The sequence below is a fragment of the Burkholderia sp. BKH01 genome (assembly GCF_025685725.1).
In the GTDB taxonomy this organism is placed as follows: domain Bacteria; phylum Pseudomonadota; class Gammaproteobacteria; order Burkholderiales; family Burkholderiaceae; genus Burkholderia; species Burkholderia pyrrocinia_C.
This window is the reverse complement of the sequence record NZ_JAOTQT010000008.1, coordinates 1-57,038: the sequence shown is the minus strand read 5'-3', so window position 1 is coordinate 57,038 and position 57,038 is coordinate 1. Positions and strand designations below refer to the sequence as shown.

General features: G+C 67.8%; 50 protein-coding genes and 1 pseudogene (1 of these 51 running past the window's edge). 30 read left to right on the top strand and 21 right to left on the bottom strand.

The genetic code is table 11. The annotated features are described in order from the left end of the window. Both OEJ37_RS14730 and OEJ37_RS14725 read left to right on the top strand, forming a co-directional pair. On the top strand, positions 1-538 hold the 3' portion of the coding sequence (locus OEJ37_RS14730; RefSeq protein WP_174419252.1) for an ABC transporter permease subunit. It extends 389 nt beyond the left edge of the window; 538 of the gene's 927 nt are visible here — the last part of the coding sequence; the start codon falls outside the window, past its left edge; its stop codon occupies positions 536-538. Beyond that, a complete protein-coding gene (locus OEJ37_RS14725; protein ID WP_152863597.1) occupies positions 535-1,356 on the top strand; it encodes an ABC transporter permease subunit in 822 nt (273 codons plus the stop codon). Before OEJ37_RS14730 ends, OEJ37_RS14725 begins: the two co-directional genes overlap by 4 nt. 105 nt (positions 1,357-1,461) lie before the next feature. Here the strand turns inward: OEJ37_RS14725 and OEJ37_RS14720 are convergent, their stop codons facing one another. From OEJ37_RS14720 to OEJ37_RS14705, 4 genes are all read right to left on the bottom strand, one after another. Next, positions 1,462-3,075: an RICIN domain-containing protein gene (locus OEJ37_RS14720; protein WP_263344665.1), complete on the bottom strand. Its 1,614-nt coding sequence runs from the start codon at positions 3,073-3,075 to the stop codon at positions 1,462-1,464. Between the two features lie 151 nt (positions 3,076-3,226). Further along, positions 3,227-4,033, bottom strand: coding sequence for a sulfite exporter TauE/SafE family protein (locus tag OEJ37_RS14715; RefSeq protein WP_174419250.1), 807 nt, complete (start codon positions 4,031-4,033; stop codon positions 3,227-3,229). Positions 4,034-4,051: 18 nt separating this feature from the next. Further along, a complete protein-coding gene (locus OEJ37_RS14710; protein WP_263344664.1) occupies positions 4,052-5,722 on the bottom strand; it encodes a bifunctional protein tyrosine phosphatase family protein/NAD(P)/FAD-dependent oxidoreductase in 1,671 nt (556 codons plus the stop codon). 30 nt (positions 5,723-5,752) lie between these two features. Beyond that, a complete protein-coding gene (locus OEJ37_RS14705; protein ID WP_174419248.1) occupies positions 5,753-6,637 on the bottom strand; it encodes an MBL fold metallo-hydrolase in 885 nt (294 codons plus the stop codon). A gap of 249 nt (positions 6,638-6,886) precedes the next feature. Here OEJ37_RS14705 and OEJ37_RS14700 point away from each other — a divergent pair, with 249 nt between their 5' ends. Beyond that, complete coding sequence (locus OEJ37_RS14700; RefSeq protein WP_263344663.1) at positions 6,887-8,284, top strand: sigma-54 interaction domain-containing protein; 1,398 nt, start codon at positions 6,887-6,889, stop codon at positions 8,282-8,284. A gap of 31 nt (positions 8,285-8,315) precedes the next feature. Continuing rightward, positions 8,316-8,444: pseudogene (locus tag OEJ37_RS14695) on the top strand (helix-turn-helix domain-containing protein); the annotation flags it as partial. Positions 8,445-8,546: 102 nt separating this feature from the next. Here the strand turns inward: OEJ37_RS14695 and OEJ37_RS14690 are convergent. The 4 genes from OEJ37_RS14690 to OEJ37_RS14675 all read right to left on the bottom strand — a co-directional run bounded on the left by OEJ37_RS14690 (position 8,547) and on the right by OEJ37_RS14675 (position 15,527). Next, positions 8,547-9,575: a MerR family transcriptional regulator gene (locus OEJ37_RS14690; protein WP_174419246.1), complete on the bottom strand. Its 1,029-nt coding sequence runs from the start codon at positions 9,573-9,575 to the stop codon at positions 8,547-8,549. Positions 9,576-9,694: 119 nt separating this feature from the next. After that, positions 9,695-11,269, bottom strand: a complete 1,575-nt coding sequence (locus OEJ37_RS14685) for an efflux transporter outer membrane subunit (protein ID WP_263344662.1) — start codon at positions 11,267-11,269, stop codon at positions 9,695-9,697. A gap of 2 nt (positions 11,270-11,271) precedes the next feature. Beyond that, positions 11,272-14,421, bottom strand: coding sequence for an efflux RND transporter permease subunit (locus OEJ37_RS14680; RefSeq protein ID WP_174419244.1), 3,150 nt, complete (start codon positions 14,419-14,421; stop codon positions 11,272-11,274). Beyond that, positions 14,418-15,527 (bottom strand): efflux RND transporter periplasmic adaptor subunit, encoded by a 1,110-nt coding sequence (locus OEJ37_RS14675; protein WP_174419243.1) that lies wholly within the window; start codon positions 15,525-15,527, stop codon positions 14,418-14,420. Before OEJ37_RS14675 ends, OEJ37_RS14680 begins: the two co-directional genes overlap by 4 nt. A 178-nt stretch (positions 15,528-15,705) precedes the next feature. Here OEJ37_RS14675 and OEJ37_RS14670 point away from each other — a divergent pair, with 178 nt between their 5' ends. Then, positions 15,706-16,326 (top strand): TetR/AcrR family transcriptional regulator, encoded by a 621-nt coding sequence (locus tag OEJ37_RS14670; RefSeq protein ID WP_034181360.1) that lies wholly within the window; start codon positions 15,706-15,708, stop codon positions 16,324-16,326. A gap of 86 nt (positions 16,327-16,412) precedes the next feature. On the opposite strand, the gene OEJ37_RS14665 is transcribed toward OEJ37_RS14670, so the two are convergent. Both OEJ37_RS14665 and OEJ37_RS14660 read right to left on the bottom strand, forming a co-directional pair. Next, the gene (locus OEJ37_RS14665; RefSeq protein WP_263344783.1) at positions 16,413-18,146 is read right to left on the bottom strand and encodes a ClcB-like voltage-gated chloride channel protein; all 1,734 of its coding nucleotides are present in this window, start codon (positions 18,144-18,146) and stop codon (positions 16,413-16,415) included. A 103-nt stretch (positions 18,147-18,249) separates the two neighbouring features. Continuing rightward, positions 18,250-19,317 (bottom strand): YeiH family protein, encoded by a 1,068-nt coding sequence (locus OEJ37_RS14660; protein WP_175919365.1) that lies wholly within the window; start codon positions 19,315-19,317, stop codon positions 18,250-18,252. Positions 19,318-19,428: 111 nt separating this feature from the next. Here OEJ37_RS14660 and OEJ37_RS14655 point away from each other — a divergent pair, with 111 nt between their 5' ends. The 8 genes from OEJ37_RS14655 (at position 19,429) to OEJ37_RS14620 (ending at position 27,356) form a co-directional block, all read left to right on the top strand. Beyond that, on the top strand, positions 19,429-20,322 hold the full coding sequence (locus tag OEJ37_RS14655) for a LysR family transcriptional regulator (RefSeq protein WP_174419239.1): 894 nt from the start codon (positions 19,429-19,431) through the stop codon (positions 20,320-20,322). 160 nt (positions 20,323-20,482) lie between these two features. After that, a complete protein-coding gene (locus OEJ37_RS14650) occupies positions 20,483-21,247 on the top strand; it encodes a sugar phosphate isomerase/epimerase (RefSeq protein WP_263344661.1) in 765 nt (254 codons plus the stop codon). Positions 21,248-21,275: 28 nt separating this feature from the next. Further along, entirely contained in the window at positions 21,276-22,268 is a 993-nt protein-coding gene (locus OEJ37_RS14645; protein ID WP_263344660.1) for a sugar kinase, read from the top strand. A gap of 158 nt (positions 22,269-22,426) precedes the next feature. Beyond that, positions 22,427-23,707 (top strand): MFS transporter, encoded by a 1,281-nt coding sequence (locus OEJ37_RS14640; protein WP_152863565.1) that lies wholly within the window; start codon positions 22,427-22,429, stop codon positions 23,705-23,707. Between the two features lie 5 nt (positions 23,708-23,712). After that, the gene (locus OEJ37_RS14635; RefSeq protein ID WP_175919362.1) at positions 23,713-24,678 is read left to right on the top strand and encodes an NAD(P)-dependent oxidoreductase; all 966 of its coding nucleotides are present in this window, start codon (positions 23,713-23,715) and stop codon (positions 24,676-24,678) included. Positions 24,679-25,093: 415 nt separating this feature from the next. Beyond that, complete coding sequence (locus OEJ37_RS14630) at positions 25,094-26,137, top strand: LacI family DNA-binding transcriptional regulator (protein WP_174419234.1); 1,044 nt, start codon at positions 25,094-25,096, stop codon at positions 26,135-26,137. 54 nt (positions 26,138-26,191) lie between these two features. Continuing rightward, entirely contained in the window at positions 26,192-26,980 is a 789-nt protein-coding gene (locus OEJ37_RS14625) for a YhfC family intramembrane metalloprotease (protein WP_263344659.1), read from the top strand. A gap of 13 nt (positions 26,981-26,993) precedes the next feature. Further along, on the top strand, positions 26,994-27,356 hold the full coding sequence (locus tag OEJ37_RS14620) for a DUF3022 domain-containing protein (RefSeq protein WP_175944350.1): 363 nt from the start codon (positions 26,994-26,996) through the stop codon (positions 27,354-27,356). Between the two features lie 33 nt (positions 27,357-27,389). Here OEJ37_RS14620 and OEJ37_RS14615 read toward each other — a convergent pair whose 3' ends face one another. Both OEJ37_RS14615 and OEJ37_RS14610 read right to left on the bottom strand, forming a co-directional pair. Next, positions 27,390-27,821: a PGDYG domain-containing protein gene (locus OEJ37_RS14615; protein ID WP_174419232.1), complete on the bottom strand. Its 432-nt coding sequence runs from the start codon at positions 27,819-27,821 to the stop codon at positions 27,390-27,392. Positions 27,822-27,952: 131 nt separating this feature from the next. Further along, positions 27,953-28,498 carry a Spy/CpxP family protein refolding chaperone gene (locus OEJ37_RS14610; RefSeq protein WP_174419231.1) on the bottom strand — a complete coding sequence of 182 codons (546 nt, stop codon included), beginning with the start codon at positions 28,496-28,498 and terminating at the stop codon, positions 27,953-27,955. 350 nt (positions 28,499-28,848) lie between these two features. Here OEJ37_RS14610 and OEJ37_RS14605 point away from each other — a divergent pair, with 350 nt between their 5' ends. Next, the gene (locus tag OEJ37_RS14605) at positions 28,849-29,313 is read left to right on the top strand and encodes an Lrp/AsnC family transcriptional regulator (protein ID WP_006481526.1); all 465 of its coding nucleotides are present in this window, start codon (positions 28,849-28,851) and stop codon (positions 29,311-29,313) included. Positions 29,314-29,368: 55 nt separating this feature from the next. Here the strand turns inward: OEJ37_RS14605 and OEJ37_RS14600 are convergent, their stop codons facing one another. The 4 genes from OEJ37_RS14600 to OEJ37_RS14585 form a co-directional block, all read right to left on the bottom strand. Further along, entirely contained in the window at positions 29,369-30,736 is a 1,368-nt protein-coding gene (locus OEJ37_RS14600) for a sensor histidine kinase (RefSeq protein WP_263344658.1), read from the bottom strand. Next, entirely contained in the window at positions 30,712-31,377 is a 666-nt protein-coding gene (locus tag OEJ37_RS14595; RefSeq protein ID WP_263344657.1) for a response regulator transcription factor, read from the bottom strand. Before OEJ37_RS14595 ends, OEJ37_RS14600 begins: the two co-directional genes overlap by 25 nt. A gap of 82 nt (positions 31,378-31,459) precedes the next feature. Beyond that, positions 31,460-31,888 (bottom strand): hypothetical protein, encoded by a 429-nt coding sequence (locus OEJ37_RS14590; protein WP_174419228.1) that lies wholly within the window; start codon positions 31,886-31,888, stop codon positions 31,460-31,462. 38 nt (positions 31,889-31,926) lie between these two features. Then, the gene (locus OEJ37_RS14585) at positions 31,927-32,709 is read right to left on the bottom strand and encodes a hypothetical protein (protein ID WP_174419227.1); all 783 of its coding nucleotides are present in this window, start codon (positions 32,707-32,709) and stop codon (positions 31,927-31,929) included. 249 nt (positions 32,710-32,958) lie between these two features. On the opposite strand from OEJ37_RS14585, the gene OEJ37_RS14580 reads away from it, so the two are divergent. Further along, on the top strand, positions 32,959-34,059 hold the full coding sequence (locus OEJ37_RS14580) for a saccharopine dehydrogenase family protein (RefSeq protein ID WP_034181371.1): 1,101 nt from the start codon (positions 32,959-32,961) through the stop codon (positions 34,057-34,059). Between the two features lie 99 nt (positions 34,060-34,158). Here the strand turns inward: OEJ37_RS14580 and OEJ37_RS14575 are convergent, their stop codons facing one another. Together OEJ37_RS14575 and cydX are read right to left on the bottom strand one after the other, a co-directional pair. Then, positions 34,159-34,776, bottom strand: a complete 618-nt coding sequence (locus OEJ37_RS14575; RefSeq protein ID WP_174419226.1) for an AAA family ATPase — start codon at positions 34,774-34,776, stop codon at positions 34,159-34,161. Then, complete coding sequence (cydX, locus tag OEJ37_RS14570) at positions 34,773-34,919, bottom strand: cytochrome bd-I oxidase subunit CydX (protein WP_174419225.1); 147 nt, start codon at positions 34,917-34,919, stop codon at positions 34,773-34,775. The genes OEJ37_RS14575 and cydX overlap by 4 nt, the downstream gene beginning before the upstream one ends. A 179-nt stretch (positions 34,920-35,098) precedes the next feature. Here cydX and corA point away from each other — a divergent pair, with 179 nt between their 5' ends. Next, positions 35,099-36,076 (top strand): magnesium/cobalt transporter CorA, encoded by a 978-nt coding sequence (gene corA / locus OEJ37_RS14565; protein ID WP_174419224.1) that lies wholly within the window; start codon positions 35,099-35,101, stop codon positions 36,074-36,076. A 13-nt stretch (positions 36,077-36,089) separates the two neighbouring features. On the opposite strand, the gene OEJ37_RS14560 is transcribed toward corA, so the two are convergent. Together OEJ37_RS14560 and OEJ37_RS14555 are read right to left on the bottom strand one after the other, a co-directional pair. After that, positions 36,090-36,374, bottom strand: coding sequence for a YciI-like protein (locus OEJ37_RS14560; protein WP_263344656.1), 285 nt, complete (start codon positions 36,372-36,374; stop codon positions 36,090-36,092). 275 nt (positions 36,375-36,649) lie between these two features. After that, entirely contained in the window at positions 36,650-37,138 is a 489-nt protein-coding gene (locus OEJ37_RS14555; RefSeq protein ID WP_263344655.1) for an adenosine-specific kinase, read from the bottom strand. Between the two features lie 142 nt (positions 37,139-37,280). Between OEJ37_RS14555 and OEJ37_RS14550 the strand changes: the two genes are divergently transcribed. Together OEJ37_RS14550 and OEJ37_RS14545 are read left to right on the top strand one after the other, a co-directional pair. Continuing rightward, complete coding sequence (locus OEJ37_RS14550; RefSeq protein ID WP_263344654.1) at positions 37,281-38,267, top strand: cysteine synthase A; 987 nt, start codon at positions 37,281-37,283, stop codon at positions 38,265-38,267. A 100-nt stretch (positions 38,268-38,367) separates the two neighbouring features. Next, the gene (locus OEJ37_RS14545) at positions 38,368-38,853 is read left to right on the top strand and encodes an aminoacyl-tRNA deacylase (protein ID WP_174419220.1); all 486 of its coding nucleotides are present in this window, start codon (positions 38,368-38,370) and stop codon (positions 38,851-38,853) included. Positions 38,854-39,342: 489 nt separating this feature from the next. On the opposite strand, the gene OEJ37_RS14540 is transcribed toward OEJ37_RS14545, so the two are convergent. Beyond that, positions 39,343-39,714, bottom strand: coding sequence for a hypothetical protein (locus OEJ37_RS14540; protein ID WP_263344653.1), 372 nt, complete (start codon positions 39,712-39,714; stop codon positions 39,343-39,345). On the opposite strand from OEJ37_RS14540, the gene OEJ37_RS14535 reads away from it, so the two are divergent. From OEJ37_RS14535 to OEJ37_RS14480, 12 genes are all read left to right on the top strand, one after another. Next, positions 39,713-40,414, top strand: coding sequence for an energy transducer TonB (locus OEJ37_RS14535; RefSeq protein ID WP_263344652.1), 702 nt, complete (start codon positions 39,713-39,715; stop codon positions 40,412-40,414). The two genes, OEJ37_RS14540 and OEJ37_RS14535, sit on opposite strands and share 2 nt — an antisense overlap. 86 nt (positions 40,415-40,500) lie before the next feature. Next, positions 40,501-41,409 carry a MotA/TolQ/ExbB proton channel family protein gene (locus OEJ37_RS14530; RefSeq protein ID WP_263344651.1) on the top strand — a complete coding sequence of 303 codons (909 nt, stop codon included), beginning with the start codon at positions 40,501-40,503 and terminating at the stop codon, positions 41,407-41,409. 20 nt (positions 41,410-41,429) lie between these two features. After that, the gene (locus tag OEJ37_RS14525) at positions 41,430-41,852 is read left to right on the top strand and encodes an ExbD/TolR family protein (RefSeq protein ID WP_174418870.1); all 423 of its coding nucleotides are present in this window, start codon (positions 41,430-41,432) and stop codon (positions 41,850-41,852) included. Between the two features lie 193 nt (positions 41,853-42,045). Continuing rightward, entirely contained in the window at positions 42,046-42,477 is a 432-nt protein-coding gene (locus OEJ37_RS14520; RefSeq protein WP_152865433.1) for an ExbD/TolR family protein, read from the top strand. Between the two features lie 16 nt (positions 42,478-42,493). After that, entirely contained in the window at positions 42,494-43,684 is a 1,191-nt protein-coding gene (locus tag OEJ37_RS14515; protein ID WP_263344650.1) for a tetratricopeptide repeat protein, read from the top strand. Between the two features lie 312 nt (positions 43,685-43,996). After that, positions 43,997-44,572, top strand: a complete 576-nt coding sequence (locus OEJ37_RS14510) for a helix-turn-helix domain-containing protein (RefSeq protein ID WP_263344649.1) — start codon at positions 43,997-43,999, stop codon at positions 44,570-44,572. Positions 44,573-44,922: 350 nt separating this feature from the next. Beyond that, positions 44,923-47,703, top strand: coding sequence for a TonB-dependent receptor (locus OEJ37_RS14505; protein ID WP_263344648.1), 2,781 nt, complete (start codon positions 44,923-44,925; stop codon positions 47,701-47,703). Positions 47,704-47,947: 244 nt separating this feature from the next. Further along, complete coding sequence (locus OEJ37_RS14500; RefSeq protein WP_263344647.1) at positions 47,948-49,870, top strand: extracellular solute-binding protein; 1,923 nt, start codon at positions 47,948-47,950, stop codon at positions 49,868-49,870. Between the two features lie 12 nt (positions 49,871-49,882). Continuing rightward, positions 49,883-50,935, top strand: coding sequence for a microcin C ABC transporter permease YejB (locus OEJ37_RS14495; protein ID WP_263344646.1), 1,053 nt, complete (start codon positions 49,883-49,885; stop codon positions 50,933-50,935). Continuing rightward, complete coding sequence (locus OEJ37_RS14490) at positions 50,889-51,992, top strand: ABC transporter permease (protein ID WP_175919348.1); 1,104 nt, start codon at positions 50,889-50,891, stop codon at positions 51,990-51,992. The genes OEJ37_RS14495 and OEJ37_RS14490 overlap by 47 nt, the downstream gene beginning before the upstream one ends. Continuing rightward, positions 51,992-53,626 carry an ABC transporter ATP-binding protein gene (locus tag OEJ37_RS14485; RefSeq protein WP_263344782.1) on the top strand — a complete coding sequence of 545 codons (1,635 nt, stop codon included), beginning with the start codon at positions 51,992-51,994 and terminating at the stop codon, positions 53,624-53,626. The genes OEJ37_RS14490 and OEJ37_RS14485 overlap by 1 nt, the downstream gene beginning before the upstream one ends. Positions 53,627-53,738: 112 nt before the next feature. Further along, a complete protein-coding gene (locus OEJ37_RS14480) occupies positions 53,739-56,912 on the top strand; it encodes a multidrug efflux RND transporter permease subunit (protein ID WP_263344781.1) in 3,174 nt (1,057 codons plus the stop codon). The last annotated feature ends 126 nt before the right edge of the window (positions 56,913-57,038 follow it).

Genomic DNA, 57,038 nt, shown 5'->3' with positions numbered 1-57,038 from the left:
GATGCTGCCGTTCTGGACGTCGTTCCTGATCCGCGTGTACGCATGGATCGGCATCCTGAAGAACAACGGGCTGCTGAACAACTTCCTGATGTGGATCGGCCTGACCCATACGCCGATCGAGCTGTACCGCACGAACTATGCGGTGTACATCGGGATGGTGTATTCGTACCTGCCGTTCCTCGTGATGCCGCTGTACGCGCACCTCGTGAAGATGGACCTGCGCCTGCTCGAGGCCGCGTACGACCTCGGCGCGAAGCCGTGGAAGGCGTTCGTGCAGATCACGCTACCGCTGTCGAAGAACGGGATCATCGCGGGCTGCCTGCTGGTGTTCATTCCGGCGGTCGGCGAGTATGTGATTCCGGAACTGCTCGGCGGCGCGAACACGCTGATGATCGGCCGCGTGATGTGGAATGAGTTCTTCAACAACGCAGATTGGCCGATGGCGTCGGCGGTGACCTGCGCGATGGTGCTGCTGCTGCTCGTGCCGATGGCGATGTTCCAGCACTTCCAGGCGAAGGAGCAGGAGGCCCGTCGATGAAGCCGAATCGTTACCTGCAGTTCGCGGCGCTGTTTGCCGGCTTCGCGTTCCTGTACATCCCGATCATCAGCCTGATCGTCTATTCGTTCAACGAGTCGAAGCTCGTCACCGTGTGGTCGGGCTTTTCGTTCCGCTGGTACTCGGCGCTCGTCGAGGACGACGAACTGCTGACGGCCGCGTGGCTGTCGCTGAAGATCGGCATGCTGACCGCGTTCGCGTCGGTGTTCATCGGCACGTGGGCCGGCTTCGTGCTCGCGCGGATGGGGCGCTTCCGCGGCTTCGCGCTGTTCAGCGGGATGATCAACGCGCCGCTGGTGATTCCCGAGGTGATCCAGGGGATCTCGCTGCTGCTGCTGTTCATCGAGCTCGCGAAGTGGATCGGCTGGCCGGCCGAGCGCGGCATCTTCACGATCTGGCTCGGCCACGTGATGCTGTGCATCTCGTACGTCGCGATCATCGTGCAGTCGCGTGTGCGCGAGCTGAATCCGTCGCTGGAAGAAGCCGCGCTCGATCTCGGCGCGACGCCGTTGAAGGTGTTCTTCACGATCACGCTGCCGCTGATCTCGCAGGCGCTGATCGCGGGCTGGCTGCTGTCGTTCACGCTGTCGATCGACGACCTCGTGCTGTCGGCGTTCCTGTCGGGCCCCGGCTCGACGACGCTGCCGCTCGTCGTGTTCTCGCGCGTGCGCCTCGGGCTGAATCCGGAAATGAACGCGCTCGCGACGCTGTTCATCGTCGCGGTGACGGCCGGCGTCGTGATCGCGAACTTCGTGATGCTGCGCCAGGAGCGCAAGCGGATGGCGGGGTTCGCGACCTGACGCGCAGGTCGCGGCCGCAATAAAAAACGCCCGGTGCCGACGACGAGTCGGGCCGGGCGTTTTGTTTGGGCGATCTGCGTGCCGCTCAGCGCAGGTCGCCGCCGGTCAGTACGCGAAGCTCTTGCCGGGCGTCGTCCAGACCGCGGTGGCGGCCGCGCACGTTTGGAGGCTCAGCGTGCCGCCGGCGGCGGGCGCGAGGCAGCGGCCCGTCGGCTGCGACACGAGCTGTGCCGAACCGGGCGCCGTGCCGGCCTTGACGAGCCATTGCTGATCGGCCTCGCCGGCGACGCAGGTGCGCAGCAGCGCGCTGTTGCCCGCGCTCGGTGCCTGCGCGGTGAGGCAGTAGCTGTACTTGGTCTGCAGCGTGCCGTCGCCCGCGGCGACCCACAGTTGCGGATTGAAGTGCGTGCCGCCGGACGCGCGCACCGACGCGAGCGTCGGACAGGCGCCGAGCACCGCGGCATTGCCGTCGCGCAGGCCGCCCGATGCGGTCAGGCAAGCGCCATTCGCTTTGACGAGGCCTGCGGCCGACTGCCGCGGGCCGCCGATCAGCGTCGCGACGCCGTTCGATTCGGATGCGTTTGCGTAGGCGGCGGGGCAGGTCTTGTTGACCGTGACCGACGGGACAGGCACCGTCACCGGGTTGCCGAGCCCGTCGTAGGCAGCCACGCTGAATTGCGCGTTCGTATATGCAACCGACGCGCAGCTCGTGCGACTCGAATTCCAGTCGACGTACTCGACCCACTGGCTGATCGACGAGACCGGAACCTGCGTTTGCGTCGTGCCGACGTAGATGCTGCCGATGTCGAAGCTGTCGCCGGTCACGCCACCCGTCACGTCGGTCACGTTGCTCTTGAACCAGCCGGGACCCTGGCTCGTGTCCGGCGTGATGCGGAAGCGGTACGTGTGGCCCGCCTGCCACTCGTAGCGATAGCGGCATTGCGCGCCGGCGCTGCCATCCGTCGCCGAGCCGCTGACCGTGCAGTAGCTGCCCGCGCCGACGCCTGCGCTCGCGGGTGTGCCGGGTTTCGCGGCGGTGGCGCCCCACAGGCTGAACAGGAATTGCTTGCCCGTGCCTTCGCTGGCAGACACCAGTTCGGTCGACTGCAAACCCGTGTAGCCGTGCAGCGAGTTGACCTGGTTCGACCAGAACACGTTGGAGTTCGGGCCCGGGTCGGTTTGCGGCGTGATGAACAGGTCGAGGATCGCGACGCTGCGCAGCGTCGACGGGAACCACGTGTTGCTGTAAAGCCCCGGCGTCGCGCCGAGGAAGCCGTTGAGCGTCGGCGCGGTGCTGGCCGACAGTGTCGCGAGGCCCGGCGCCGTGCTGGCCGCGATGCTGAAACTGCGCGCGCCCGGTGGCGGCAGGGACGCGACGGGCGGTACGCCGAGTGTGAAGGTGAATGTGCATGCGCCGCCTGCCGGCACCGTCGCGCCGGTCAGCGCGAGCTGCGCGGTGCCGTCGCTGGTCAGCGTACCGCCGCACGCGCTCGTGAAACCGTTCGCGGTGAAACCGGCGGGCATGCCGATGGAGAGGCCGGCGGCAGCCGGTTCGGTGCCGGTGTTGGCGAGTTTCAGCGTCGCCTTGTCGGTTCCGCCGACGGACGGCGAGAGACTGGCGAGCGTCAACGCCGCCGTATAGGCGGGCGCGGCGAACGCAGTGAACGGAGCGAGCATCAGCGCCGCGATTGCCGCGCGGCTGACGGAGGGGGCGAGCATGGCTGGACTCCTGAATAGTTATTCGTTTTCGACGCGCGACGGACGGGCGTGCGGTGGCGAGTCTAGCATGCGGTCCTGACGAATTCGCGACGGATGGGGTGCGTCGCGAGCCGGGTGCGGGATCGATTCCGCACTCGGCTCCTGAGCCGGTTCACGCGCCGAACGCCGCCTTCGCCAGCAGCCCGAGCGCGACGCATACGAGCACGGCCGCGAAGCCGGCCTGCACGTGTCGCGCGGCAAGGTGCCGCGACGCACCGCGGCCGGCGGCCATGCCGAGCGCGGTCGCGGCGGTGAACCACAGCGTCACGTCGAGCGGTGCGCGCGTGCCCGATACGAGCGTTGCGAACACGCCGCCGGCGCCGACCAGCGCGATCACCATCAGCGACGTCGCGACGATGCCGTGCATCGACACGTTCGTGAACTTGCGCAGCATCGGCACGATCACGAAGCCGCCGCCGACGCCGAGCAGCCCCGTCATCAGGCCCGTCACCGCACCGGTCGACGCGAGCGCGAAGCCGACCGGCCAGGACCACACGAGACGGCCCGTATCGGGATTCACGCGGCCGACGCACAGCGGCGACGCGTCCGCGTCGACGGGTGCGTGCCGCAGCGCCTGCCGCAGCAGGCGGCCGGCGACGATCAGCATCGTCAGCGCGAACAGTGCGAGCAGCAGGCGCTGCGGCAGCATGTGCGCGAGCCGCACGCCGAGCGTGGTCAGCGGCACGCCGGCCACGGCCATCAGAAGCGCGGCGCGATAGCGCACGAGCCCGCGGCGGAAGCCTTCGAGCGCGCCGAGCGCGGCACTGCCAGCCACCGCGACAAGCGCGACGGGCGTGGCCTGCTGCATCGGCCAGCTCATGCCGACGACGAGCGCGGGCACCGCGAGAATGCCGCCGCCGGCGCCGGTCAGGCCGAGCACGGCGCCGACGAAGCCGCCGAGTACGAGGGAAATCAGCATGACGTCATCGGGCTCCGGTCAACGTGCGATCGCGGGTTTCGCGAGCCATTCGCGGCCCTTGAGCATCGCCTTCCAGTAGAGCGGCGGCAGCACGCGTTCCTTGAGCAGCCACGCGAGCCGCGACGGGCGCTTGCCGTCGATCAGCCAGGCGGGGAAGGTCGGCGCGACCTTGCCTCCGTACAGGAACTCGGCGAGCACGATCTTGCCGCGCTCGACCGTGAGCGGGCACGAGCCGTAGCCGTCGTACGCGGCGTCGCCGTGCGCGTGGCCGAGCGATGCGAGCAGGTTGTGCGCGACGACGGGCGCCTGCTTGCGGGCGGCCGCGGCCGTCTTCGCATTGGTCGTGTTGGTGGCGTCGCCGAGCGCGTAGATGTCCGGGAAGTGCTTGTGCCGCAGCGTCGCCGGATCGACGTCGATCCAGCCGGCCGCGTCCGCGAGCGGGCTCGAACGTACGAAGTCGGGCGCCTTCTGCGGCGGCACGACGTGGATCATGTCGAACGAACGCACGACGGTTTCGGTGCCGCCGTCCGGCAGCGCGCGCGCGAACGTCGCGCGGCGTGCGGGCCCGTCGATCGCGACGAGGTTATGGCCGAACGACAGCGCGATGTCATAGCTATTCACATACTCCATCAGCGCGGGCACGTAGTCGGCCACGCCGAACAGCGCGCCGCCCGCATTCAGGAACTCGACGTTCGCGGCCTCGAGGCGCCCCGAGCGCCGCCAGTGGTCGCACGACAGGTACATCGCCTTTTGCGGCGCGCCCGCGCACTTGATCGGCATCGGCGGCTGCGTGAAGAGTGCGTTGCCGCCGCGGAACGTACGGACGAGCTCCCACGTGTACGGCGCGAGATCGTAGCGGTAGTTCGATGTGACGCCGTTGCGGCCGAGCGTGTCGGCGAGGCCGTCGATCGCGTGCCAGTCGAGCTTGAGCCCCGGGCACACGACGAGCTTGCGGTAGCCGATGCGCCGGCAGCCGTCGAGCACGACCGTGTGCGCGTCGGGCTCGAAGCCCGCGACGGCGGCCTGGATTCGGTGCACGCCGCGCGGCAGCACGTCGGTCATCTGGCGCGCGGTCGTCTCGGGCCGGAACACGCCCGCGCCGACCATCGTCCAGCCCGGCTGGTAGTAGTGGACGTCGGCCGGATCGATTACCGCGATGTCGAGCGACGCGTTGCGCGCGAGCAGGCTCGATGCGACCGCGATACCGGCTGCGCCCGCGCCGACGATCACGATGTCGTGCCGCGCGTCGATGGCCGGTGCCGCCTGCCTGCCGCCTTGCGTGACGCGCGACGCGAGCGCGCGCAGGTCGTAACCGGCCGCATCGGCCGTCGCGACGATGTCGTCCAGCGGGCGCAGGCCCGCTTGCGACAGCGCCCACAGCGTGGCCGAGCGCGTGCCGCTGCGGCAGTATGCGAGCACCGGGCCGTCGAGCGACGCGACGAGCGCGCCGAACTGCGCGGCCTGGTCGTCGGTCACCTTGCCCGTGTCGACCGGCAGGTAATGCACGTCGATGCCGAGCGGCGCGGCGGCCGCGCGGATCTCGGTGACGGTCGGCTGGTCGGGGCCTTCGCCGTCGGGCCGGTTGCAGACGATCGCGCGGATGCCCGCCGCGTGCAGCGCGGGCAGGTCGGCCGCCGCGATCTGCGGCGAGACCGACAGCGTGTCGGTCAGCTTGCGGATGGTGGTCATGTCGGGGTTCTCGGTTGGGGGCGGCGGCGCTCAGATCGCGTCGAGCGGGATCTTCAGGTAGCGCACGCCATTGTTTTCGGGCTCGGGCAGGTGGCCGGCGCGCATGTTGACCTGCACGGACGGCAGCATCAGCACCGGCATGTCGAGCGTTGCATCGCGCGCGGTGCGCATCGCGACGAAATCGTCCTCGGTCACGCCGTCCTTCACGTGCACGTTCGCGCGGCGCTGCTCGGCAACGGTCGTCACGAACTGCACGTCGCGGCCGCCCGGCTGGTAGTCGTGGCACAGGTACAGGCGCGTGTCGGGCGGCAGCGCGAGCACGCGGGAGATCGAGCGGTACAGCGTGCGCGCGTCGCCTCCGGGGAAGTCGCAGCGGGCCGTGCCGTAGTCGGGCATGAACAGCGTATCGCCGACGAACGCCGCGCGCTGCGTCGCGTCGTCGACGCAGTAGGTCATGCACGCGGGCGTGTGGCCCGGCGTGTGCAGCGCGCGGATCGTCAGCGTGCCGAGCGCGAGCGTGTCGCCGTCGTCGACGAGCCGGTCGAACTGGCGGCCGTCTTCCGCGAAGCCGGGGCCTGCATTGAACAGCGTGCCGAAGACGTGCTGCACGCGGCGCACGTGCGAACCGATCGCGATCCGGCCGCCGACCCGTGCCTTCAGGTACGGCGCGGCCGACAGGTGGTCGGCATGCACGTGCGTCTCCAGCAGCCAGTGCACGGTTGCGCCGAGTTCGGCGACGCGGGCGATCAGCCGGTCGGCGCTGGCGGTGCGCGTGCGGCCGGATTTCGGGTCGTAGTCGAGCACGCTGTCGACCAGCGCGCACGCGCGGCTCGCGGTATCGAGCAGGAGATAGCTGACGGTGTGGGTAGCCGGGTCGAAAAAGCCTTCGACCGACAGCGTGGGGGCGTTGCTCACGGGGTGTCCTCGATCGGGTTCTGCATTTGCAATCGGGATCTCTGACTCAAGAAGCATGCCAAGCGGCACAGCGGTGCCGGCCGATGGGCCAGAGACTTGATTTGGCTCGGATTTTCGGCACGGCCGCGGCGATACGCGGGCGTTGGCGCTAGCCGGTCGACCATGTGGGCTGCCATATCTGGCAGTGTCGTGGCAGAATTGGCAGTCAGCCTGGCAGTCCGTCCGGCAGAACCGTCACCGAGCGCTCGCATGAATCCGCACGACACCATCCCGATCGTTCCCGCGCCGCGCCGCGATGTCACGCCCGACGTCCGTGCACTCGTCGCCTATCTGGAGCAGGACCCGCAGCCGATGATCGTCGTCGATCCCGACTACCGCATCCTCGCGGCGAACGATGCGTACCGGCGCCAGTTCGGCGTGGCGGGCGTCGAGCACGTGGGCCGGCATTGCTTCCAGGTCTCGCATCATTACGACGTGCCGTGCGACCAGGCCGGCGAGCATTGCCCGATGAAGCAGGCGCTCGAATCGCGCGGGCTGAACCGCGTGCTGCACATCCATCACACGCCGCGTGGCCCCGAGCACGTCGACGTCGAGCTGCGGCCGATCTTCGATGCGGACGGCAACGTGATCGCGTATGTCGAGCGGCTGACGACGGTGCGCAGCGCGTCCGCGCAGCCGAGCGCGGAAGGGCTGGTCGGCGGCGCCGACGCGTTCAACGCGGCGCTAGGCGCGCTGCAGCGCGTCGCACCGTCGCTATTGCCGGTGCTGCTGCTCGGCGAATCGGGCACCGGCAAGGAGCTGTTCGCCCGCGCGCTGCACGAGGCGAGCGATCGCGCGATGGGGCCGTTCGTCGTCGTCGATTGCTCGGGGATCGCCGAGACGCTGTTCGAGAGCGAACTGTTCGGCTATGAGAAGGGCGCGTTCACGGGCGCGAACCAGCGCAAGCCGGGCCTCGTCGAGACCGCACAGGGCGGCACGCTGTTTCTCGACGAGATCGGCGACGTGCCGCTGCCGATGCAGGTGAAGCTGCTGAGGCTGATCGAGTCGGGCACGTTCCGGCGCGTCGGCGGCGTCGAGGCGCTGCGCGCGGATTTCCGGCTCGTCGCGGCCACGCACAAGCCGCTGCGCGAGATGATCGACGACGGCCGGTTCCGGCAGGACCTCTACTACCGGATCAACGCGTTCCCGATTCCGCTGCCGGCGCTGCGCGAACGGCAGGGCGACGTCGCGCTGCTGGCCGAATCGATCCTGCGGCGGATCGCGAACGCGCGCGCGAATGCGGGCGATGCGGGCGCGCGGCCGTTCGCGGCCCGGCCGTTCGTGCTGTCCGAGCGCGCGCGTGCGTGCCTCGACGCGTATGCGTGGCCGGGCAACATTCGCGAGCTGCGCAACGTGCTCGAACGCGCATGCCTGTTCGCGGACGACGGGACGATCCGGGTCGAGCATCTGCCGGCTGAACTCGTGGCGGCGTCGGCGGCGCAGCACGACGGCGCGGGCGCGGCGGGCGCGCTGACGGATGCGGAACTGGCGCGGATCGCCGGCGAATTCACCGGCACGCGCAAGGCGCTGGCCGAACGCACGGGGATGAGCGAGCGCACGTTGTACCGGCGCTTGAAGGCGCTCGGGCTGGGCACGCGCGGCGGGTGAGCGGGTGTTCCGGTGTATCGATGACGAGCATGCGTTGCTCACGCAGGGGAAGGTCAAGGGCATCCGCTTTGCGACGCTCGAGGCCATCTGCCGCTATCTCGATTGCCAGCCCGGCGACCTGCCCGCATTCAGCGATGTCGGCATGGGTGAACCGGAGTGACGTGTCGCGACGGCGGCCCGGCGTCTTGCGGCCAGGAGTTGCCGGCGCGGTCCGTGGCAGGCGGCATGCTGCCCGCACACGGACCGCCGGCGTCCGATTCGATCAGCGCGCCGACGCCAACTGAGCCATTGCCTCGCGGATAAAACCGAGCAGCGTATCGTCGACCCACGCGTCCTTCGTCAGCGCCGGCTCGTTCGTCATCGCGTGACGGAATTTCGCGTGCGTGGCCGGATCGTGGCCCGCATAGCTGCAGAACAGGTCGAGCCAGCGCTGCGCGAGCGCGCGGCCTTCCGGCGAATCGGGCTTCGCGCCCGCGTCGATCGCGTCGCGGACGTCGCCCATCAGTTGCGGCCATTCCATCGCGCGTTTGCCGTAGTGCGCCCGCATGAAGCGGATTTCGTCCGGCGCGAGATACTTCTCGAAGATCCGCATCTTCGTTTCGGCGGTCGCGCGCAGCACATAGTCGCGCAGCGCGGTCGAAATGCCGATCTTCGACTGCATCGCCGGTTCGCGCTCGTGCATCAGGTTCAGCTTTGCCAGCAGGCGCGGGTCGTTGTTCGTGTCGCGCACGAGCAGCGTCATCCAGCGGCCGGCGAGCGCGCGCACGCGCTCGTCCTCGGGCGGCACGCCCGCGTCGTGCAGCGCACGCACGTCACCGACGAGCGCGATCCATTCCGCGTCGCCCGTCTGGCTCTTGCGGTACATCGGCATGCGCGCGAGTTCTTCCTCGGAAAAATATTTGTCGTACACGGTCATCAACTCCAGTGTGGTGAGCCAATCGGCCAGTTCCGGCTCCGTGCCCGCGGCGAGCTGCGCGTGCAGATGCACGAGCCGCTCGCGCAGCTGCGCGGTCTGCGCGAGCTGGCGGTCGAGCAGCGCGATCTGCTTCGCGACGAGATCGACGAGCGGGGTGCCGGGCTGGTTCAGGTAGTCGCCGATTTCGGTGAGCGACAGTCCGAAGCGACGCAGCGCCTGGATCTGGTGGAGCCGGGCGATGTCGTGGCGGTCGTACAGCCGGTAGCCGTTGTCGGCACGCGCCGAAGGCGTCAGCAGGCCGATCGCGTGATAGTGATGAAGCGTGCGGACGGTCAGCCCGCTGCGTTTCGCCAGTTCTCCCACTTTCAGCTGCATTCGTTGCTCCGTTCGGTACGCACACTGGAGTCTCGAACGTTACGCTACGTGAGGGTCAAGCGGAAGATCGAAAATCGGGCGCGCGCCGGGTTGCCCGCGCGCCCGATCGACGAGCCGGCTTATTGCGGCGAAGGCGCGGTGTCGGGCGTGGCGGCGCGTGCTTCCTGGCCGGTTGTGTTGTTGTCGGCCGCCTTGCCGGTTTTGCCGGACCGATCGGATTTGTCGGCCTGGTCGGCCGGCGGCGTGCCCATCGCCTGATAGAGCCGCGCGGTATCCGCGAACCGCGCGCCGGTCGCGCGGATCTCGTCGAGCCGCGCGTTGCGGTACTGCAGCTCGCTGGCGCGCGCGGCCGACGGCGGCAGCGCGCCGAGCCGCACGCGGGCGGCCGCGTCGTCGTACGCACCGCGCGCGGACAGCGCGGCGCGAGACGACGCGTCGAGCGCCTCCGCATCGTGCTCGAGCGCCGCGAGCGAATCGGCGACGTTCTGGAACGCGCCGAGCACGGCCTGCTTGTACTGGTCGACCGCGGCCTCGTAGGTGGCCTTCGCCGCGCGGCGCTGCGCGAGCAGCGCGCCGCCGTGGAAAATCGGCTGGCTCAGCGACGCGCCGACGTTCCAGATCGCGCCGGCGCCCGACAGCATGGTCGGCCAGCTGAAGCCGCCTTGGCCCATCGCCGCCGACAGCGACAGTTGCGGGAACATCTGCGCGGTCGCGAGGCCCACTTCGGCCGCGGCCGCCTTCAGACCCGCGTCGGCCGCCTGGATGTCCGGGCGGCTTTGCAGCAGGTCCGACGGCACGACGACGGGCACCTGCTCGGGCAGGTGCAGATCGGCGAGCGTGAGATCGGCCGGCGGCCGGTCGGGCGTGCGGCCGACCAGCACCGCGAGCGCATGGCGCGCCGAGTCGCGCTGCTGGCGCAGCGCGGGCAGGCTTGCGGCGAACGTGTCGGCGCTTTGCCGCGCGTTCAGCGCGTCGCTGCGCGACGCCGAGCCGAGCGCGTAGCGGCGTTCGGCGTCGTGCGCCTGGTCGTTCGCGAGCGCGACGAGCCGCTCGGTCGTATCGATCTGCGCGTTGAGCACCGACACCGTGATCGACGCGGTGACGATGTTCGCGGCCAGCGCGCGCCGCGCCGATTCGAGCTGGAACGCACTGACGTCGACGCGTTTCGCGAGCGCGCGGTTCGCGAAGCGCGAGACGCCGAACAGGTCGACCGTGTAGCTCGCCTGCAGTTGCCCGACGAACGTGTCGTACAGCAAGGTCGGTGCGCCGAGCGCCGGAATCGGCACGCCGAGCGCACGCTGGCGCGTGGCCTGGCCGACCGCGTCGATCGACGGCAGCATCGAGCTGCCGATCTGCCCGCGCAACTGCTCGCGCGCGGCATCCAGCGAGTGCGACGCCGCACTGAGCGTCGGGCTGTTGCGCAGCCCTTCGTCGACGAGCGCGTTCAGCGCATCGGAGCGGTACTGCTTCCACCAGTCGGGCACCGGCCGTGCGCCGACTTCGAACTGCTGCGCGACGCCTTGCGCGGACACGGTCTGCTGGACTTGCGGCGCCGCGCCGTAATGCGCGGGCGACGGCATCGCGGGCGGCTCGCCGCTCGGCGCGAACCACGCGCAGCCGGCGAGCGGCCCGGCGAGGCTCGCGGCCGCGAGCGCGCGCACGGCTTGGGTTTTCAGGTTCATCGACACATCCATGGTCAGGCTCCCGACGGCGCGGCCGGCGTGCTGCCGTCATGCGGCGGGCCGTCCTGCGGGTCGCGTTCGTCGCGCTTCACACGGAACCACGTCGCGTACAGCGCGGGCAGGTAGAACAGCGTCAGCACGGTCGCGCTCGTGATGCCGCCCATCAGCGCGGTCGCCATCGGCCCGAAGAAGTTCGAGCGCAGCAGCGGGATCAGCGCGAGCACGGCGGCCGCGGCCGTCAGCGTGATCGGGCGGAAGCGCCGCACCGTCGCGCCGATGATCGCGTCGACGCGGCCGTGGCCGACCGCGATGTCCTGCTCGATCTGGTCGACGAGGATCACCGAGTTGCGCATGATGATGCCGAACATCGCGATCACGCCGAGCATCGCGACGAAGCCGAACGGCTGCCCGAACAGCAGCAGCGTGGCGACCACGCCGATCAGACCGAGCGGCGCGGTCAGCACGACCATCAGCACGCGCGAGAAGCTCTGCAGCTGGATCATCAGCAGCGTGAACACGGCGATCGCCATCAGCGGCATCTGCGCGTTGATCGAGTTCTGCGCCTTCGCGCTTTCCTCGACCGAGCCGCCGATGTTGATCTGATAACCGACCGGCAACTGCGCGCGCAGCGCGTTCAGCTTCGCGTCGACCGCATGCGTGACGTCGATGCCCTGTGCGCCGGCGCGCACGTCCGACTGCACGGTGATGGTCGGCTGGCGGTCGCGTTCCCACACGACGCCGTATTCGAGCGTCGGCTCGAAGCGGCCGAGCGAGCCGAGCGGCACCGGGCCGTTCGGCGTCGGCAGCGCCAGGCCCGCGAGCTTTGCCGGATCGACGCGGTCGGCCTGCGGCGCGCGCAGGTCGACCGCGATCAACTTGTCGCGCTCGCGGTACTGCGTGACCGTCGTGCCGGACAGCGTCATCGCGAGGAAGCTCGACACGTCCTGCGACGTCACGTTCAGCTCGCGCGCCTTCTTCTGGTCGATCTCGAAGCGCACCGAGCGCTCGGCCGGCTCGTCCCAGTCGAACTGCACGTTGACCGTGCGCGCATCGCCGCGCATCGTTGCCGCGACCTTCTCGGCGATCGAGCGGACCGTCGCGATGCTGTCGCCGCTCACGCGGAACTGCACCGGATAGCCGACCGGCGGGCCGTTCTCGAGCCGCGACAGCCGCCAGCGCACGGCCGGGAATTTGTCGCGCAGCGTGGTTTCGAGCCAGGTCGCGAGCTTCTCGCGATCCTCGACCGATTTCGCGGTGATCACGAACTGCGCGAAGTTCGGCAGTTGCAGCTGCTGGTCGAGCGGCAGGTAGAAGCGCGGCGCGCCGCTGCCGACGAAGTTCACCGAATGGTCGATCTCGGGGCGCTTGTCGATCACCTTCTCGAGGCGTTCGGTTTCGCGCAGTGTCGCCGCGAACGACGCGCCCTCGGGCAGCCGCAGGTCGACCAGCAGCTCGGGCCGGTCGGAGCTCGGGAAGAACTGCTGCGGCACCAGCGAGAAGCCCATCAGCGACACGACGAAGAGGGCGCCCGTGATCAGCAGTACGACGAAGCGCCGCTCGATGCACCAGTCGACCCAGCCGCGCAGCCGCCGGTAGAAGCGCGTGTCGTAGATGTCGTGCTCGTGGTCGTCGGGCAGGTGCGCTTCGTGCGCCTGCCGCTTGCGCTCGGGCAGCATGTGGTAGCCGAGCAGCGGGATCAGCACGACGGCCGCGAACCACGACGCGATCAGCGCGATCGCCGACACCTCGAAGATCGAGCGCGTGTATTCGCCGGTGCTCGATTTCGCGAGCGCGATCGGCAGGAAGCCCGACACCGTGACGAGCGTGCCCGTCAGCATCGGGAACGCGGTGCTGGTGTATGCGAACGCGGCGGCGCGCGCGCGGGTGTAGCCCTGTTCGAGCTTCACGGCCATCATCTCGACTGCGATGATCGCGTCGTCGACGAGCAGCCCGAGCGCGAGCACGAGCGTGCCGAGCGACACCTTGTGCAGCCCGATGTCGAACAGGTACATGAACAGGGCCGTCACCGCGAGCACGACCGGAATCGAGATCACGACGACCATCCCGGTGCGCAGGCCGAGCGACACGAGGCTCACGACCAGCACGATCGCGATGGCTTCGGCGACCGCCTCGAGGAAGTCGTCGACCGAATGCGCGACCGCGTGCGGCATGCTCGACACCTCGACCAGCTTGAGGCCGGCCGGCAGGCGCGCCTGCAAGTCCTTCGATTCGGCGTCGAGCGCCTTGCCGAGCCGGATCACGTCGCCGCCGGGCTGCATCGTCACACCGATGCCGAGCACGGCTTTTCCGCCCGCGCGCATCTGGGTGACGACCGGATCGTCGTAGCCGCGCTTGACCGTCGCGAGATCGCCGAGCCGGAACGTGCGGCCGTTGATGCGGATCAGCGTATCGGCGATCGCGTCGACGTTGTCGAACTGGCCGCTCGGCCGCACGAACACGCGATCGTCGGCGGTCGTCAGCACGCCGGCCGACGAGATGTCGTTCTGCGCGTTGATCGCCTGCCCGAGCTGCTGCGGCGAGATGCCGAGGCGCGTGAGCTGCGCGTTGTTCACCTCGATGAAGATCCGCTGGTCGGGGTCGCCGAAATAGTCGACCTTGCCGACACCCGGCACGCGCAGCAGCACGGTGCGCAACTGGTCCGCGTAGTCGTGCAGCTGCGCGGGTGAGAAGCCGTCGCCTTCGAGCGTCCAGATGTTGGTGTAGACGTCGCCGAATTCGTCGTTGAAGAACGGGCCCTGCACGCCGGGCGGCAGCGTATAGCCGATGTCGCCGACCTTCTTGCGGATCTGGTACCAGGTCTCGGGCACGTCCTTCACGGGCGCCGAATCCTTCATCGTGAAGAAGATCAGCGATTCGCCGGGGCGCGAATAGCTGCGCAGGAAGTCGATGGCCGGCGTTTCCTGCAGCTTGCGGCCGATCCGGTCGGTCACCTGTTCCTGCACCTGCCGCGCGGTCGCGCCGGGCCAGAACGTGCGGATCACCATCACGCGGAACGTGAACGGCGGGTCTTCGGACTGCGCGAGCCGCGTGTACGCAAGGATGCCCGCAAGCGTCGCGAGCGCGATCAGGTAGACGACGAGCGCCTGGTGGCGCAGCGCCCACGCCGACAGGTTGAACCGGCCTTCTTCGCGGGAGGCGCTCACGATGCGAAGTCCTCCGGATGCAGCGGCGCGATCGGGCGCACCTTCTCGCCCGCGCTGACCGTATGCACGCCTTGCAGCACGACGCGCTCGCCCGGCTGCAGCCCGTGCGACACGGTGACGGTGCGCTCGTTGAAGCGCGCGACGTCGACGCGGCGCAATTCGAGCGTGTCGTCCTTCGTGCGCACGACCCACACGGCCGGATGCGCGCCGTCGTGGAACAGCGCGGTCGCGGGCAGCGTGATCGGCTGCGCGTCGCCGGCGGCCGGCGCGCCGTCGAGCGCGACGTTCGCGGTCATCCCGAGCCGGATCGCCGGATCGGGCGCGGCGAGCGTGAGCTTCACGCGATACGTGCGGCTTTGCGGATCGGCGGCCGGCGCGACTTCGCGCACCTTCGCGGCGAACTGGCGGCCCGGCAGCGACGGCAGCGTGACGGTCGCCGCATGGCCGGGCGCGAGCGACGCGAGCGCGGCCTCGGGCACGTCGCTGACGACGTCGACGTCGCCGGACCACGCGAGCTGGTAGACGGCCTGGCCGGCCGACACGTTCTGGCCGGTGTCGGCCTGTTCGGCGGTGATGTAGCCGGCATGATCGGCGACGAGCGTCGCATAGCGGAGCTGGTTCTTCGCGAGCGCGAGCTGCTGCTGTGCCTGGTCGCGCTGCGCGAGCGCCGACGTGTAGCTGTTCTGGGTCTGCTCGAGTTGCGCGGTCGCGATCAGGTTTTCGTGCGCCTGCGCGCGGTCGCGGTCGAGCTGCTGCTTCGCGAACGCGAGGGTGTGCGTCGCGGCATCGAGCTGCGCCTGCGCGCTCGCGGCGTTTTTCTCGACGTCGGACGGATCGAGCAGCGCGACGACCTGGCCGACCTTGACCGTATCGCCGAGCCGCACCTTGCGCTCGACGATCTTGCCGGCGATGCGGAACGACAGCGGCGTCGCGTAGCGCGGCTGGATTTCGCCGGGCAGCGTGCGCGCGACCGCGGCGCCGTCGGCATGCGCGGGCAGCGCGACGACGGGGCGCGGCGCGGGCGGCGCGGATTCTTTCGGATGACAGGCGGCGACGAAGAGCGCGACGCCGATCAGCAGCGCGGCGCGGGAACCGGAGCGATTCACGAAACCCCCAGGTGAGGTGGAGCGGAACGAAGCCGGCAAGCGCGACGGGCGCTTGCCCCAAGCGGCGCCGGCAGCGGCGCGCGGACAACAATTTCAGAAACAATGGCGGATTCTAATACACACCTGTATCTGAATGCAAAGATGAATCCGAAGGGGTAATGGTGCTAGACTGCGCGCCATGAAACCACAGCGCTTAACTCGCGAGCAGAGCAGGGACCAGACGCGCGAACGTCTGCTGAAAGCCGCGCATCGAATTTTTCTGAAGAAAGGCTATGTGGCCGCGAGCGTCGAGGACATCGCGGCCGCGGCCGGCTATACGCGCGGAGCGTTCTACTCGAATTTCCGCAGCAAGTCGGACCTGCTGCTGGAGTTGCTGGAGCGCAACCATGAGGCGGTGCGGGCCGATTTCGAGGCGATCTTCGACGAGGGCGGGACGCGCGAACAGATGGAGTCGATGACGCTCGCGCATTACCGGACGCTGTTCCGCGACGACGAATTCTCGCTGCTGTGGGGCGAGGCGAAGCTGCAGGCCGCGCGCGACGCGAAATTCCGCGTGCGCTTCAACCAGTTCCTGCACGGCAAGCGCCTGCAGATGGCCGAATTCATCCAGCGCTTCGCCGAGCGCTCGGGCACGCCGCTGCTGCTGCCGGCCGAGACGCTCGCGTTCGGGCTGATGTGCCTGTGCGACGGCGTGCAGTCGTACTACACGGCCGATCCGCAGCACGTGCCGGCCGACGTGGCCGAATCGGTGCTCGCGGGGTTCTTCGCGCGGGTCGTGCTGGGGCGCGCGCCGGACTGAGCGGGGAAGCGGGTTCGCGGACGTCGCGTTCACCCGCGGCAGGCTGCATGCGATGAAGCGGTGCGACGCGAGCCGCACCGCGCGCGTCAGCGCTCGCCGGTCATCCGCCGGTACGCGTCGAGCAGCGACGTCTTGTAGACGACGCCCGCGAGCGTCGGCTCGGCTTCGCTTTCGATCACCGGCAGCCGTTCGCCCTGGAACGCCATGAAGCGTTCGAGCGCGGTGGCGAGCGGCATGTCGGGCGTGAGGAGCGGAAACGGCGTATGCGTGTAGTGCGCGGCCGTCTTGTCGGACGTGTCGCGCTTGTCGAGCAGGTCGGACGTGATGTCCTTCAGCGCGACCGCGCCGCGGAAGCGCCCGGCGTCGTCGGTCACGTACAGGTACTTCACCGGATATTCGAGAAACACGCGCGTCATGTCGGCGACGCTCGCGGTGAGCGGCACGACCGTCTGCGCGGGCTGGATCAGCTCGCGCATCTGCGTGGTGCGCAGCCGCAGCCGTTCCTGCGCGTCCTGGTAGTGGTGCAGCGTGATCTCGTACATCGACGTCGTGCCCGTCGCGCGTGCGACGAAATACGCGAACACGCACGACACCAGCAGCGGCAGCACGACCTGGTAGCTCAGCGTCATCTCGAAGATCATCAGGATCGCCATCAGCGGCGCTTGCGTGGCGCCCGCCATGAACGCGCCCATCCCGACGATCGCGTACGCGAAATACGCCGACGTATGGCCGGGCCACAGCGCTTCCATCGCGAGCCCGAACAGCGAACCGAACACCGCGCCGACGAACAGCGTCGGCGTGAAGACGCCGCCGATCGCGCCCGAGCCGGCAGTCGCGGCGGTCGCGATCACCTTGAACACGAGTACCGCGATGAGTGCTTGCCAGGTCCACGGCGAATGAAGGATGTGGTTCACGACGCTGTAGCCGTTGCCCCACACGTCCGGAATCCACACCGAGATCACGCCGACGACGAGGCCGCCGAGCGCGAGCCGCACGGGCAGCGGCACGGGCAGCCGCTTGAACTGGTTCTTCGACGCATCGAGCAGGTGCAGGAACTGCGGCGCGAGCACGCCGCACAGCGCGCCGAGCACGACGAACAGCAGCACTTCGGGGCCGGTGACGGCTGGAAACACCGGCATCTCGTACGGCGGCCGGTAGCCGGCGAATTCGCGCATCACGATGTTCGCGACGACCGACGCGACGACCATCGGCCCGAAGCTCTCCATCGCGATCGTGCCGAGCACGATCTCCGACACGAAGAACGCGCCGGCGATCGGCGCGTTGTACGCGGACGTGATGCCGGCAGCTGCCCCGCAGGCGACCAGCAGGCGCAGGCGCGGCGGGTCGAAGTGCACGAAGCGGCCGACGAGCGACGCGGCGAGCGCCGCGAGCTGCACCATCGGGCCTTCGCGGCCGATCGAGCCGCCGCTGCCGATCGTCAGCAGCGACGACACGCTGCGCCACAGGCTCTGCCGCACGGGCACGATGCCGTTGCCGAGCGCGACGGATTCCATGTAGTCGGTCTTGCCGGACGGCTTGTCGCCGCGCGTCGCGAGCAGCAGCACGCAGCCGGCGAGGAAGCCGCCCGCGGCCGGCATCCAGAACCGCACGTACCACGGCAGGCTCTTCGCCATCTGGACGAAGCTGCCGCTGTGTCCGGAGATCAGGCGCTGCATCAGGTCGATGCCTTCGCGGAACGCCATGGTGGCAAAGGCGCCGCCGACGCCGACGATGGCCGACCAGATCAGCATCGTATGGGCGTCCGACAGGCGGAACAGCGTTTCGGCGCGAGTGCGCAGCTTCAGCAGGAACGAGAGCACGGCTGAAAGAGGGCGATGGAAAACGACGCGAAGCATAGCACTGCGCCGCGCCCGCGGGACCATCCCGTCGGGCGCGGCGCGCGAAGTGTCGCGAACGGGCGGCTCAGCCAAGCCAGTGCTGCACGGCCCAGGTGATCCCGTAGCCGCCGGCGATCAGCCACACGTACAGGATCAGGCCCGTCACCAGTGCGCGGGGGCCGGCTGCGCGGATCTGCGACACGCGCGTCTCGATGCCAAGCGCGGTCATCGCCATCGTCAGCGCGAAGGTGTCGAGCACGTTCAGCGTGTGGGTGACGTCGGTGGGCAGCACGTTCAGCGAATTGACGATCACGAAGCCGAGGAAGCCGAGCGCGAACCAGGGCACGGCCACCTTGCGCTTGCCTTGCGCACCGCCGGCCGTCGCGCGGGCCGAGCGGGCGAGCCACCAGCCGAGCACCAGCAGCACCGGGACCAGCAGCATCACGCGCGTCATCTTGACGATCGTCGCGATGTGCGCGACCTGCGGGCTGATGTCGCTGGCTGCGCCGACCACCTGCGCGACCTCGTGGATCGTGCCGCCGAAGAACAGGCCGAGGCCGGCCGGATCGAGGTTCAGCAGCCCGGCGTGATACGCGATCGGGTACAGGAACATCGACAGAGTGCCGAACAGCACGACGCTGCCCACGGCCATCGCGCTCTGGTGCGGCTTCGATTGCAGCGTCGACTCGAACGCGAGCACGGCGGCCGCGCCGCAGATCGCGCTGCCGGCGGCGGTCAGCAGCGCGGCGTCGCGGTCGAGCTTCATCAGCTTCATGCCGGCCCAGGTGCCGATCACGAGCGTGCTGACGACGACCAGCACCGAGACAGTCAGGCCCGGCAGGCCGACCTGCGCGATTTCCTGCAGGCTCACGCGCAACCCGAAGAATGCGACCGCGATGCGCAGCAGCTTGCGCGCGGAGAAATTGACGCCGGCCGCCCAGCTGGCCGGCATGCCGTCGCGCAGCGCATTGCCATATAGCGCGCCGGCGACGATGCCGACGATCAGCGGCGACAGGCCGAGCCCCGCGATCGCGGGGAGCTCGGACAGGCTCGTGACGGCGGCGGCGAACAGGGCGACGAACAGCACGCCGTTCAACTGGCCGCGCATCGACGGCGCGGCCTGGCTGAGATGGGGAGTCGGGGCAGTGGACATGGAGCACCGTAATTGAGCGTGTTGCGATGCTGTAATCCTAATTTCGTTATATCGATATGAAAAATTGTGATTTGTGACGTAAACTATCCGGAAAGCCGATAATTTTCTCCCATGACCCCGGATCAACTGATAACGTTCGCGGCCGTCGCCGAACACCTGAACATCAGCCGTGCCGCCGTGGCGCTGCACCTGTCGCAGCCGGCCGTGTCGGGCCAGTTGCGGCTGCTGCAGGACGAATTCGGCGAGCCGCTGTACCAGCGCGACGGCCGCGGCATCCGGCTGACGCCGGTCGGCGAACAGCTCGCGCAGTACGCGAAGGCGCAGCGCGACACGTTCGCGCAGGCGCGCGCGTTTCGCGACGCGGTGCGCGGCCTCGAGGCCGGCACGCTGCGGATCGGCGCGAGCACGACGCCGGCGAGCTACCTGCTGCCGTACCTGATCGCGGCGTTCCAGCCGCGCGCGCCGCGCGTGACGATCCAGACGATGAGCGGCAATACGGCCGACGTGGTCGCCGCGCTGCCGTCGCTCGACATCGCGATGATCGAAGGGCCGCCCGGCGAGGCGCTGCCGCCCGGCACGGCCGTGCATGCGTGGCACGAGGACGAGATCGTCGCGATCGTGCCGGCCGGCCATCCGCTGGCCGCGCCCGACTACGATGCGGGCGTGACGCTGGCCGCGCTGGCCGCCCATCCGCTCGTACTGCGCGAGGAGGGCTCCGGCGTGCGGCAACTCGTCGAGCGGGCGTTCGCGCACGGCGGCGCGCCGATGCGCGTCGCGTTCGAGATCGCGGGCGTCGAGGCCGTGAAGGAGGCCGTGCGTGCCGGGATGGGCGTCGGGTTCGTGTCCGCGATGTCGCTGCGTCATCAGGATGCGGCGCTCGTGCTGCGCTCGCTGGCGCCCGCGCCGCTCACGCGTCATTTCTCCATCCTCGTGCCGCATGGCGGCGCGCCGTCGCGGGTTGCCTCGCAGTTCCTTGAAATGAGTCTCGCTCAGGACCTCGCCTGAGCGGCCGAAGCCCGCCGGGGTACGTGCGATGCGCGCCGGCGGGTGCGCGTTCGCGTGGCGCCCGGCCCTAGGGATTTCCTCTATGGCGTGCGTCCGACGCGAGGCGCACCATCCGTCTCAAGCAAATGGAACCGGTTCCATTCCGGTTAAAAAGGGCAAAATGGCAGACATCGTGATCGTGGCGAGCGCATTCGGGATGGACCGCGTGCGCCAGGAGGGCCACAGCGCATTCGTCGCGACCGCGGCGGCATCCGGTGCGACCGGCTTCGAGGTGAGGCGCGAGTTGTTCGCGTCGGACGACGACGCGACGCCCGGCGCGCTGGCCGCGCTCGGCGCGCAACTGGCCGGCCACGGGCTGTGGTCGGTCTATTCGACGCCGGCCATGCTGTACACGGAAACGGGCGCGCTCGACGCCGACGCGTTGCGCGATGCGCTCGCGGAAGCCGACGCGCTCGGCGCGCGTTTCGTGAAATTCCAGCTCGGCGGCTTCGCCGGCGATGCGCATGCGGCCGACATCGTCGCGCTGTCGCGCGGCGCGCGTGCCCGTGTGGTGGTCGAGAACGGCCAGCTTCCGGTCGGCGGCGCGCTCGCGCAGTTCCGCGGGCTGTTCGACGCACTGGCCGCGGCGGGCATGCCCGATGCGCTCGGGATGACGTTCGACATCGGCAACTGGCAGTGGCCGGGAGAAGCGCCGCTCGACTGCGCGCAGATGCTCGCGCCGCATGTGGAATACATTCATTGCAAGGCGGTCGTCGGCGAGGGCGCGCGTCGTTTCGCGGCCGCGCCGGCGCCGAACGACCCGCTCGTGACCGGCGTACTCGCGGCGCTGCCGCAGCATGCGCCGCGCGGCATCGAGTTTCCGTTCGACGCGGCCGACCTGGCGGGCGATGCATGTCGGCGCGTCGCGTGGCTCGCAGCCGCGTGACGGCGGAAGGATCCTGGAGAATTTACTGATGAAAGCAGCACTCGATGTCGTGACCTACGGCGAGGCGATGGCGATGTTCGTCGCGACCGAGCCCGGCCATCTCGCGCATGCGTCGCAATTCACGAAGCGGATCGCGGGCGCCGACCTGAACGTCGCGATCGGCCTGTCGCGGCTCGGCTACAGGGTCGGCTGGATGAGCCGCGTCGGCCGCGATTCGTTCGGCGGCTACGTGCTCGACACGCTCGCACGCGAAGGCATCGACGCGTCGTGCGTGACCGTGGATCCGCGTTACCCGACCGGTTTCCAGTTGAAGTCGCGCAACGACGACGGCAGCGACCCGACCGTCGAATATTTCCGCAAGGGCTCGGCCGCGAGCCACCTGTCGTGCGACGACTACGTGGCCGACTACGTGCTCGGCGCGCGGCACCTGCACCTGACGGGTGTCGCGCCGGCGATCTCCGCGACGTCGTGCGAACTCGCGTTCCAGCTTGCGCGCGAGATGCGCGCGGCCGGCAAGACGATCTCGTTCGACCCGAACCTGCGCCCGACGCTGTGGCCGTCCGCCGACGTGATGGCGAAGACGCTGAACGCGCTCGCGGCGCTCGCCGACTGGGTGCTGCCGGGCCTCGCCGAAGGGCGGCAGCTGACCGGGCACGACACGCCGGCCGACATCGCGGGCTTCTATCTCGCGCAAGGCGCGCGCGGCGTCGTGATCAAGCTCGGCGAGCAAGGCGCGTACTTCCGGACGGCCGACGGCCACGAGGGCACGGTTGCGGGCGAGCGTGTCGAACGCGTCGTCGACACGGTCGGCGCCGGCGACGGTTTCGCGGTGGGCGTGGTCAGCGCGCTGCTGGAAGGCCGCAGCGTCGAACAGGCCGTCGCGCGCGGCAACCGGATCGGCGCGCTCGCGATCCAGGTGATCGGCGATTCGGAAGGCTTGCCGACGCGCGACGCACTCGACCGACTCGAAAATGTCAGCAATCGCGCCGATCGCTTAGAGGAAACCGTCACCGCGCAATAAGAGGCCGAACACGGCACAATCCGCGGATCCATTTCGTGCATCAAGCACCGCTTTGCGTGAGACCGGACGGCAAAGCAGGCGACCGGAGCGGTGCGGAAGCACCGGCTTCGGCCGAGAAGCGCTGAAGTGTCAGCCCGGTCAACAAAGGAGACATTCTGATGGCAACCAATCTCGCAGCCCGACGCTGGTGGACGATCATGCCGATCGTGTTCATCACGTACAGCCTCGCTTACCTCGACCGCGCGAACTACGGGTTCGCGGCCGCGGCCGGCATCAACCAGGATCTCGGGATCGGCAAGGGCCTGTCGTCGCTGATCGGCGCGCTGTTCTTCCTCGGCTATTTCTTCTTCCAGATTCCCGGCGCGATCTATGCGGAACGCCGCAGCGTGAAGAAGCTCGTGTTCGTCAGCCTCGTGCTGTGGGGCGCTTGCGCGGCGCTCACCGGCGTGGTCAGCAACATCCCGTCGCTGATGGCGATCCGCTTCGTGCTCGGCGTCGTCGAGGCGGCCGTGATGCCGGCGATGCTGATCTACATCAGCAACTGGTTCACGAAGAGCGAGCGCTCGCGCGCGAACACGTTCCTGATCCTCGGCAACCCGGTCACCGTGCTGTGGATGTCGATCGTGTCGGGTTATCTCGTGCACGAATTCGGCTGGCGCCACATGTTCATCGCCGAAGGCGTGCCGGCCATCCTCTGGGCCGTGTGCTGGTGGTTCCTCGTGCAGGACAAGCCGGCCGATTCGCCGTGGCTCACCGCGCAGGAAAAACGCGACCTCGACGCCGCGCTCGCGGCCGAGCAGGCGGCGATCAAACCCGTGCGCAATTATGGCGAGGCGTTCCGCTCGCCGGCCGTGATCAAGCTGTGCGCGCAGTACTTCTGCTGGAGCATCGGCGTATACGGCTTCGTGCTGTGGCTGCCGTCGATCGTCAAGAACGGCTCCGAGCTCGGCATGGTCGCGACCGGCTGGCTGTCCGCGCTGCCGTATCTCGCGGCGACGATCGCGATGCTCGCCGCATCGTGGGCGTCCGACAAGGTCGGCTCGCGGCGCGGTTTCGTGTGGCCGTTCCTGCTGATTGGCGCGGCTGCGTTCGCCGCGTCGTACGCGCTCGGCTCGTCGCATTTCTGGATCTCGTATGCGCTGCTGGTCGTCGCGGGCGCCGCGATGTACGCGCCGTACGGCCCGTTCTTCGCGATCGTGCCGGAGCTGCTGCCGAAGAACGTCGCCGGCGGTGCGATGGCGCTGATCAACAGCATGGGCGCGCTCGGCTCGTTCGTCGGCTCGTACTTCGTCGGCTACCTGAACGGCGCGACCGGGTCGCCCGTCGCGTCGTACGCGTTCATGAGCGCCGCGCTCGTCGCCGCGGTGATCCTCACGCTGTCCGTCAAACCCCAGGCGCGCGATGCGCATCCGCTCGCCGCGCCGCTGCAAGGAAAATGAATCCGATGAAGCCTCGTATCGTCGCGTACAAGCCGCTGCCCGATGACGTTCTCGCGTACCTGCGCGAGCATGCGGAGGTCGTGCAGGCCGACGGCGCCGACGCGCTCGCCGATGCGCTCGGCAACGCGGACGGTGCGATTGGCGCGAGCCTGAAGGTCACGCCGCAGATGCTCGACCGCGCGCCGCGGCTGAAGGCATGGTCGACGATCTCGGTCGGCTACGACAACTTCGACGTCGCAGATCTCACGCGGCGCGGGATCGTGCTCGCGCATACGCCGGACGTGCTGACCGAGTCGACCGCCGATACGGTGTTTTCGCTGATCCTGGCGTCTGCGCGGCGCGTGGTCGAGCTGGCCGAGTGGGTGAAGGCCGGCCACTGGCATCGCAGCATCGGCCCGGACCTGTACGGCACCGACGTGCAGGGCAAGACGCTCGGCATCGTCGGGCTCGGGCGGATCGGCGGCGCGGTTGCACGCCGCGCGGCACTCGGCTTCCGGATGCAGGTGCTGTACGCGAACCGGTCCGCGCATGCCGAAGCCGAGACGCAGTACGGCGCGCGGCGCGTGACGCTCGACGAACTGCTCGCGCAGTCGGATTTCGTGTGCCTGCAGGTGCCGTTGTCGCCGGAAACGCACCACCTGATCGGCGCGGCCGAATTCGCGAAGATGAAGCGCGGCGCGATCCTGATCAATGCGTCGCGCGGGCCCGTCGTCGACGAAGCCGCGCTGGTCGACGCGCTGCGCGCGGGCACGATCCGCGGCGCGGGGCTCGACGTGTTCGAGAAGGAGCCGCTGCCGGCGGATTCGCCGCTGCTGCAGATGAAGAATGTCGTCGCGCTGCCGCATATCGGCTCGGCGACACACGAGACGCGCCACGCGATGGCGCGCTGCGCCGCGGAAAACCTGGTCGGCGCGCTGGCCGGCACGCTGCGCACGAATCTCGTCAATCCGGACGCGCTCGCTCGGGCTTGAGCCGCGTCGGGTAACAGGGTGACAGCCGGCCGGCGGGGCGCCGGTGCCGTTAGAGTCGATGGTCTTGGTGCCGGAGGGCTGGCTGCGTTATGATCGCCCGCTTGTCGCAGCGACGACCCGGCAACGCTGCCGGCGGCGTCCGGCGACGGGCATTCGCGCCAGGTCCGGTGCGGCCGACTGCTTTTGCACGTGACTGAAGCGGGCGCCGATGCGTCAGCGCGGGTCGACCGCGAAGCATGGGACCAGCGTAAGCGTTGAAGGGCTGACGCTGGTCGACCGCGAAGCATGGGACCAGCGTAAGCGCTAAAGCGCTAACGCTGGTCGACAGAGGAGTCTGCCGGGTGGCTTACGTTTCCAACAACAAAGGTCCGTCTGCCCACGAAGCGGCGCGGATCATACGTCGCGAGGCACGACAGTGACCGATTCGCAACCTTCCACGACGCGTCCGGCGACGATCAGCGACGTCGCGCGCGAGGCCGGCACGGGCAAGACCAGCGTTTCGCGCTACCTGAACGGCGAAACGCATGTGCTGTCCGTCGATCTGCGTCAGCGCATCGAGGCCGCGATCGCGCGCCTCAACTACCGGCCGAACCAGATGGCGCGCGGGCTCAAGCGCGGCCGCAACCGGCTGCTCGGCATGCTCGCGGCCGACCTGACCAATCCATACACCGTCGAGGTGCTGCAGGGCGTCGAGGCCGCATGCCACGCGCTCGGCTACATGCCGCTCATCTGCCACGCGGCGAACGAGGTCGAGATGGAGCGCCGCTTCCTGCAGTTGCTCACGACCTACCGTGTCGAAGGGCTGATCGTCAACGCGCTCGGCGCCGAAGAAGACGTGCTGCGCCCGCTGCGTGGCGCCGGCATCCCGGCCGTGCTCGTCGACCGCACGGTCGAGGGGTTCGAGGCCGACTTGATCGGCCTCGACAACGCCGATGCGATCGAGATGGCGGTCGCGCACCTGATCGAGCACGGCTTCGACGCGATCCATTTCGTCGTGCAGCCGTTCGAGCACGTCAGCTCGCGGCGCGTGCGCGAGGCCGCGTTCCGCGCGGCGCTGGGGGCGCGCGGGCTGCCGGTGCCGGCGACGGTCGTGCTCGACCTGAACGAGCCCGACGCGGTCGCGGCGGCGCTTGCCGACCTCGATACGCGCATCGACGATGCAACGCGGCGCGGCGTGCGCGCGGCGCTGTTCGCCGCGAACGCGCCGGTCGCACTCGCGATCGCGCGCCACCTGCGCGCGCGTTTCGGCGCCGAGTGGCAGCAGAAGGCCGCGCTGCTGTCGATCGACGATCCGGAATGGGCCGAGCTGATCGGCATCACGACGATCCGTCAGCCGACCTACGAAATCGGCTACAAGGCCGTCGAATTCGTGCACGAGCGGATCGACGGCGCAGCGGGCGACGTGCGCGTCGCGATGCTGCCGGGCGAGCTGATTGCGCGCGCGTCGACCGCAAGCTGAGTATCATTCGGGGCACGCAGCGCGCCAGGTGCGCTGCCCCGAACAAGGAAATACATGACTGTCGCTCCCGTCACGCTGGCGGTGCTGATTGCCGCCACGCTGATCATCGCGCTGCTGCCGCTCGTCCTCTTCCGTATCCTGCGCAAGCCGCTTGCGCTCAACCGCCGCGACACGATCGTCGGCGTCGCCGTCTTCACGCTGTTTGCGATGATCGTCGAACGCGCGTTCCACGGGCTCGTGCTGAGCCGGACGCCGGCGGATGGCTGGCTGACGCAGCCGCTCGCGTTCGTCGCGTACAGCGCGCTCGCGACCGCCGTATTCGAGGAAGTCGGTCGTTATCTCGGGATGCGTTTCCTGAACCGGCGCTACGGCACGTCGGCCGGCGACGGTCGCGCGATCGGCTACGGGATCGGTCACGGCGGCGCCGAAGCGTGGTTCGTCGGCGTGCTCGTGTGGGGCCAGTGGTCGTATCTCGCGTGGCTGGCGAGCCGCGGCCAGCTCGAAACCCAGCTTGCCGACCTGCCAGGCGATACCGTCGTGCGGCTGCACGTGATGCTCGCGACGCTGTCGGTGCAGTCGATCCTGCTGTTGCTGCTCGAACGCTGCGCGGCGTTCGTGCTGCAGCTTGCGCTGTCGGTGCTGGTGTGGCGCGGCGTGCGCGCCGGCCGCGCGGCCGTGTTGCCGCTCGCGATCGTGCTGCATGCACTCGCGGCGGCGCCGGCGCTGCTGTACCAGGTGCGCGTGCTGCCGGCCGCATGGGTCGAGGGCGCGTATTTCGTGCTGGCCGCGATCCTGGTCGTCGTGATGGTGAAGACGTGCCGGCCGCCGCGTACGGTTGCCTGACGGGAGAGACGGGATGGACGACTATCTGATCGAATGCCAGAGCGCCGAATTCGACGCGCTCGCGCGCGTGATCTGCGATCTCTTTCCGGAACAGACGCGTTTCGCTGAAAGCAGCGACGAGCGCGGGCGGTTCCTGTCCGTGCACTGGCTCGCGATGCGTTTCGGCGCGACGCCGAAACGGATGACGCTCGATATCCGCATCGTGCCGGCCGCGCTCGCGCGCTATCTCGCGCTCAAGCCGATGCAGCGCGCACGCAGCCATGCGGTGCTGCATGCGTATACGGAAGCGATGCTCGGGTCGCTCGAGGAGCGCCACGCGGCCGGCGAAGCCGTCGAGCGCAACGCGGAACTCGAACTCGACGAAGACTTTGCGTGAGCATGCACGCCGGCCTCATGCCGGCGCGGCGGATTACGCGTCGCGGTAGACCTGCGCGAAGCGCTGAGCCTGCACGACGCCGTAATCGCCGGGTGCGTACTGCATCACCCAGTCGCCGGCGACGCCGCGCAGCGTGTCGCCGTTTTCCGAGCGAGCGATCGTAAACGGCTCGTCCATCCGGCGCGCGAGCACGTCGGCCGGCCGGTTCCGGTAGGCACCCGGTGCGCCGTGCGCGAGTGCCGGATCGGCGGGCAGGTATTTGGCGTCGAAGCGCGCGCGCGACACGACCCAGCGGTCGCCGGTCGAGCCCGTGATCAGCGCGTCGCCCGCGACATAGCGGTTCGGGCCTTCGAGGCTCATCAGTTCGCCGTCGGCGTCCGCGAAAGAAACGGCAACGGTTTCGTCCTTGACGACGCGACGGGCCTGCGGGTCGGTGCGCAGATCGATGTTCTTGAGTTCGAGCATGGCGAGGAAGTGCGGGAAAAGCCGGGAGCTTATCCCGAATTCGGCGCGCCGTGTGACGCGCGCCGATCGCCGGCAGGACCCGCGGCGCCGTCCGGCCCGTAGCGAGCCGCGCGGCGCCGGCGGGGAGGGCGTCAGGGTTGCGCGGGTGCGCTTGCGGCCGGCGCGGCTGCCGCCTTGCCTTCCTTGCCCTTCGCCTTGCCCTTGCCGCGGTGCTCGCCGCCATGGCTCAGCCAGCTACGGAACGTCGTGTCGGCCAGCGCCTTCTGCTCGGTCGGGAAGCTCTCGTAGAGCGGCGCGAATGCGTCGGCGAGCTTCTTCGCGCCGTCGGCGTTCGCCTGCGACAGTTCCGCATACTGCTTCATGTCATCGATCGCGGAGACGTCGTGCTTGGCCATCCGTTCGCGATACAGGCGGCCCATCGTTTCGCCGTTGTCGCGCATCGTGTCGGCGAACGTCTTCCATTGCGGTTCCTGCGCCGACGTGATCTTCAACTGGTCGTGCAGGTACTTGATGCGCTGCTCGACACGCGCTTCGTGGCGTGCCGCGCGCTGCTCGGCGCTCGGAGCCGACGCCGCGGCCGTCGTGGCCGGAGCGGGCGTCTGCGGCTGCGCCGGGGTTTGCGCGAAAGCGCTGGCTGCAACGGCGAGCGTAGCGAGGGTGAGCGAGATTTTCTTCATGATTGGCTCTCCGGGGTGGTGTCTTGCGAGCGGGCGCGGCGGCAATTGCCGAAAGCACGCATTTCGCGTCGCACATTATTAGTAGCACGTTGCGTGCGGCGCGGCAGCGAAAGCGACACTTGCTTACATCCGATACGAATGGAAATTGAAAGGGACATGGCGGGCCGGCAGCGGGGCTGCAAGCGCGATCCGGATGCGGTCGTCGCGCACGGACAAGGCGGCGCGGCCGCATGACGGCGCGCGATTGTGCGATTGCGCGGTCGTGCGATGCCGTTTGGGCGTACCGGCGTTCGGCGCTATCATCGCGTCACCTTCCACTTAGCCGGCGCGTCGCACGCCAGCCTAGCCTCATGCGTCCACCCCGCCTCGACCAACTCGACGATCTCGACCGGCAACTCGTCGCGCTGCTGCAAGCCGATGCGCGCGCGAGCGTCGCGGATCTCGCGCGCCAGCTCGACGTCGCGCGCACGACGGTCGTCGCACGTATCGCGCGGCTCGAACGCACCAATGTGATCGCCGGCTACAGCGTCCGGCTCGGGCAGGACGTGCTCGACGCGAGCATTTACGCGTATGTCGGCATCATCCTCACGCCGAAGTTCGGCAAGGACGTGTTGCGCAAGCTCGACCGGATGCCCGAAGTGCAGTTGCTGTGCGCGGTGAGCGGCGAGTACGACTACGTCGCGTGGCTGCGCGCCGATTCGCCCGAGCGGCTCAACGACCTGCTCGACCAGATCGGCACGCTCGAAGGCGTCGAACGCACGACGACGTCGATCATCCTGTCGCGCAAGATCGATCGCGGGACGATCGGCGGCTGACGCCCAGGTCCGATGTGCGTCGCGCCGCGTGTGTTGCGCCGGCGCGTCGGCGTGGTTATCGGGCCGCGCCGGGCGGCCGCGCGAGCGGAATCCGCACCGAGACCCGCAGCCCGCGCGATGCCCGTGCGTCCGCATAGGCGAGCGCGATGTCGGCGCCCATCCGGTCCGCGAGGATCTTCACGATCGACAGGCCGAGCCCGGAGCCGATCTGCGCGTTGCCGGGCACCCGGTAGAACGGATCGAACACGCGCTCGCGTTCGTGCGGCGCGATGCCCGGCCCGGTGTCGGCAATCGTCACGCACGCGTGCGTGTCGGTTTGTTGCGTCGACAGGTCCACGCGTCCGCCGGACGGCGTGTAGCGGATCGCGTTGTCGACCAGATTCATGACCAGCGACGTGAGTTCGAGCTCGTCGACGGGCACGCGGGTGTCCGGGCCGTCGTCGACGCCGATATCGAGTGCGTTCGCATCGGCGAGCGGCATCAGGTCTTCCAGCACGCGGCGATAGATCGCATGCACCGATACGGCGCCGGGCGGTGCGGCCGGTGCGCTTTGCGCGCGCGCGAGCGCGAGGAGCTGCCCGATCAGGTGGCGGCTGCGGTCGAGCCCGCCGCGCAGCGCGGCGAGCCGGGCGTGCGCATCGTCCGGCAGGTCGCTGTCGGCCAGGCGCTCGGCCTGCAGCGACATCGCCGTGAGCGGCGAGCGCAACTCGTGCGCGGCGTCGGCGACGAAGCGGCGCTGCGCGTCGACCGATTGCGCGACGCGCGCGAGCATCCGGTTGATCGCGACGACGAACGGCCGCACTTCGGCCGGCACGTGATCGGCCGGCACCGGGCGCAGGTCGTGCTCGTCGCGCGCGTCGATGCCGGCGGACAGCACGGCCACCGGGCGGAACAGCTTGCGCACGAGATCGGCGACGAGCAGCAGCAGGATCGGCACGAGGATCAGCAGCGGCAGCGCGGTGCGCCACGCGCTTTCGCGCGCGACGTCGTCGCGCATGCCGGCTTCCTGCGCGACCGCGATGCGCTCGCCGTTCGCGAGCGTATGGACCATCACGCGATACGCGTTGCCGCCGGCATCGACCGTATGCAGCCCGTCGGCGAGCGTCGGCGGCAGTGCAAGCCGCGGCGTACCGTCGGCGCTCGGCTGCGGCGCGCCGCCAAGCGGCTGCACGATCACGCGCGACAGTTCGTCGCTTTCGCGCGCGGGCCCGGCGCCGGCGGCACGGGGCGAGGGCGTGCGCTCGCGGTCGAGCAGCGTCGCGACCTCGCGCAGCACGTCGTCCTGCAATTCGTGCGCTTCGTCGAACGCCGACGAAAACGCGAATGCGGCCGCGGCCGTCGCGACGACCAGGATCGCGGCCGACAGCGCGACCGACAGCCGGAACCCGATCGACTCGCTCAGGCGCTTCTTGAAACCATCCATCCCGCCCCCCTGACGTTCTTGATCACGGTGCTGCCGAGCTTGCGGCGCAGCGAATGGATCAGGAATTCGACCGCGTTGCTTTCGACTTCCTCGCCCCAGCCGTACAGGCGATCCTCGAGCTCGCGGCGCGACAGGATCGCGCCGGGGCGCACCAGCAGCGCTCGCAGCAGCGAGAACTCGCGATTCGACAGCTGGACGGGCGCCTGCCCGTCGACGGCGGCTTCGCGCGTCGCCGGGTCGAGCGACACGATGCCGTTGCTCAGCAGCGGTGCGGCCGAGCCGGCACGGCGCCGGATCGCGACGCGAATCCGCGCGAGCAGCTCGGCCATCTCGAACGGCTTCACGATGTAATCGTCGGCGCCGCCGTCGAGGCCGCGCAGGCGGTCGTCGAGACCGTCGCGCGCGGTGACGATCAGCAGCGGCGCGCTGGCGTCCTTCGCGCGGATGCCGGCCAGCACGTCGAGCCCGTCGCGGCCGGGCAGGCCGAGATCGAGCAGGACCAGGTCGTAGGGCTGCGCCGCGAACGCGGTCAGCGCGCGTACGCCGTCGGTGACCCAGTCGGTGGCGTACGACGCGTCCTTCAGCGCGGCATGGATCGCCTCGCCGATCATCGGGTCGTCTTCGACGAGCAGTATTCGCATGCGTGTTCTCCGTGCCGCGCAATCGCCGCCAGCGTATGCGATTCCCGGGCGCGCGTCACGCGCCGCGCGCCCGGCGCAACGCTCATTTGCCGCCGAACCGGTCGAAGGCCGCGAGCAGGTTCTTCATCGCGGCGGCCGAATCGGCCTGGGTCGGATGGTCGGCGCGCAGCGCGGACAGCGCGCGGTCGATCTCCTGGTCGACCATGTGCCAGTCGGCGGCCGCGCGCGGCTTGAGGCCGGCCTCGGCCGCATCCCACGCGATCTCGAGATCCTTGATGCGTGCCTTCGCGCCGGCCAGGTCGCCCTTGCCGACGAGCGTGTCGACGTCGGCGGCGATCGTGCGGAACTGCGACAGGTCGCCGAGCTTCGATGCGTGTACCGCCGCGGACGATGCGGGCGCCGAGGTCGATGCATTCGCATCCTGTTGCTTCGAGCAGCCGGCGGCGGCGCCCAGCACGGCAATCGTGGCCGCGGCAACGGCGAGACGGGAAACGGAGTACGGGAAGCGCATGGAGTGTCCTCGATTCGGTGAACGGAAAGGAAAGGGCGTCATTCGGCCGCGCCGGCACGCGTATGCGGGCCGCTGCCGAACTGCGCGACGGCGACGAGCAGCACGATCACGGTCAGGAACAGCAGGCTCGTCCACGCGGCGCCGAAGCCGAGCCCGCCGTATGCGCGGGCCTGCGTGAGCAGGTCGCCGAGCGATGCACCGAACGGGCGCGTCAGGATGTACGCGATCCAGAACGCCAGCGTTGCATTGGCGCCGAGCCGCCACATCACGAACACGGTCGCGATCAATGCGCCGAAGCACAGCGCGCCGAGCGTGAAGCCGAGCCCGAGCGCTTCGGTCGCGAGATCGCCCGCGGCGGTGCCGAGCGCGAACGTGCAGAGAATCGCGGCCCAGTAGAACAGCTCGCGCCGCGGCGTGACGATCGTGTCGATCGACAGCGTGCCTTCGACGCGATGCCAGACGAAGAAGATCGCCGCGAGCGTGACGGCAAACGCTGCCGTGCTTGCATACAGGCTGACGTTCAGGCCGTCGGTGAGCAGGTCGGTGATCTGCGTGCCGACGATGCTGACCAGCACCACCGTGAGCCAGTAGATCCACGGGACGTAGCGGCGCGTGCGCAACTGCAGCCACAGCGCGATCGCGAGCAAAGACGCCATCGCGATGCGCGTGACGGTCTGGCCGAGGCCCGCGTTGACCGCGAGAAAGTCCGCGCCGGTTTCGCCGACGGTGGTCGACATGATCTTGATGATCCAGAACGACAGCGCGACGTCGGGCACCTTGTTCAGCCAGTGCGACGCGCGATTGACGGGTACGGATTGCATGCGATGCCTCCTTGGCGATCGGGTGGTCGGCATGCAGTCTGAAACGGGAAACTTAGGCCAGCCATAGCGAGGCCGACGGCGGGATAAATACGCTGTTTCGACATTTCGACGAAATTGTTCGTCGTAACGTCGAAATTATCGGTCGTTTCGCATCATTCTTCGTCTTGGAACTGATTTTGCGCGTCCCTAAACTGTGTTCATGGCTCGACGCCGTCCACAACACCAAACCCATCATCAGGAGATAAGCGCATGAAAATCGCCATCGTCGGCGCAGGTCTGATCGGCCACACCATTGCTCACATGCTGCGCGAAACGGGCGACTACGAAGTCGTCGCGTTCGACCGCGATGCGGATGCGCTCGCGAAGCTGTCGCGCGAAGGCATCGCGACGCAACGGGTCGATTCGGCCGACGCGAACGCGATTCGCGAAGCAGTGAAGGGCTTCGATGCGCTCGTCAACGCGCTGCCTTATTACCTCGCGGTCAACGTCGCCGCCGCCGCGAAGGCTGCCGGCGTCCATTACTTCGACCTGACCGAAGACGTGCGCGCGACCCACGCGATCCGCGAACTGGCCGACGGTTCGGATCGTGCGTTCATGCCGCAGTGCGGCCTCGCGCCGGGCTTCATCGGCATCGCCGCGCACGAGCTCGTGAACGGCTTCAGCGAAGTGCGCGACGTGAAGATGCGCGTCGGCGCGCTGCCCGAGTATCCGACCAACGCGCTGAAGTACAACCTGACGTGGAGCGTCGACGGCCTGATCAACGAATACTGCCAGCCGTGCGAAGCGATCCGCGACGGCCGCAAGCAGTGGGTGCAGCCGCTCGAAGGCCTCGAGCACTTCTCGCTCGACGGCACCGAATACGAAGCGTTCAACACGTCGGGCGGCCTCGGCACGCTGTGCGAGACGCTGTCGGGCAAGGTCGAGACGCTCGACTACAAGTCGGTGCGCTACCCGGGCCACCGCGAGCTCGTCCAGTTCCTGCTGGAGGACCTGCGCCTGTCGACCGACCGCGACACGCTGAAGTCGATCATGCGCCGCGCGGTGCCGTCGACGAAGCAGGACGTCGTGCTCGTGTTCGTCACGGTGACGGGCGTGAAGGACGGCCAGCTCGTGCAGGACGTGTTCACGCGCAAGATCTTCGCGAAGGACGTGTGCGGGATGCACATGAGCGCGATCCAGATCACGACGGCCGGCGCGATGTGCGCGGTGCTGGATCTGTTCCGCGAGAAGAAGCTGCCGCAGAGCGGTTTCATCCCGCAGGAAAAGGTGTCGCTGAAGGCGTTCCTGTCGAACCGCTTCGGCAAGCTGTACGAAGGCGGCACGATGGAGCGCGTGCACGCGGTGGCCTGACCACCCGCCAGCCTCTGGCACGAGGGCCGTACGACGCCGGGAGCGCAGCAGCGCTTCCGGCGTTGTTTTTTGGGGGAGAGGGCGTGGCGCCGGTACCGGTCAGGCCGGCAGCGGCGGGACGATCGTCGCCGGCGGCGGGGGCGGCACGATGCGGTACAGCAATGCATCGACGTCCGTGTCGGATGGCGAGGTGTTGTCGAACATCACGATGCCGTCGCATTCGTGGCCGGTCGGCACGAAGCGGCGCTGCCGGTATTCGTCCCAGTGCGCGAGCTTGTACGCATCGTTCGGGTTGCCGCGCGCGACGATCCGCGCGTGCGCGGTGTCTTCCGACGTGTGGACCCAGACGACCGTCAGCGTGACGTCGGGCGCGATGCCGAGCCATGCGCGGTCGAGGATGCGCCGGTCGCGCACTTCGCGCGACAGCGGGCCGACCACGATCGCGCTGATGCCGAGCGCGAGATTTTCACGGGCGGTATCGAGCAGGCCGTGGTATTCGGGATCGCGCAGATGTTTCAGGTAGAGCGGGCTGTCGCGATCGTTCGGATCCGCGGTGAGCGCGCCCATCGCGGCCGAGCTGTAGCGGCCGTACAGCGTGTCCTTGTCGAGCAGGCAGAACGCCTCGCCGGTCGCGCGCATCAGCGGCCCGATGAGCCGCTTCGCGAGCGTGGTCTTGCCGGTGCCGGCGTGACCGCAGAAGAACACCAGGTGCGTCACGAATACTTGCTCCCCGCCTCCTGGCCCGACGTGTCGCTGCGCTTGTCGCCGCGCGAGAACACTTCCGCTTCCAGCCACATCGCGTTGACGATGCCGAAACCGAGTGCCACGCCGATGCCGAGTATCCACGAGAAATACCACATGGGTCTGTCTCCTTGACGGTTGGGCCGCACGGCCGTGCGGCGCACGTGCCCAAGTGCGTTGGTGCGCGTGCTGCGGTGCACGCAGCCCGATCATGACCAATATCGGCGTGCCGCGCAAGCCGGGGCGCCCGCGCAGCAAAACGGTAAACTGATGCGCAAACGGCAACATCACGGACAACATGCTGATCAACTGTGCTGCATACCAGGACGGCCGCAAGCTGGCCGACATCGATATCGACGCCATCAGCGACTACGTGTCGAAGCCCGAATGCTTCGTATGGGTCGCGCTGAAGGATCCGACACCCGACGAAATAGACCTGATGGGCGAGGAGTTCGGGCTGCACGAGCTCGCGCTCGAGGACGCCCGCAAGGGGCACCAACGACCGAAGATCGAGGAGTACGGCGATTCGCTGTTCGCGGTGCTGCATATGGTCGAGCTCGACGACGACGGCGAACTCAAGGTGGGCGAGCTGAACGTGTTCGTCGGCCCGAACTATGTGCTGTCGATCCGCAATCACACCGAGCAGGACTTCCGCGACGTGCGCAAGCGCTGCGAGCGCGAGCCGCATCTGCTGCAGGAAGGCTCGGCGTTCGTGTTCTACGCGCTGATGGACCAGGTCGTCGACCGCTATTTCCCGATCCTCGAAACGCTCGGCGCGGAGCTCGAGGAACTCGAGGACCGCATCTTCACGAAGGCCACGCTCGCATCGTCGCGCGCGATCATCGAGGATCTCTATTCGCTGAAGCGCCGCCTCGTGTTGCTGCATCAGCACACGGCGCCGCTGATCGAGCCGCTCGCGAAGCTCACGGGCGGACGCATCCCGCAGATCTGCAGCGGGATGGAGCATTACTTCCGCGACGTGTACGACCATCTGCAGCGGATCGTGAAGACGATCGAAGGGCGGCGCGAGATGGTCGTGACGGCGATCCAGGTCAACCTCGGAATGATCTCGCTCGCCGAGAACGAGGTGACCAAGCGGCTCGGCTCGTTCGCCGCGCTGTTCGCGATTCCGACGATGATCGCCGGCATCTACGGGATGAACTTCGCGAACATGCCCGAGCTGCACCTGAAATACGGCTTCTACGGCTGTATTGCCGTGATGGTCGTTGCCGATTTCGCGCTGTGGTGGCGTTTCAAGCGGGCAGGGTGGCTGTAGCCGTTCTTCGTGCCTAGCGCGCGTGCTTGCCGACCACGACGCGCCACGGACGCACGCGCCACGATTTCACGAGGCCGTTCTGCACGTATGGATCGGCGCGCGCGAACGACTCGGCCGCTTCCGGCGAATCGCCTTCGAACACGAGCATGGCCTGGTCGGCCGGGTCCGCCAGCGCGCCGGCAAGCATGAGCTCGCCGCGCTCGGTCGCGGCCTGTGCGAGCGCGAGGTGCTCCGCGCGGAACGGTTCGCGCCGCGACAGGTAATCGTCGACGAGTTCGTAGATCAGCTGGTAATGCATGCGTTTCTCCGGGAAGGGTCGGCGGCCGCGGACGGTGCGTCGGTACGGCCGTCGGTCAGTCTGCTGCGGCCTGTAGCGGCCAGTATAGGACAGCCGGGCGGCAGCAGCGCGACGCGAGCGGAAGCGTATCCCGTTCTCTCAAATGCAACTAACGGTCCGGCTTCCCTACGTCCTGAAATCCCGCGCGCGAACGCGCCTTTGATGCAGCGGAGTCTGCAGGAAAGGCCGCGGCAGAGGCGACGCGATCATGAACCGTCCGCCCCGGCGGCCCGCTTTTACGCCTTGTATCCGATCGTGCGCAGCAGATCCTTGCGCCAGCGCACGTCGTCGTCGTTCTCGACGCCGAGCGGCGGAAAACCGTCGACGACGCCGACGATCCCGCGTCCTTGCGCGGTTTCCGCGATGATCACGTCGGTCGGGTTCGCGGTCGCGCAGTAGATTCGGCAGACCTCCGGCACGGCCTTGATCGCATTGAGCACGTTGACCGGATAGAAACCGTCGCCGAGGAACACGATGAAAGCGTGACCGGCGCCGATCGCGAGGGCGTTGCGGCACGCGAGTTCGACGAGCTCCGCATCGGTGCCGGAACGGCGCACGAGCCGCTTGCCCGATGCCTCGCAGAACGCGAGCCCGAAACGGATGCCGGGCACGGTGCCGACCAGCGTCTCGTGGATGTCCTCGACGGACTTGATGAAATGCGACTGGCCGAGGATGAAGTTCATGGCCTCGGGCTTGTCGACGGCGACGGTTTGCAATTGCGGCATGGCGGACCTCGTCTGGCGATGCGGCGCGCGCGCCGCAATGGGCTCCCCAAGCTTAGTACGCGGCGGCCGGCGCCGAAAGCGGCGGGCGCGTCCTATCCTTCGTTGTGTATGGCGCGCGAGCGCGAATGCAACGGAGGGCGAAATGGACGTGCGACAAGGTTTCGTCGACTGCGTGGGTCGCACACCGTTGATCCGGTTGGCGAAGTTCAGCGCGGAAACGGGCTGCGAGATCCTGGGCAAGGCGGAATTCATGAATCCGGGCGGATCGGTGAAGGATCGCGCGGCGCTCTACATCATCCGCGACGCCGAGCAGCGCGGCGCGCTGAAGCCGGGCGGCACCGTCGTCGAGGGCACGGCCGGCAACACGGGCATCGGTCTTGCGCATATCTGCGCGGCGCGCGGTTATCGCTGCGTGATCGTGATTCCCGACACGCAATCGCCGGACAAGATGGCGATCCTGCGCACGCTCGGCGCCGACGTGCGCCCGGTGCCGGCGGCGCCGTACCGCGACCCGAACAACTATCAGAAGATTGCCGGGCGGCTTGCGGACGAACTCGACAACGCGGTATGGGCCAACCAGTTCGACAACGTCGTCAACCGGCAGGCGCACTACGAGACGACGGGGCCGGAAATCTGGCGCGACACCGCGGGCACGGTCGATGCGTTCGTCTGCGCGACCGGCACGGGCGGCACGCTGGCGGGCGTGAGCCGCTACCTGAAGGAGCAGAATCCGGAGGTCCGGATCGTGCTGGCCGATCCCCACGGCAGCGGGCTTTACGGTTACGTGAAAACGGGCGATCTCAGCGCCGAAGGCAACTCGATCACCGAAGGCATCGGCTCGACGCGCGTCACCGCGAATCTCGCCGGCGCGCCGATCGATGACGCCGTGCGGATCGACGATACGCAGTGCGTGAAGATGGTCTACCGGCTGCTGCGCGAGGAAGGGCTGTACGTCGGCGGATCGAGCGGCATCAACGTCGCGGCGGCGGTCTGGCTGGCCCGCCGGATGGGCCCGGGGCACACGATCGTGACCTTGCTGTGCGATCGCGGCGACATCTATCGAGCGCGGCTTTTCAACCGCGAATGGCTGCGTGAAAAGGGGTTGGAACCTGGGCTGGAGCCTGAATGACGAAGGGGCGAGGCGGCGATTTCCATCGGCCCGAATGCGAACTATGCTGAACGAATCCGGTGCGAACGCCGTTCGCTCGATTCGTCAGACGAGGTGTGCCATGTCCGTGTCAGCCACCCTGCAGGATTGCCTGCGCCAGAAGTCATCGCGGTACGAAGTCGTGTACCACCCCTATAGCCATACGAGCATGGAGACGGCCGCCGCCGCGCATATTCCCGGCGATCGCCTCGCGAAAACCGTGCTTCTCGAGGACGACGAGGGCTACGTCGCCGCCGTGTTGCCGACGACGCACGCCGTGCGCCTGTCGGATCTCTGGGTGAAGACGGGCCGCCATCTCGTGCTCGCCCGGGAGGTCGAACTGCGCGAACTGTTCAAGGATTGCGACATGGGCGCGCTGCCGCCGGTCTGCATGGCGTACGGGATGAAAACGTTCCTCGAGGAACGCCTTGCGCAGCAGCCGGAAGTCTATTTCGAGGCCGGCGACCACGAAGCGCTGATCCACATGACACAGGACGAATTCCTGATGCTGATGGAGACGGCCGAGCGCGCGCATTTTTCGCACAGGATGCAGGGTATGCAGTCCTGAGCGCGAGGCGCATGCGGCGAGGCGCGGGGGAGGTTCGCACGTGTGCGTGCGGATGCGTGGACGGCTTGATCGTGCGCAGCGCGTGTGGCGTCACCCGCGACAGTTAATTCGATATCCGAAATTGTTTGGCGGACTTTCGCGTGGTGAAGGTTCGCCTCTATTTGTATCGGATTGCAGATTAATTGTGCGGCGGGCCATTCGTGCGCTCGACGTGCGCATCGAGCCGTGCCGGCCGGCTGGAGGCGGGTGGGCAGGGGAACCGGACGACCGATGCCGGCGTTGGCGACGCGAAGGGCGCGCCTTGCCCGTTTTTCCGGGGCGAACCATTTTGGTGCGACGCGGGAAATACGGGAATATCTATGTCGAAATGGCTGAATATTCGATTTTGAATATACCCATACAAATCAATTACCGTTTCAATAATAGAAACTGGATTTATGCTTACCGGAATATTATTTGAATAAACCCTCCAAACTTTGTATTCGGGCATCAAATAAAGTTTGACGGCAAAATTTTTTCCTTGCTATCTTCTGCACCCAAGTGAACGGCGCTATTGACATCACCGTGTAACGAACGGCGAACCGTCATGCGAAAACGAAACGCGAAGTCGCGCCAGCTCAGCTGACAATTGCCTGAACGTGCAGGCGCGTGGATTTCCGGTGTGACACACCGGGCCGCGCCGGCCGGAACGATTCCTTGAAAACGAATTAATTGGAATTCGAATTTGATTCTTTCAATTCGGATTGCAAATTGAATTTGAAATGAAATCTTCGGGTTGAAGCGGAGGCGATGCCGACCTGGCTTCGCGACCGGCTGCAACCCGAAACTGGGCGAATCGATTGGGGGATGGATGGTGGGCATGAAAGTCGAAGAACGTCTGGCTACTTCGAACAGCGGACTGGCTATGCTGGGGCGTCCGCGAGAGTTCGGCAAGAAGCAGCAGAATCCGGTGCGCCGGTTCGGCGGCATCGGAATCGTCCTGGTGCTGCATGCAGTGCTGATCTACGCATTGCTCAACGGCCTCGCGACGAAAGTCGTGCAGGTGATCCAGCATCCGATCGAAACCCGCATCATCGAGCCGGTCAAGCCGCCGCCGCCACCGCCGATGCCCGTGGTCAAGCTCCCGCCGCCGAAATTCGCGCTGCCGCCACCGCCGTTCGTCCCGCCGCCGGAAGTGCCGGTGCAGGCGCTGCCGCAGGCGACGATCACGCACCAGTCGGCGCCGGTACCCTCCGCGCCGGCCGTACAGGCGCCGGTCGTGGCGCCAGCTCCGGCACCGGCCAAGCCGGTCAGCCATGACGTGGGTGTCGTCTGCCCGAATTCGGACACGCTTCGCGCGTCGATCCAGTACCCGAAGGAAGCGCAGGAAAACAACATCACGGGCGACGTGACGATCGAATTCGTCGTGGATGCGGAAGGGAACATCACGAACGAGCGCGTCGCGCAGTCCGCCGATCCGATCCTCGATCGCGCCGCCTACAACACCGTGAAACGGTTCAAGTGCGTCGCGCAGGGCCAGTCGGTGCGGGTCCAGGTGCCGTTCTCGTTCAATCTGAATTGATGCAGTGGGCGGCCCGGCACGAGCCGGGCCGGGGAAAACCGTCTCGAACTGAAGTACTAAGTTCACCGAAAGAACTGGAGTGGGGTATGACGAAGCGTTCACTGGCCGCGCTGGCGGCAAGCATGTTGTTGTCCGTCGCCGCAGTCGACGGGTTCGTTGCACCGCAGCTCGCTCACGCGCAGGCAAGCGGGGCGGCCGGCACGTCGGCACAGGCCGCGGCGCCGTCGGCCACGCCGGTCCCGGCGCCGGCCGCCGCCGAGCCGGCGCCGCCGCCCGCGCCGGCCGCGACGGAAGCGGTCGAGAACCCGTACGGGCTCGGCGCGCTATGGAAGAACGGCGACTTCGTCGCACGTTTCGTGCTGATTCTGCTGGTGATCATGTCGATGGGAAGCTGGTACATCATGATCACCAAGTTCGTGGAACAGTTGCGTGCGAATCGACGCGCGAAGCTGGCGGACGCGCAGCTCTGGTCCGCGCCGTCGCTGGCCGAGGGCGCCAGGCTGCTCGACGAGGCATCGCCGTTCCGCTTCATCGCCGAAACGGCGATCGAAGCCGGCGAGCATCACGAGGACGCACTGCTGGAAGCGGTGGACCGCAACACGTGGATCGACGTATCGGTCGAGCGTTCGATCACGAACGTGTCGAACCGCATGCAGGACGGGCTTGCCTTCCTGGCCACGGTGGGCTCGACGGCCCCGTTCGTGGGGCTGTTCGGCACGGTCTGGGGGATTTATCACGCGCTGACGGCGATCGGCATCGCGGGCCAGGCGTCGATCGACAAGGTCGCTGGCCCGGTGGGCGAGGCGCTCATCATGACCGCGATCGGTCTTGCCGTCGCGGTGCCGGCGGTGCTCGGTTACAACTTCCTGGTCCGACGCAACAAGTCGGTGATGGAACGGGTCCGCAACTTCGGCGCGCAACTGCACACGGTGCTGCTGGCCGGCAACCGGCGACCGGTGCGCGCGCCGGCGCCGGCGGCAACGCTTGCGAACTGATCGGCTGACGGAGAAGCGCGATGGCCATGAACGTCGGGCAGGACGATAGCGACGAGGTGATCGCCAACATCAACACGACGCCGCTCGTCGACGTGATGCTGGTGTTGCTGATCATCTTCCTGATCACGATTCCGGTCGTGACGCACACGATCCAGCTTCAGCTTCCGAAGGAGACGGTGCAGCCGCTGCAGACGACACCGAAAAGCATCGAGATCGCGGTAAACCGCGACGGCGATTTCTTCTGGGGCGAGAAACTGGTGGACGCGCCGACGCTGCTCGCGAACCTGAAGGACGTGTCGCAGCAGCAGCCGCAGCCGAGCGTCCACGTGCGGGGCGACCAGAATACGCGCTACGAGTTCATCGGCCGGGTGGTCACGATGTGCGAGCGCGCGGGGATCGCGAAACTGTCGTTCATTACGGAGCCGCCCGCGCGTGGCGGCTAGCCGCGCACGGGAATGGCTGCGAAGCACGGGGTCGGGGTACGTGCGCCGGCCGATACGAGCGCGACAGCGCGAATGCTGATCGACCGCAAAGCATGAGATCAGATGCGAAGCATGGGGCTGGAGTAAGTGCTGAAGCACCAATTCCAGCCGACACAAGCGCTAAAGCGCCAACGCTGATCGACAGGAGTCGACGATGGGTATGAACGTGCCTTCAGGCGGAGGCAATGCGGAACCGGACGTGATGGTCGACATCAACACCACGCCGCTGATCGACGTGATGCTGGTGTTGCTGATCATGCTGATCATCACGATCCCGATCCAGATGCATTCGGTGAAGATGGATTTGCCGGTGGGCAATCCGCCGCCGCCGGCAACGCCGCCGGAAATCGTGCAGATCGACATCGATTTCGACGGCACGACGACGTGGAACGGCGCGCCGGTGCCGGACCGCGCGGCGCTCGAGGCGAAGCTGACCCAGGTGGCGGCAGAACCCGTGCAGGCGGAGATCCATCTGCGGCCCAACAAGCTGGTGCCGTACAAGGACGTGGCGACCGTGTTGGCGTCCGCGCAACGCGTGGGCGCGACCAAGATCGGCCTGATCGGCAACGAGCAATTCATGCAATGACGAAACGGACGAGCCGATGAACCAGCGACGATGGAAACGGATGACGGCGGTGACGGCACTCGGCGCGGCATGCATGCTCGGCCGCCCGGCGTTGCCGGCGGACGCGCTGCGGCCGGACGTGGCGAAACCGTTGGCGGCGGCGCAGGATCTGTACCGGGCGCACAAGTATCGCGACGCGCTCGGCAAGATCGCGCAGGCGGCCGCCGTCCCCAACCGGACGCCGTACGAAACGTCCATGGTGGAAGAGATGCGCGGTGCGGCGGCGATGGCGGCAGGCGACTCGGGCACGGCCGCGCAAGCCTACGAGACGGTACTGAACTCGGGGCGGCTGTCCGGCGAGGACGAGCAGCGGACCACGGCGGCGCTGGCCGGCATCTACTTCCAGCAGAAGAACTACCCGCTGGCGATCCGGACCGCGCAACGCTACCTGAAGGCGGGCGGAACGGATCCGGAAATGCGCACGCTGCTCACGCAGTCGTATTACCTGTCGAACGATTGCGCGCCGGTCGTGAGCCAGTTGAAGGCGAGCACGGACGCGCAGGCGAACGGCGGACACGCACCGGATGAAGGGCAGTTGCAGATGCTCGCGACGTGCGCGCAGAAAGTGAAGGACGGCAACGCCTACCGCAGTGCGCTCGGGCTGCTGGTGGCCTACCACCCGAGCCCCGCGTACTGGGACGAAATGGTCACGGCCATTCGCGGCAACCCCGGGTATCTGTCGTCGCTCGACCTCGACATCTACCGGTTGCGCCGGGCGACGGGGTCGCTCGCGACGGCCGACGCGTACATGGAGATGACGCAGCTCGCACTGGTCGCGGGGTCGCCCGCCGAAGGCAAGCAGGTGATCGACCAGGGGTTCGCATCCGGCGTACTCGGCAAGGACGCGCAGGCGGACCGCGAGAAGCGGCTGCAGGCGCTCGCCGCCAAGCGCGCGCAACCGGGCGGGGACGCCGCGACGCCGGCGGCGCCGATCGACGCGGGCATGAACCTCGTCTTCGCGGGTCATGCGCAGCAGGGCTTGCCGATGATGGAACAGGCGATCGCGAAGGGCGGGCTCGAGCATCCCGACGCGGCGCGACTGCGGCTCGGCGAGGCGTATTACGTGGCCGGCCAGAAGGCGCATGCGGTCCAGGTGCTGCGCACGGTCAAGGGATCAGACGGTTCAGGCGACCTGGCAAAGCTCTGGACGGCGGTGGCATCCCGGTAACGGCAACGGAAGGGCGCGACGGCGTGCCACAAGGGCGCGGTCGAAAAGCGGCGTGCCGCCGCGGGCAGTACGGCAGTACAAGTGCCTGAAGGTTAGGTCAAACGAGGAAAAGGGGCAGCCTTGTTAATTAGTAAACCGAATGAAATATCCGAAGGCTGCGCGACCGTGCGGCGACGGTGCCGTGCTGCGCCGCGCGCCGCCTGCACGCGGCGGCAGCGCTCAGCCGGGTATCGCGCCGGGCCGATCGCGTCACCGCATCGGTCAAGGGGCGCCGACATCAAACCGATTTCGACTGCGAGGCTCCGAATTTCCATGGCTTTGCCCCCTGATGAGTCGGTGCTCGTCGCCGTGTCGCTAGGCAACAAGATCCGGGCGCTGCGCCACCGCCTGAAACTCACACTGGACGAAACGGCCACGATCGCCGGCATTTCGAAGCCGTTCCTGTCGCAGGTCGAGCGCGGGCGGGCGACGCCGTCGATCACGTCGCTGGTCCGGATCGCAAAGGCGCTGGGCGTGACGATGCAGTACTTCATCGACACGCCGACGGAAGCGCGCTCGGTGTGCCGCGGGAACGCGCTGCAGTATTTCCAGTTCGCGAACTCGGCCAGCCTGTTCGCCAGGCTGACGAATCCGGCGGGTGGCCGCAAGCTCGACGCGATTCTCGTCAGGATGCCGGTGGGGCAGTCGCCGTCCGAGGTGACGACGCATGCGGGCGAGGAGTTCGTCTATGTGATGCGCGGGCAGGTCGCGCTGACGCTCGAGGATTGCACGTTCACGCTGAACCAGGGCGACACCGCTCATTACGAATCGACGATGCCGCATGCGTGGCACAACACGGCTGACGAAGAGGCGGTGATCGTCTGGGTCGGCACGCCGAGGCTGTTCTAGCGGGGCGGCCGGCGCTGCGCGCCGCGACGAAGGAGAAGTACCCGATCGACAGTGGATGGCACGCGATACGGCGCGCGAGACGTTCTCGTCGCCAGCAGGAATCGCCGTCCATCGAATCGGGAGGTAGCAGGGAAATGCGCTCAATGTAGGTAATAAGTATGACGAAACAAAATCATAAAAAACGGTGGTGCTGACTGGCACGGGTGCCCCGAGGCCGATCCGTTCGAGTCATGGCAGTCGGAAGAGTGGCAATCGCGGGTTCCGCTACACGGGCACCCAGGACGCGCAAGGAATTCACAAGGTTCCGGCGCACAGCAGGTGGGGTCTTACTACGAGCGAGAGGGAACAAGATGAAGCAGAGAGTTTTGGCGTTGGCCATCAAGAGGATAGTCTGGGCGGAACTGGCGCTGACGGCCGCACTGGTGCCGCCGGCTTTCGCCCAGAGCCAGCCGGCGCCGGGCGCCGTCGCGATCGCGGATGCGGTCGCGAACGGTGCGCCCGTGACCGTCGCACAGGCGGGCGACACCACGGGCGCCGCGGCGCCGGTGGCGGCATCCGGTGCGACAGCCGACGCGACGCCCGCCGCACCCGGCGCGAACGGGCAGGGCAAGGTCGCGCAGATCAAGCGGTTCGAAGTGACGGGCTCGCTGATCCGGCAGGCCGACAAGACGGGTTTCCAGCAGGTGCAGACGATCACGCCGAAGGAAATCCAGAGCAGCGGCGCGGTGACCGTCGCCGACTTCCTGCGCGACGCGGCGGCCAACTCGGCGAACAGCTGGGGCGAGGGGCAATCGGGCAACTTCGCGGCCGGCGCCGCCGGCATTGCGCTGCGCGGCCTGTCCGAAAAATACACGCTCGTGTTGGTCGACGGCCAGCGCGTGGCGCCGTACGCATTCTTCTCGAACAGCGTCGATTCGTTCTTCGACCTCAATACGCTGCCGCTCAACGACATCGAGCGCATCGAAATCGTGAAGACGGGGGCCGTCTCGCAATACGGTTCGGACGCGATCGGCGGCGTCGTCAACATCATCACGAAACACAATTTCCGCGGCCTGCAGCTCGACGGCAGCCTCGGCAGCGCGATCAACGCCGGCAACGGCGACGGGACGATGAAGTTCGGCGTGCTCGGCGGCTTCGGCGACCTGAACGCCGACCGCTTCAACGTGACGGCGGCGCTCAGCTACTACAAGTCGAACGGCTTCACGCTCGCCGACCGCGATTCGACCCGCAACCAGGACTTCACGGGCAAGCCGGGCGGCTTCTCGCTGCTCGCGCCGTCCTACTGGAACATGCCCGGCGGCGTCGCGCAGGCGTTGAACGGGGGCTGTCCGTTCGGCGGCTCGGTGCATCCGGCCGCGTCGAATTCGCTGTCGGCCGGGATGCCGGGCACGGTCTGCGCGTACAACACGGCCGAAAGCACGTCGATCCTGCCGATGACCGAGCGCCTGAACGCGAAGCTCCATGCCGACTTCAAGATCGACGACAAGACGACCGCGTTCGCGGATTTCCTCGAGAGCTACAACACGACCACGACCAACGACGGCCTGTGGAACAACGTGATCGGCAACCCGCAGAACCCGGCGCTGGTCTGGAATCCGCAGACGAAGCTGCTTTCGCCGTTCAACTTCGTCGTGCCGGTCAGCAACCCGTACAACACGACCGGCGCGGCCACGCCGCTCACCTACGCGTTTCCGAACACGGTCGCGCAGAAGACCTGGGCCAACTACTGGCGCGCGGCCGCCGGCATCAAGGGGGCGTTTACGCTGCCGTACGGCGACTGGGACTGGGCGACGTCGGTCAGCCATTCGCAGAGCACGGTGTCGAACGTGTTCACGAACCAGCTGAACGTCAACGCGCTGAACAACATCTACCAGAACGGCACGCTGAACTTCGCGAACCCGGCGGCGACGCCGAACGCGTTCAACGGGCTGTTCCAGGAAGCGAACAACCTCGGCATCTCGAAGCTCGATACGATCGACGCGACGCTGTCGACGCCGAACCTGTTCCATCTGCCGGCAGGCGACGTCGGCATCGGCTTCGGCGCGCAGTTCACGCACCAGAGCGAAGTGCTGACGCCTGGCTCCGAATACCTGAGCGGGGCGGTCATCACGCCGGACCTGGAGACGGTGAACGGCCAGCGCAACGTCGCGGCCGTCTATTACCAGATCAACGTGCCGATCCTCGAGAACCTGACGTTCAGCCAGGCGGGCCGCTACGATCACTACACGGACGTGGGCGGCGCCTTCTCGCCGCGCTTTGCGTTGCGCTACCAGCCGATCAAGGCGCTCACGCTGTATACGTCGTACAACCGCGGCTTCCGCGCGCCGACCTTCGTCGAGGACAGCAAGTCGCAGACGCTCGGCATCCAGGTCGACCCGGCCACCGGCCAGAACTATACGTCGATCACCGTCGGCAACCCGAACCTCGCGCCGGAACGCACGCGCAACTTCAACATCGGCTTCCAGGTCTCGCCGAGCCGCTACACGGATATCGGCTTCGACTGGTACAAGATCCGCATCGACAACGTGATCGGCCAGGGCAAGCCGTCGCAGGTCGTGACCGACCCGACGACGGGCCAGTTGCTGTACAAGGTGATCCCGTATCAGAACCTCGGCTACCTCGACACGAACGGCTTCGAAGGCACGTTCCGCCAGGGGCTGCCGCTCAAGGGCTGGGGCACGGTCACGCTGTCGGGTGACTGGGCGTACATCAACAGCTACAAGATCGGCTTCCCGGGCGGCGCACCGGTGAACGGCGCGGGCAACAACTTCACGATCACGCAGCCGTTCGGCGGCAGCTTCCCGCGCTGGCGCGGCAACACGACGCTGGACTGGAACTACCGGAAGTTCGACGCGGCGCTGACGTGGCAGTTCACGGGCCCGTACGCGCAGAACCTGCTGCCGGCGCCCGCGCCGTCGAAGGTCGGTTCGTACAGCCAGTTCAACCTGATGCTGACGTACACGGGCTTCAAGAACTGGACGATCTACGGCGGCATCGACAACATCTTCAACCGCACGCCGCCGTACGACCCGATCTTCGCGAACGGCACGCTGGACCAGAGCGGGTACGACACGTCGGTGTATTCGTATATCGGCCGGTTCGCGCAGATCGGTGCGCAGTACAAGTTCTGATGGCGATCGCGATGCACTGACAGGCTTTAGACCGGCCGCTCCACGTCCACACCCCCCCCCTTTCCATGGAGCGGCCTTTTTTCGCCTGGCGCCACGACGGTTCGCGATCGGGCCGCGCGACGGCTCGGCTTGTCGGATCGTTTGCAGCACGAACAACCAGCGGGACGCGGGCGGCATGCTGCGTCCGGCACGGGCATCGACCGCGCGCAGGCATCGCGCCCGCACGCTTCCGGACAGACTGACCATGACACTGTTGAAATGGCGATGGGCACGTGTGCCGCGCCGCGCGCGCCGGATGCGCACGCACGGGCAAATGCGCAACGGCACGCGCGCCGTGCTGCTCGCCTGCGCGGCGCTGCTCGTGTCGGGCGGCGCCATGCCACGGGCCGCGCTCGCGGTGTCGGCGATTTCGCAATACGACCAGCCGAAATATCCGCCGGACTTTACGCATTTCGACTACGCGGATGTAAATGCGCCGGACACCGGCACACTGAATTTCGAAAACTACGACGAAGCGCAAAGCTACGACTCGCTGAATCCGTTCCTCGTGCGCGGCTCGCCCGCGCCGGACATCAAGAACCTGATGTTCGACACGCTGATGCAGCGCAGCTGGGACGAACTCGCGTCCGAATACGCGCTGATCGCCGACGACGTCGAGGTCGCGCCGGACCGGCTGTCGGCAACGTTCCACCTCAACCCGGCCGCACGCTTCTCGAACGGCGACGCGATCACCGCGGCTGACGTCAAGTATTCGTTCGACACGCTGACGAGCCCGCAGGCGTCGCCGATCTACAACGCGCAGTTCTCGATCATCAAGCGCGCGGTGGTGGTCGACGCGAGGACGATCCGCTTCGACTTCAAGCACGCGGAGCGTGACGCGGCGCTGATCGCGGGCGATCTGCCGGTGTTCTCGCCGAAATGGGGGCAACGGGCGGACGGCACGCGGCCGCCGTTCGACCAGATCGCAACCATGCCGCCGATCGCGAGCGGTCCCTACCTGATCGAACAGCGCAAGAACGACAAGCAGATCAGCTATGTGCGCAACCCGCATTACTGGGCCGCGAACCTGCCGTCGCGGCGCGGGATGTTTCGCTTTGCCCGCGTGTCGTTCAAGCTGTACCTGGACCAATACACGTCGCTCGAGGCGTTCAAGGCCGGCGATGTCGACGCGCGCATGGAATACAGCTCGACGCAGTGGGCGCGCAAGTATGTCGGCAAGAATTTTCGCAACGGCATGCTGAAGAAGGGGGAATTCCGGGACGGCCCCGCGCAGATGCAGGGTTTCCTGATGAACATGCGCAAGCCGATGTTCCAGGACGTGCGCGTGCGGCATGCGCTCGCGCTGGCGTTCGACTTCGACTGGATGAGCCGGATGATGTTCTACGGGCAGTATCGCCGCACCAGCAGTTTCTGGGAGGCGAGCCCGTTTGCGGCGTCCGGCGTGCCGAGCGCCGGGGAGCTCGCGCTGCTCGAACCATACCGGTCGACGCTGCCGCCGGCGGTGTTCGGCCCGATGATCGGCCAGCCGTCGACGCTGCCGCCCGGCTCGCTGCGCGCGAACCTGAAGGAGGCGCGCGACCTGCTCGCGCAGGCTGGCTGGCACTACCGCGACGGCGCGCTGCGCGATGCGAACGGCACGCCGATGACGATCGAGATCATCGACGACCAGCCTGGAATGGACCGCCTGATCCTGCCGTACACGCAGGCGCTCGCGACGCTCGGCATCCACGCGTACCTGCACGAGATCGACAGTGCGGTCTACCTGAAGCGGCTCGACAATTTCGAGTACGACATGACGACGTACATCTACTTGCCGGTGACGATCCCGGGCGCGGAGCTGACGCGCCGTTTCGGCAGCGCGGCCGCATCGCAGCCGGGCTCCGAGAACTATCCGGGCGTGAAGTCGAAGGCCGTCGATGCGCTGATCCGCGCGGCGCTCGCGGCCGACACGCTCGACGATCTCGAGACGGCCACGCACGCGCTCGACCGCGTGCTGATCAACCTGTACGCACTGATCCCGCAGTACTACCTGCCGAACGCGCGGATCGCGTACAAGGCGACGCTCGGCCATCCGGCGATCGTGCCGGACTCCTATCAATACGAGGACTGGATCATCGACTACTGGTACGTGAAGAAGCCGGCGGCACAACCCGCTCCGGCGGCCTGACGGGGAGCAACGATGCTGGCATACATATTCAGGCGGCTGCTGCTGATGATCCCGACGCTGGTCGGGGTGGTGACGATCACGTTCGCGGTCACGCAGTTCGTGCCGGGCGGCCCGGTGGAGCAGGTGCTCGCGCAGTTGCGCCACGGCAGCGCGCGCGGGGGCGAGGCGGGCGGAGGCGGGGGCGGCTACCACGGCAGCCAGGGCGTCGATCCGCAGCAGATCGAGCAGATTCGCAAGCAGTTCGGCTTCGACAAGCCGCCGCTCGAGCGCTATCTGCTGATGCTGAAAAGCTACGCGACGTTCGACCTCGGCCAATCCTACTTCGCGCACCGCAGCGTGTGGGCGGTGATCCGGTCGAAGCTGCCGGTGTCGATCACGCTCGGGCTGTGGACGGTGATCCTCACGTATCTCGTGTCGGTACCGCTCGGCATCGCGAAGGCGGTGCGCAACGGCTCGCGGTTCGACACCGCGACGAGCGTGCTGGTGCTGACCGGCTACGCGGTGCCGGGTTTCGTGCTCGGCGTGCTGCTGCTGATGCTGTTCGGCGGCGGCACGTTCTGGCAGGTGTTTCCGATGCGCGGGCTCACGTCGGACAACTTCGACGACCTGACGCTGATCGGCAGGACGCTCGACTATCTGTGGCACATCGTGATGCCGGTGACCGCGTCGGTGATCGGCAATTTCGCGATCGTCACGATCCTGACGAAGAACACGTTCCTCGAGGAAATCGGCCGGCAATACGTGCTGACCGCGCGCGCGAAGGGGGCGCCGGAGCGCGACGTGCTGTGGAAGCACGTGCTGCGCAATGCGGCGATCCCGCTGCTCACCGGGCTGCCGGCGGCATTCGTCGGCGCGTTCCTGAACGGCAACCTGCTGATCGAGACGCTGTTCTCGCTCGACGGGATGGGGCAACTGTCGTACGACTCGGTGATCCGCCGCGACTATCCGGTCGTGCTCGGCTCGCTGTTCCTGTTCACCCTGATCGGTCTGCTGACCAAGCTCATCGCGGATATCTGCTATGTCGTCGTCGACCCCCGTATCCAGTTCAGCCGCCTGGACCACTGATCCCGCGTGCGCGCCGTCGCCGTCGCCGTGGCGGCGCACGTGGCAGCGCTTTCGCGCGCAGCCGCTCGGCTATGCAAGCCTCGTGATCTTCGCGGCGCTGTTCGCGCTCAGCCTGTGTGCGGACGGCCTGTCGAACGACCGGCCGCTGCTCGTGCGCTACGACGGGCATTATTATTTTCCGATCGTGACGGACTACCCGGAGACCGCGTTCGGCGGCGACTTTCCCGCGAAGACCAACTATCTCGATCCGTACATTCGAGCGAAGCTCGAGTCGCACGGCAATTTCGCGGTCTATCCGCCGAACCGCTACCGCTACGACACGATCGACTACTTCGCATCGCAGCCGTATCCGGCGCCGCCGTCGGCGAGCAACTGGCTCGGCACCGACCAGTTCGGCCGCGACGTGCTCGCGCGGCTGCTGTACGGGTTCCGGCTGTCGGTGCTGATGGCGTTTGCGCTGACCGTGTCGGGGGTGCTGGTCGGCGTGCTGACGGGCGCGCTGCAGGGCTTCTACGGCGGCCGCACCGACCTGGTCGGGCAGCGCCTGATCGAGATCTGGAGCGCGCTGCCGGACCTGTACCTGCTGATCATCTTCGCGTCGATCTTCACGCCGTCGCTGTGGCTGCTGTTCATCCTGCTGTCGATGTTCGGCTGGCTCGTGCTGTCCGATTACGTGCGCGCCGAATTCCTGCGAAACCGCATGCTCGACTACGTCAAAGCGGCGCGCACGATGGGGCTGACGAATGCGCAGATCATGTGGCGCCACGTGCTGCCGAACAGCCTCACGCCGGTGATCACGTTCCTGCCGTTCCGCATGAGCGCCGCGATCCTGTCGCTGACGAGCCTCGATTTCCTGGGCCTCGGCGTGCAGCCGCCGACGCCGAGCCTGGGCGAACTGCTTCAGGAGGGCAAGAACAACCTCGACGCATGGTGGATCTCGATCTCCGCATTCGCGGCGCTGGTGGTGACGTTGCTGCTGCTGACCTTCATGGGCGATGCGCTGCGCAACGCGCTCGACACGCGCGCGCGCGGCTCGGCGTTCGGCGGGGGGCGATGATGGCGAACGCGTTGCTGCAGATCGACGGGTTTTCGGCGCGCTTCGGCGCGAAGGCGGCCGTGCAGGACCTGAGTTTGTCGATCGGCCGCGGCGAGCGCGTGGCGCTCGTCGGCGAATCGGGGTCGGGCAAGAGCGTGACGGCGCTGTCGATACTGCGCCTCGCGCAGCAGGCGACGCTGTCGGGACGGATGCTGTTCGACGGTGAGGACCTGCTCGCGAAGACCGAACAGCAGATGCGCGGAGTTCGCGGCGCCGACATCGCGATGGTGTTCCAGGAACCGATGACCGCGCTGAATCCGCTGTATACGATCGGCAAGCAGATCGCCGAGAGCCTGAGGCTGCACGAGGGGCTGCGGCCGGGCGACGCGCGCGAGCGGGGGATAGCGCTGCTGCGGCGCACCGGTATCCCGGAGCCGGAGCGGCGCATCGACAGCTTTCCGCATCAGATGTCGGGCGGGCAGCGGCAGCGCGCGATGATCGCGATGGCGCTGGCGTGCCGGCCGCGGCTGTTGCTGGCGGACGAGCCGACGACGGCGCTCGACGTGACGGTGCGCCAGCAGATCGTCGATCTGCTGATCGAACTGCAGGAGCAGGAGGCGGCCGCGCGCGGGATGGCCGTGCTGCTGATCACGCACGACCTGAATCTCGTGCGGCGCTTTGCACAGCGCGTGGCCGTGATGGAGCAGGGTGTGCTCGTGGAGACGAACACGACCGGCGCGCTGTTCGCCGCGCCGCGGCACGCCTATACGCGCCGGCTGCTCGACAGCGCGCCGCAGCGGGACGTCGAGCCGGTCGCGGCCGGCGCGCAGACCATCCTCGACGTGCAGGGCCTCGCCGTCGATTACCGCATCGCGGCGAAGGGCTGGCGCGCGATGCTGGGCAAGACGACGTTCCGGGCCGTGCACGACGTGAAGCTGAATCTGAGGCGCGGCGAAACGCTCGGGATCGTCGGCGAGTCGGGCTCGGGGAAATCGACGCTGGCGGCGACGGTGCTCGGCCTGCAGCGGCCGGCGGCCGGCTCGATCGAGATCGACGGCATGCCGCTGGAAGCGCTGCGGACGACGGGTGGCCGGCGCGCGTTGTACGGCAGGATGCAGGTCGTGTTCCAGGACCCGTTCGGCTCGCTGTCGCCGCGGATGACCGTCGAGCAGATCGTCGGGGAGGGGTTTGCCGTGCACCGGCCGCAGGTGGCCGGGGACGCGCGCCGCGCGCGGATCGCCGCGCTGCTTCAGGAGGTCGGCCTGCCGGCCGAGTCGATGCTGCGTTATCCGCACGAATTCTCCGGCGGCCAGCGGCAGCGGATCGCGATCGCGCGCGCGCTGGCGGTGGAGCCGGAACTGCTGGTGCTGGACGAACCGACGAGCGCGCTCGACGTGTCGATCCAGAAGCAGGTGCTGAATCTGCTGACGAATCTGCAAAAGAAGTACAAATTGAGCTACCTGTTCATCACGCACGATCTCGCGGTGATGCGTGCGATGGCCCATCGGGTCGTCGTGATGAAGGCGGGGCGCGTGGTCGAGGAGGGCGATACGCTCGACGTGCTGCACGCGCCGTCCCATCCGTATACACGCGCGCTGCTTGCGTCGTCGATGCTGGCTCCGGTGCGCGGCCCGCAAGAGAGAGCCGATGATTGACGTGAACCGGGCGAAGCGCGCCCAGGCCACCCACGCGCCGTGTGGCGGTGCCGACGGTGGTACCGTCCCGCGGCCTCGCGCCGGAATGCCGGCGGTTCGCTGACCCATGTCGATGCCGTCGTTCTTCATCGATCGTCCCGTCTTTGCGTGGATCGTTGCGCTCGCAATCGTCGTCGCGGGCGTGCTCGCGATTCCGCAGCTTCCGATCGCGCAATATCCGCGCCTCGCGCCGCCGCGGGTCGTGATCACGGCCGCGTATCCGGGCGCGTCGACCGAGACGGTCGACGGCGACGTCGGCAGCATCATCGAGGAAAGCCTCGACGGCGCCGACGGGCTCCTGTACTACGAGACGAGCAGCGACGGTCACGGCAACCTCGAGATCGACGTGACGTTTTCGCCCGGCACCGATCCGGACATCGCGCTCGTCGACGTGAACAACCGGCTGAAGCAGGTCGAGTCGCGGTTGCCACAGCAGGTCGTCCAGCAGGGGATCGGCGTATTCAAGGCGGCGAACACGTTCCTGATGCTCGTCACGCTGACGTCGACCGACGGCACGCGCGATTCAGCGCAACTCGGCGATTACCTGAACCGCTACGTGCTGCGCGAACTGAAGCGTGCGCCGGGCGTCGGCGCGGCCGAGCTGTGGGACGCCGACGAGGCGCTGCGGGTCTGGCTCGATCCGCACAAGCTGCGTGAATACGGTGTCGGCGCCGACGACGTGATCGCGGCGATCGGCACGCAGAACGCGACGGTGACGGCCGGCGCGATCGGCGATGCGCCGTTCCCGGGCGGCCAGCAGCTCACCGCGTCGATCGTCGTCAAGGGCCAGCTCGCGTCGCCTGACGAGTTCGGCCGGATCGTGCTGAAGTCGAAGCCGGACGGTTCGGCGGTGCGCGTCGCCGACGTCGCACGGGTCGAAATCGGCCGCGACGACTATTCGTTCTATTCGCGGCTGAACGGCCGGCCGGCGGCCACCGTCGGCATCCAGCTCGGCCCGCGCGGCAACGCGCTCGAAACGTCGAACGCGATCCGCGCGCGCCTCGCCGAGCTGTCGAGGGTGTTGCCGCCGGGCGTGGCGATCGAGATTCCGTTCGATGGTGCGCATTTCGTGACGATCGCGATCCGGGAGGTCGTGCTGACACTTGTCGAGGCGGTCGTGCTGGTGTTCTGCGTGATGTGGCTGTTCCTGCGCGATCTGCGTTACACGCTGGTGCCGACCGTCGTGATTCCCGTCACGCTGATGGGCGCGTTCGTCGCGATGTGGGCGTTCGGACTGTCGATCAACGTGTTCACGATGTTCGGTCTCGTGCTGGCGATCGGCATCCTCGTCGACGACGCGATCGTCGTCGTCGAGAGCGTGCACCGCGTGATGGAGGAGGGCGTGTCGCCGCGCGACGCCACGCGCCGGGCAATGAAGCGGATCGGCGGTGCGATCGTCGGCGTGACCGCGGTGCTGACCGCCGTATTCGTGCCGATGGCGTTCTTTCCGGGCACCGTCGGCGGCATCTACCGGCAGTTCGCGGTGGCGATGATCGCGTCGATGCTGGTGTCGTCGTTCATGGCGCTGTCGCTCACGCCTGCGCTGTGCGCGAACCTGCTGAAGCCGGTTGCACGACACGACGGCGGAACCGGCCGCGCGCGGCGACGCGGCATCGGCGCGCGCCTGGCTGACCGCTTCGGTGCGGCGTTCGCGCGCGTCGAAACCGGTTATCGCCGCATCGCCGTGTTCGCCGTGCGCCGCACCGGCCTGGTCGTGGCGGTCTACGCGGCGCTCGTGATCGCATGCGGGCTACTGTACTGGATGATGCCGGGCGGCTTCCTGCCGACCGAGGACCAGGGGCAACTGCAGGTGATGATCCAGTTGCCGGCGGGCGCCACGCAGGCGCGCACGCTCGCGGTCGTCGAGCGTGTCGAGGCGATCCTGCGCGCGGAGCCGGCGATCGCGAACGTGACGAGCGTGATCGGCTGGAGTTTCGCGGGCAGCGGGCAGAACGTCGGGATGGCGTTCGTGGAGCTGAAGGACTGGGCGCAGCGCGACGTCGACGCGATGGCGTTGCGCGACCGGCTCAACGGGCGTTTCGGCACGATCCTCGACGGCGACGTCGAGGCGTCGCTGCCGCCTTCGGTGCGCGGCATCGGGCATTCCGACGGATTCACGTTCCGGCTCGAGGATCGCGGCGGCGTCGGGCTCGACGCGTTGAAGGCGGCTCGCGGGCAGCTGTCCGAGCACGCGAAGGCGGATCCGTTGCTCGCTGCGATGCATTTCGAGGACCTGCCGGACGCGCCGCGTATCGAACTCGATGTCGATCGCGCGAAGGCGTATGCGCTCGGCGTACCGTTCGAGCGGATCGCGGGGCTCCTGGGCGGCACGTTCGGCTCGAACTACATCAACGATTTTCCGGCGTCGGGCCGGATGCGGCGGGTGATCGTCGAGGCCGACCCGGTCGCACGCGCGACCGACGCGCAACTGATGGCGCTGACGGTGCCGAACCGCACCGGCGACATGGTGCCGCTGTCGGCCATCGCCGCGCCGCACTGGACGATCGGCCCGGTGATGCTGAATCGTTACAACGGTTATCCGTCGCTCGACATCAGCGGCCGGGCGGCGGCCGGCATGAGTTCGGGCGCGGCGATGGCGGAGATGGAGCGGCTCGCCGGTGCGCTGCCGGCCGGGATCGGCTTCGACTGGGTCGATGCGGCGCGCGAGGAGCAGGTTGCCGCACGGCAAACGCCGCTGCTCGTCGGGTTGTCGGTGCTCGCGGTGTTCATGGCGCTTGCCGCGCTGTACGAAAGCTGGTCGATTCCGCTGTCCGTGCTGACGATCGTGCCGCTCGGCATGATCGGCGCGATTGCGGCGGCGCTCGCGCGCGGCATGCCGAACGACGTGTACTTCAAGGTCGGGATGATCACCGTGGTCGGGCTGGCGGCGAAGAACGCGATCCTGATCGTGCAGTACGCGCGCGATCTGGCCGGGCGCGGCGTGCCGCTGCGGCAGGCGGTGATCGACGCGGCCGCCGCGCGATTCCGGCCGATCGTGATGACGTCGATGGCGTTTTTGCTCGGGGTCGTGCCGCTCGTGCTGGCGACGGGCGCTGGTGCGGAAAGTCGGCGTTCGATCGGCACGGGTGCGTTCGGGGGCGTGCTCGCCGCGACGATGTTCGGGCTCGTGTTCGCGCCGGTGGCGTTTCGGGTTGTCGCGTCCGTGGGCCGGCGCGGCCGGCACGTTGCGATGACGAGGCGCGGTGCAAGGCGGGCGGAAACGGTTGGGGATCTGGAGGTGGATTGAGGGTCGCGGCGCGTTGTTGACGGTGGGGTCAGGGGTTTTCGGGTGTGAATATCATATTTGACATAATCAAGATTATCGAACGTTTTGATTGTAGTAGCTTTTTAGATGGAATGGTCGCCTCCCGCC

Coding starts and splice junctions, on each gene's coding strand:
- OEJ37_RS14600 (WP_263344658.1), bottom strand. CDS start 30,736: ATGGATGGTTTCAAGAAGCGCCTGAGCGAGTCGATCGGGTTCCGGCTG.
- OEJ37_RS14510 (WP_263344649.1), top strand. CDS start 43,997: ATGGCTTTGCCCCCTGATGAGTCGGTGCTCGTCGCCGTGTCGCTAGGC.
- OEJ37_RS14580 (WP_034181371.1), top strand. CDS start 32,959: ATGAAAATCGCCATCGTCGGCGCAGGTCTGATCGGCCACACCATTGCT.
- OEJ37_RS14605 (WP_006481526.1), top strand. CDS start 28,849: ATGCGTCCACCCCGCCTCGACCAACTCGACGATCTCGACCGGCAACTC.
- OEJ37_RS14650 (WP_263344661.1), top strand. CDS start 20,483: ATGGCAGACATCGTGATCGTGGCGAGCGCATTCGGGATGGACCGCGTG.
- OEJ37_RS14480 (WP_263344781.1), top strand. CDS start 53,739: ATGCCGTCGTTCTTCATCGATCGTCCCGTCTTTGCGTGGATCGTTGCG.
- OEJ37_RS14555 (WP_263344655.1), bottom strand. CDS start 37,138: ATGCCGCAATTGCAAACCGTCGCCGTCGACAAGCCCGAGGCCATGAAC.
- OEJ37_RS14485 (WP_263344782.1), top strand. CDS start 51,992: ATGGCGAACGCGTTGCTGCAGATCGACGGGTTTTCGGCGCGCTTCGGC.
- OEJ37_RS14560 (WP_263344656.1), bottom strand. CDS start 36,374: ATGCATTACCAGCTGATCTACGAACTCGTCGACGATTACCTGTCGCGG.
- OEJ37_RS14690 (WP_174419246.1), bottom strand. CDS start 9,575: ATGCAGCTGAAAGTGGGAGAACTGGCGAAACGCAGCGGGCTGACCGTC.
- OEJ37_RS14540 (WP_263344653.1), bottom strand. CDS start 39,714: ATGCCCACCATCCATCCCCCAATCGATTCGCCCAGTTTCGGGTTGCAG.
- OEJ37_RS14660 (WP_175919365.1), bottom strand. CDS start 19,317: ATGTCCACTGCCCCGACTCCCCATCTCAGCCAGGCCGCGCCGTCGATG.
- OEJ37_RS14725 (WP_152863597.1), top strand. CDS start 535: ATGAAGCCGAATCGTTACCTGCAGTTCGCGGCGCTGTTTGCCGGCTTC.
- OEJ37_RS14505 (WP_263344648.1), top strand. CDS start 44,923: ATGAAGCAGAGAGTTTTGGCGTTGGCCATCAAGAGGATAGTCTGGGCG.
- OEJ37_RS14635 (WP_175919362.1), top strand. CDS start 23,713: ATGAAGCCTCGTATCGTCGCGTACAAGCCGCTGCCCGATGACGTTCTC.
- OEJ37_RS14550 (WP_263344654.1), top strand. CDS start 37,281: ATGGACGTGCGACAAGGTTTCGTCGACTGCGTGGGTCGCACACCGTTG.
- OEJ37_RS14640 (WP_152863565.1), top strand. CDS start 22,427: ATGGCAACCAATCTCGCAGCCCGACGCTGGTGGACGATCATGCCGATC.
- OEJ37_RS14500 (WP_263344647.1), top strand. CDS start 47,948: ATGACACTGTTGAAATGGCGATGGGCACGTGTGCCGCGCCGCGCGCGC.
- OEJ37_RS14545 (WP_174419220.1), top strand. CDS start 38,368: ATGTCCGTGTCAGCCACCCTGCAGGATTGCCTGCGCCAGAAGTCATCG.
- OEJ37_RS14590 (WP_174419228.1), bottom strand. CDS start 31,888: ATGCGCTTCCCGTACTCCGTTTCCCGTCTCGCCGTTGCCGCGGCCACG.
- OEJ37_RS14530 (WP_263344651.1), top strand. CDS start 40,501: ATGACGAAGCGTTCACTGGCCGCGCTGGCGGCAAGCATGTTGTTGTCC.
- OEJ37_RS14715 (WP_174419250.1), bottom strand. CDS start 4,033: ATGCTGATTTCCCTCGTACTCGGCGGCTTCGTCGGCGCCGTGCTCGGC.
- OEJ37_RS14620 (WP_175944350.1), top strand. CDS start 26,994: ATGGACGACTATCTGATCGAATGCCAGAGCGCCGAATTCGACGCGCTC.
- OEJ37_RS14670 (WP_034181360.1), top strand. CDS start 15,706: ATGAAACCACAGCGCTTAACTCGCGAGCAGAGCAGGGACCAGACGCGC.
- corA (WP_174419224.1), top strand. CDS start 35,099: ATGCTGATCAACTGTGCTGCATACCAGGACGGCCGCAAGCTGGCCGAC.
- OEJ37_RS14710 (WP_263344664.1), bottom strand. CDS start 5,722: ATGACCACCATCCGCAAGCTGACCGACACGCTGTCGGTCTCGCCGCAG.
- OEJ37_RS14645 (WP_263344660.1), top strand. CDS start 21,276: ATGAAAGCAGCACTCGATGTCGTGACCTACGGCGAGGCGATGGCGATG.
- OEJ37_RS14495 (WP_263344646.1), top strand. CDS start 49,883: ATGCTGGCATACATATTCAGGCGGCTGCTGCTGATGATCCCGACGCTG.
- OEJ37_RS14655 (WP_174419239.1), top strand. CDS start 19,429: ATGACCCCGGATCAACTGATAACGTTCGCGGCCGTCGCCGAACACCTG.
- OEJ37_RS14615 (WP_174419232.1), bottom strand. CDS start 27,821: ATGCTCGAACTCAAGAACATCGATCTGCGCACCGACCCGCAGGCCCGT.
- cydX (WP_174419225.1), bottom strand. CDS start 34,919: ATGTGGTATTTCTCGTGGATACTCGGCATCGGCGTGGCACTCGGTTTC.
- OEJ37_RS14490 (WP_175919348.1), top strand. CDS start 50,889: ATGTCGTCGTCGACCCCCGTATCCAGTTCAGCCGCCTGGACCACTGAT.
- OEJ37_RS14520 (WP_152865433.1), top strand. CDS start 42,046: ATGGGTATGAACGTGCCTTCAGGCGGAGGCAATGCGGAACCGGACGTG.
- OEJ37_RS14595 (WP_263344657.1), bottom strand. CDS start 31,377: ATGCGAATACTGCTCGTCGAAGACGACCCGATGATCGGCGAGGCGATC.
- OEJ37_RS14515 (WP_263344650.1), top strand. CDS start 42,494: ATGAACCAGCGACGATGGAAACGGATGACGGCGGTGACGGCACTCGGC.
- OEJ37_RS14700 (WP_263344663.1), top strand. CDS start 6,887: ATGAATCCGCACGACACCATCCCGATCGTTCCCGCGCCGCGCCGCGAT.
- OEJ37_RS14585 (WP_174419227.1), bottom strand. CDS start 32,709: ATGCAATCCGTACCCGTCAATCGCGCGTCGCACTGGCTGAACAAGGTG.
- OEJ37_RS14535 (WP_263344652.1), top strand. CDS start 39,713: ATGAAAGTCGAAGAACGTCTGGCTACTTCGAACAGCGGACTGGCTATG.
- OEJ37_RS14685 (WP_263344662.1), bottom strand. CDS start 11,269: ATGGATGTGTCGATGAACCTGAAAACCCAAGCCGTGCGCGCGCTCGCG.
- OEJ37_RS14625 (WP_263344659.1), top strand. CDS start 26,192: ATGACTGTCGCTCCCGTCACGCTGGCGGTGCTGATTGCCGCCACGCTG.
- OEJ37_RS14525 (WP_174418870.1), top strand. CDS start 41,430: ATGGCCATGAACGTCGGGCAGGACGATAGCGACGAGGTGATCGCCAAC.
- OEJ37_RS14720 (WP_263344665.1), bottom strand. CDS start 3,075: ATGCTCGCCCCCTCCGTCAGCCGCGCGGCAATCGCGGCGCTGATGCTC.
- OEJ37_RS14610 (WP_174419231.1), bottom strand. CDS start 28,498: ATGAAGAAAATCTCGCTCACCCTCGCTACGCTCGCCGTTGCAGCCAGC.